Below are 55,801 nucleotides of genomic sequence, written 5' to 3'. Positions count from 1 at the left end.
GCGACATCACGCTGGAGGAGGCCGAGCAGGCCCTCCAGGACTTCCAGGGCCAGCTGGAGAAGGTCTTCACGGAGGTCCGCGAGGCCACCACCGCCCCGGCCGCCCCCGAGGTGCCGGAGCCGCAGGCCGAGTTCCCGGTCGCCGTGGACACCGCGATCTCCCAGGAGGTCGTCAAGCGGATCGCCGAGTCCCAGGTCAACATCCCCGAGCGGGTCACCGTCCACCCGCGCCTGCTGCCGCAGCTGCAGCGCCGCGCGGCCCAGGTCGAGGACGACACGATCGACTGGGGCACGGGCGAGACCCTCGCCTTCGGCTCGCTGCTGATGGAGGGCACCCCGGTCCGCCTGTCGGGCCAGGACTCCCGCCGCGGCACCTTCGGCCAGCGCCACGCGGTGCTGGTGGACCGGGAGACCGGCGAGGACTACACCCCGCTGCTCTACCTGTCCGAGGACCAGGCGCGCTTCAACGTCTACGACTCGCTGCTGAGCGAGTACGCGGCGATGGGCTTCGAGTACGGCTACTCGCTCGCCCGCCCGGAGGCGCTGGTCCTGTGGGAGGCGCAGTTCGGTGACTTCGCCAACGGCGCGCAGACCATCGTCGACGAGTTCATCTCCTCGGCGGAGCAGAAGTGGGGCCAGACCTCCGGCGTCACGCTGCTGCTGCCGCACGGCTACGAGGGCCAGGGCCCGGACCACTCCTCGGCCCGTATCGAGCGCTTCCTCCAGCTGTGCGCGCAGAACAACATGACGGTCGCCATGCCGACGCTCCCGTCGAACTACTTCCACCTGCTGCGCTGGCAGGTGCACAACCCGCACCACAAGCCGCTGGTCGTCTTCACCCCGAAGTCGATGCTGCGTCTGAAGGCGGCGTCGTCGAAGACGGCGGAGTTCACCACGGGCGGCTTCCGGCCGGTCATCGGTGACAGCGCGGCGAAGGCCGAGGACGTCACCAAGGTCATCTTCTGCTCCGGCAAGGTGTACTACGACCTGGAGGCGGAGCGGGTCAAGCGCGGCGCGTTCGACACGGCGCTGGTCCGTATCGAGCGGCTGTACCCGCTGCCCGGCAAGGAGCTCCAGGCGGAGATCGCCAAGTACCCGAACGCGGGCAAGTACCTGTGGGTGCAGGAGGAGCCGGCGAACCAGGGTGCGTGGCCGTTCCTGGGTCTGAACCTGATCGACCACCTGGACCTGTCCGTCGGTGCCGACGTGCCGCACGGCGAGCGCCTGCGCCGTATCTCGCGGCCGCACTCCTCGTCGCCGGCCGTCGGTTCGGCCAAGCGCCACCAGGCCGAGCAGGCCGCGCTGATCGCCGAGGCGTTCGACGCGTAGCACGTAGCCCGTACCGGCCCGGCTGGCCGGTACGGGCGCGGTGCTCCGAGGCCCCGCCACGAATGTCGCGACGTTCGTGGCGGGGCCTCTTGCCGCTCGGAGCCCGTGTCACACGTCGCGCGGCAGCACTTCCATCGGTACGTGGTCGGGGTGGGCCATCGACGAGGCGGACTCCCGCGGCCGCGGCGACCCGGGTACCGGGCGCAGCTTCCAGCGGGCCAGGAGGGTGGCCAGCGCGATGGTGGCCTCCGTCCAGCTGAACCCGTCGCCGATGCACCGCCGGCTGCCCGCGCCGAAGGGCACGACCGCCTTGCGTTCGAGGGCTTCCCGCCGCTCGGGCAGCCACCGGCCGGGGTCGAAGGAGTCCGGGTCGGGGTAGTGGGCCGGGTCGCGGTGCAGGGCGTAGAGGCTGAAGGCGATCTCGACGCCGGCCGGGACGCGGTAGCCGCTGAGTTCGATCGGCTCGGCGGTGCGCCGCATCAGCAGCACCACCCCGTGCAGGCGGATGACCTCGTCCAGCACCCGGCGGATGCCGGCGAGGCGGGGTACGTCCTCGAAGGTCACGGGCCGGTCGCCCACCACCTCCTTGACCTCGGCGACCAGCTGGTCCTCGACCTCGGGGTGCTCGGCGAGGTGGTGGAAGGTCCAGGCGAGGGTGGAGGCCGTGGTCTCCGTACCGGCGAACAGGATGGTGACCAGTTCGTCCCGGACCTCCTCGTCGGTCAGGCCCTCGCCGGTGTCCGCGTCGCGTGCCGCGAGCAGGACGGACAGCAGGTCGGTCGCGTCGGCCCGGCCCGAGGCGCGGGTGGTGGCGACGACCTCGTCGATGATCCGGCGCATGCTCGCCGTGGCGTCGTCGAAGCGGCGCCAGATCGGCAGTTTGTCCAGGATCTTGGGGGACGCGGCCCTGAGCAGCATGTTCTTCAGGATGACCGGCAGGTTCCGGCGCACCGCCTCCACCGCCGGCCGGCCGATGTCGGTGGAGAACAGGGTCGCCGCCAGCGTCTCGATGGCGTACTCGCCCATGACCTGTTCCACGGCGACGCGTTGGCCGGGGGTCCAGGAGTCGGCCAGCGCGCGGGCGCGGTCGCTCATCACCTCGGCGTAGCGGGCGATCTGCTTCGCGTGGAACATGGGCTGGATGAGGCGGCGGTGGCGGCGGTGGACCTCCCCGCCGGCCGTCGCGAGGCCGTTGCCGACCAGCGGCCGGACCCGGTCGAAGAGCCGGCCCTTCTCCAGCGACCGGCCGTGGGTGACCATGACGTCGTTGATCGCGGAGGCGCCGGAGGCCACGTAGATCGGCATCGTGCCGATGTCGACCCGTACGAGGTCACCCGTCTCCCGCAGCGACCGCAGGAAGTGCAGCGGGTTCCGCTGCAGTGGCAGGGCGTGTCCCAGCAGTGGTATCCCGCCAGGGGCACGGGGGACGGCCGTCAGCTCCAACACGGGGGATCCTTTCGCCGAGGCGACGTCCGCGCCGGCCCGCGTGCAGAGGCGATCCGGCGGGAGGTGGGGACGGGGCGGCCCGGCGCTGCGGCCGTGGGCTACCCGGAATGATCACGTCAGGCATCGTACCGACCGTTTACACCTGAACCAATGGGCCGTTTCCGCCCCACCCATGCCCGCCTGGCCCTTCCGCTACCGCGGTTTCCCCCGTGTTCACCGCCGCGCCGTGCCCGGCCGCCGGTCAGCCGCGGCGGAAGCGCCTTGCCCGGGGAGGAGTGGTGACGACCGGGGTGGCGATCACCGTCCGGTCCGGCTGCGGGCCCGCTGTGCCGGCTCGCGCGGTGTCGAGCTGCTGGGGCTCGAACGCCACGGGCAGGGCGGCCGGACGCTGGGTCAGCCAGGCGGCCTCGATGGACAGTTCCTCCGCCGGGACCGCGAGCCGGACGTCGGGAAGCAGGCTCAGCAGGGTGTCGATGCCGGTTTCCGCCATGGCGCGGCCGATGTCCGCTCCGGGGCACTGGTGCGGGCCGAAGCTGAAGGCGAGGTGCGAGCGGTTGCCGTGCATCGGCCCCGCCGCGGCGCGGACCTCGGGGTCCGCGTTGCCGGCTGCCGGGCAGAGCAGCAGCATGTCCCCCTCCTTGATGTGCTGTCCGCCGAGCTGGGTGTCGCCGGTGGCCCACCGGCCGGGCACCGCCGCGATGGGCGGGGTGTCCCAGAGCACCTGGTCCAGCGCGTCGGGCAGGGTCATCTGGGCGCCCGAGAGGCTGCCGCGGAAGCGGGGGTCGGTCAGCACCAGGCGCAGGGTGTGGGCGAGCAGGTTGACCGTGCCCTGGTGGGCCGCCACGAGGATGAGGCGCAGATGTTCGATGATCTCGTCGTCGGTCAGCGCCGACGGGTGGGCTATCAGCTCCGACGTCAGGTCGCGGCCCGGCCGGTTCTTCTTCGCGTCGACCAGTTCGCGCAGCGTCCGTGTCACCACCTCGTTGCTGGCGGCGGCCGTGGCGGTGCCCTTCACCAGGTCGAGGGCGGGGGCCACCAGGGCCGCGCCCGCCTCGGAGCTCAGCCCCAGGATCTGGGAGATCACCAGCATCGGCAGCGGCTCGGCGTAGTCCCGGACCAGGTCGGCTTCGCCCTTCGCGGCGAAGGCCGAGACCAGTTGCCGGGTGTACCGGGCGATGTAGCGGCGCACGCCGTGCCGGTTGAGCTGGTCGAGGCTGTCCGTGACCGCGCTGCGCAGCCGGAGCAGTTCGGCTCCGTCGGCGAACACGCACAGGGGCTGCCAGCCCACCATGGGCACCAGCGGCGAGTCGTCCGGGATGCGCCCTTCCCGCCATGCCGTCCAGCGCCGCGAGTCGCGGGAGAAGCGTGAGGGGGTGCGCATCACTTCGAGGTTTTCCTGGTAGCCGAGCACCAGCCAGGCGGGGACGTCACCGTGCAGGAGCACCGGCGCGACCGAGCCGTGTTCGCGGCGCAGTTCCTCGTACAGCTCCTGCGGGTGGGCCTCCGCGTCCGCCCCGTACAGCCGGCGTACCTCGGGACTCATGCCGTGCGCCGGGCAGCCGGGAGGCGGCACCGCTGCGGAGTGATCACGGGGGGCGTCCGGGCGGGGGGTGGTCACAGGGCCTCCGAAGCCGTTGTTCGATGGAGCAGCCACGGACGGGGGCCCGGCGGCGTGCTCACGCGTCAATATCCGGGTCGCGTGCCGCGGTGCTGCCGCGGTCCAAGATCCCGGGCCGGATGCAGCATATCCCCGGTGCCGCCCGGCCCGGGGCGGAGGCCGGGGCTCGGCGGGCATGCTAAATGGGCGCCCGGCCGACGGAGTTGACGGCCCGTCGGCCGGACGCCCCCGGGGCGGCCGGGCCGCCTCAGACCGGCTGCGGCTCGAAGTCCCAGTACGGGCGGCGCCGGCGGCGGGCGGAGAGGGTGTGCGGGTGCTCGGCGCCCAGGGTCTCGGTGAGCTGTTGTACGGCTTGCTGCTCCAGCTTGGAGGCCTCCTGGCCGCGCCGGAGGGCCCGCAGGTCGTCGGCGAGCGCCGTCTTGGCGGAGAGGGTCAGCGGGTGGGTCTCGCCCATGACCCGCTTGGCGCGCTCCAGGGTCTCCCGGCTCAGCTGTGCGGCGCTCTCCTCGTCGTCGACGCGGTTGCGGGCGCCGGCAGCGTTCAGGGCGCAGCCCAGGGTCCAGGGGTGGTCGGGGCCCACGGCCCGGGTCATGCCCCGGAGGGCCTCCTCGGCGATGGCCAGCGCGTTGTCCCGTTCGCCGAATTCCCAGCACACCAGGCCGGTGTTGCCGAGCGCGCCGACCGTGTACGGGTGGGCCTCGCCGACGAGGGTGCGGTACCGCTCGGCGGCCTCCTCGCCCAGGGCCCTGGCCTGGCCGAGGTCGCCGTGCTCACGCAGGAACGTGGCGTAGTTGGCCTGCATCATGAGCGTCTCCGGATGCCGGGGGCCGTGCACCCGGCGGGAGCGCTCCACGACGTCGCCCATCAGCGCGTCGGCCTGGGTGACGGCGCCGGAGCGGCGCAGGCACAGCGCGAGGTTGTGCTCGGCCCGCAGGGTCAGGGGCGTGTGCTTGCCCATGACCTGGTGGTAGAGCCGTACGTTCAGCTCCTGGCGGGACAGGGCGTCGGTGTAGCGGCCGAGCAGCCGCAGCATCCGGGCGTACGAATACGCCGCGCCGAGGGTGAGGTGGTGGCGGGCGCGCAGCTCGCGTTCCCAGACCAGCAGCACCTCGCCGAAGAGGTCGAGGGCTTCCTGGTAGCGGCCGAGGGCGCTGAGCGCGGAGGCGAGGTTGCTGCGCGAGGAGAGGGTGAGCGGTGCCTCGGGCCCGAGGAGTTCGGTACGGCCGCGGACGACCGACTCGAAGATCTCCAGTGCCTGGCTGTAGGAGCCCAGCGCCATCAGGGTGCCGGCGAGGCCGTCCTGCGCGCGCAGCAGCGCGCCGTCGCCCGGCTCCCGTTCGGCGGCCAGCTCCTCCACGATGGCGCTGCCGACCGCCTCGGCCTCGCGGTAGCGGCCCAGCCTGCGCAGCATGTTGGCGTGCTGGTGGGTGATCACGAGCATGGTGCGCTGGGTGGGGGCGATGCGGGTGCGCCAGCGGGAGAGGAACTGCTCGCACAGCCGCAGGCCGATGCGGTACTCACCGCGCACCCGCAGGTACTCGATGCAGTTCAGGAGCAGTTCCTGGACGGAGATCTCCGGGCTGTCCAGGACGCCGGCCGGCTCCAGGTGCGGGATGAGCGCGGCGTACTGCTCCCAGGTGCGGGTGTCGGAGGGGCTCTGCGGGTCGGCGGTGGCCAGCACCCGGCAGGCCGTGGCGGACATCGAGTCCCGCTCGTCCTCGGCCATGTCGCTGCGCAGGAACCGGTGGTAGAGCCGGTGCATCTGGGCGATCTCCACGGCGGGGTCCGTGGTGGTCTGCGCGACCTGGTAGTCCAGGCGTACGGCGGTGGACTCGGTCAGCCGGCGCAGCGCGGTGTTCCACGCGATGGGCTCGGCCGCGAGGTCGGCGAGGTACTCGGGCAGGTCGCCGCGCCGGGCGCGGGCGAGCATCGGCACGGGGATCGCGTCGGGTGCGAAGAACGCGAAGAGTTTGAGCAGTTCGACAGCGGCGGGGCTGCGCTCGCGCAGCGTGTTCAGCGTTATGGCCCAGCTGGTCTGGAAGGCCATCGGGTAGTCGGTGGAGATGCGGATGCCGACCAGGCTGGGCTCGCCGCGGCGGATCAGCTCGATGTACTCCTTGGGCGCCATCGGGTTGGCGTCCAGCCAGGCGGCGGTCTGGGCGAGCAGCAGCGGCAGGTCCTGCACGGCCTCGGCGAGCAGGTCGGCTTCCATGTTGGTCAGCCGCGGGGCGCGCCGGCGCGCGTAGGCGACGGACTCGATACGGGTGAAGGGCAGCACCTCGATCTCCTGGGCGCTGCCGGAGCCGGACCAGTCGCGGGTGAGGGTGGTGATCAGGACGTGGCCGCGGCCGTCCGGGACCAGGTCCTCGATCTGCTCCATGTCGTCGGCGCTGTCGAAGATCAGCAGCCAGCGGCGGTACGGGCGGCCGACGCGCAGCGCCTCGTGGACGGCGCGGATCCGGTCGCCCAGCTCCTGGCCGACCGGCAGGCCGAGGCGGGTGGCCAGCTCGGCGAGCTGTTCACGGGCGGCGCCGCGGTTGGTGGCGCTGATCCACCAGACGACGTCGTAGTCGTTGCCGAAGCGGTGGGCGTACTCGGCGGCGATCTGGCTCTTGCCGACGCCGGAGATGCCGTACAGGGCGATCCGGGTCTCCAGCGGCTGGCCGAGGCCGGGCACCGGGCCCGCCAGCTTGCCGTGCAGCTCCTCCAGCGCGGTGTCGCGGCCGGTGAAGCGGTTGTTGCGGCGGGGGATGTTCCAGATCTCGGGCGGGTCGTTGGGGAAGCGCGGCGCGTTGGCGGCGGGCTCGGCGGGGCGCCGGCCGGCGGCCGGGACGCCGAGGCGGTTCAGGACGCGGCGGTTGGCCTCGACGGCGTCCAGGTCGCGCAGGTCGGCGGGGCGCAGCACGGAGGCGGTGGCGGGCAGCCGCTGGGTGGCGACGCTGACGGCGGCGAACCGGTCGGCGTGGTCCGGTACGACTTCCTGGAGGGCGGTGGTCCACTCGTCGTGCGTCTTGGGGCCCAGCTTGAAGTACCAGTCGTCGAGCACCATCAGCAGGCGGCCCTCGGCGGCGAGCAGGCCGGCCAGCTCCTCGGTGAGCGGGCTGTCGGCCGGGGGATCCCAGCGCAGCATGGTGGTGCCGTGGCCGAGCTGTTCCAGCTGGTGTGAAATCCAGGCCGCCCACGGCCGGTTGAAGCCCGCATAGCTGATGGTGATGTGTTCTGCGGAGCCGGTGGTACCGGACTGATCGGCCATGCGACCGTCTCCTCGGTATGCGGTGGTTCGCGCGGGCGCGAGCTGGCTGTTCGGCACGATAGCCCAAGTATCGCCCCGGACGGCGACGCCACGTCAGGTCTTGTTGTGCGTACGCCAGTTGACGGACGCGGGTGCGGGCGCGGATCGCCCCCTGTGGTCGGCCGCGCGGACCTCGTCGGCGAGCCGGGCGGCGATGTGCCGGATCACCCGTTCCAGGTCGGCGCAGTACACGGAAGGGTTACGGAAGCCGCTGCCGCCGGCGCGGTAGCGGTGGGCGTAGTTGCCGCCACCGCAGACCGTCATCAGCGGGCAGGCGCGGCACCGGGCGCACAGGCCGTCCGCGCCGAGCCGGCGGGCGGTCATCCCGGGGTGGTCCAGCGCCTCGTCGAAGCTGTTGCGGAAGATGTCCAGGCCGGTGGCGGCGGCGCCCTCGTACGCCGATTTGAGGGAGTCGACCTGCTCGATGGCGCCGTCGGTGTCGACGACGAGCGCGACGACGGGTGACAGGCCGACGGCTTCGCTGGTGCTGGGGCGGCCCAGCAGCAGGCCGATGATCTCGGTGAAGAGGCGGACGCGGGGGGCCGGCTCCCGTTCGGCCCACCACAGGTCGAAGACGGTGCACAGCCAGTCGCCGTACGGGGTGCGGGCCGCCGGTCCGGGTGGCAGCGGCGGGCGGCTCGTCCAGTTGGCGTGCGGGAGGAGGAAGTCGAGCATCGGGGGGCCGAGGGCGCGCAGCGAGCGGTAGACCCGGGCGGGGTCGGAGGTGAGGTCGATGGTGCACAGGATCCCGGCGAAGACGTCGGGGCGGCGGGCCAGCATCCGGGCGGCGCGGGACGCCGCCGGCCAGGAGGGGCGGCCGGCGTGGTCCAGGCGGCGGCGGTTGAGGCCGGGGGTGCCGCCGTCCAGGCTGAGGCCGATACGGAAGCCGGCGCCGGCCAGCGTGTCGAGCACCGCCGGGGTGAGGAGGGTGCCGTTGGTCTGGACGCCCAGGTGCGCGCGGCAGTCCGCGGGGAGTGCGGCGCGCAGTGCGGCCGCCTGGTCGAGCAGCGGGCCGGGGCCGGTGAGCAGGGGCTCGCCGCCGTGCAGGTCGATGCGTATCTCGTCGAGGCCGTGGGCGCGTACGTGCTCGGCGATGCGCCGGGCGGTCTGGCGTACGGTGCCGGGCGGGGTGTGCAGGGGGCGGTCGCGCCAGCTGCGGTCGGGGCCCGCGTAGATGTAGCAGTAGGTGCAGGCGAGGTTGCAGCGGCTGTGGACCTTCAGGACGAACTGCCGGAAGGGGATCACGGCCCGGTCCAGGTTCTGGCACACCACGACGCCGCCCCCCTGCCCGCGTCCGACGTCCGGGCACCCCGAAGACGGCCCGCTGTCGCCATACATGGCTCGGCCATCCACCGGACATGCGCAGGACACCGGCAAGTGGCCGGATACGCTGCCCGATTGCCCAGAAATCGCCGCTGGCGGCCGGTCGGGGACCGTTGGTCAGCGTACGGTCGGCCCCGGGCCGTCGTCGTAGTAGGCCACCGCCTCAGCGGCGGGTGCCCAGTTGCGCAGCAGGAGGGCGGTCACCTCCCCCAGCACCGGGTGGCCCGTCCGTGCGGCCACCGCGGCCACATCGACACCGCCGAAGTCCGGCAGCGGCTCGGCCGACGGGCCGGACGGCTCGACCGGTGCGGCCGGGGCCGTACCGGTGACGGGGACTGTCGCCACGCTGTTCTCCTCTGGGCCGGGTGGACGGGTGTTTCCCGCGCGCCCGAGCACGGAAACCCCCGGACCGGCCGGGTCAGGCGGTCATTCGGACGGGTCCAGGGCGCGCATCCGCTCCCTCGTGTGCCGGGCCTCGGGGCCGTTCTCCTCGGCGGCGCGCTGCCACTGCTCCCAGCTCTCCCGGTAGGCCACCAGGGCCGCCTGCGGCCCCGCCGTGTCCTCCAGGACGCCGGCCCGCCGGTGGTGGGCGCGGGCCGCCAGCAGCGGGCTGGCGGCGCGCTCGGCGTCGGCCGCGGCCCGCCGGTAGCAGGCGGCGGCGCGGTCGTGCCGCTCCCGGGAGCCGAAGCGCCGGTCGAGGGCGAGCTGGACGTCGCCGACCTCCAGCCAGGCCTCGGCGCCGACGGCCGGGTCGTGCGCGCTGCGCGCGGCCAGTTCCAGCACCCAGTCGGCCTCGTGCAGGTCGGCCAGGGAGGGCCGGCGGTCGTGGCGCAGCCGCAGGGCGCGCCCGAACAGCAGGCGGTGGGCGGCCAGTTCGGGGTCGTTGGGGGCGACCCGGCCGAGCGCCTCGCGCAGGACGTGCACCGCCTCGTTCGCGAGCCGTTCGCCCTGTTCGCCGGGGGGTTCCAGCCGGGCGCGCAGCAGCAGGGCCGCGCCGCGGTCGGCGAGCAGGGTGCTGTGTTCGGGCGAGTCGGGGACGGTCAGGCGCAGGGCGGCGGCCAGTGACTCGATCGCCTTGTCCAGGGCGGCGAGGTCGCCGGTGCGGGTGTGCACGGCGCGGTGCGCGGCGGCCGTACGGCTGAGGCTGTCCGCCTCCAGGGCGGGGTCGCGCAGTTCGCGGGCGAGCGTGCGGGCGCGTTCCAGGACGGGCAGTACGACGTCCGGTCCGGAGCCGGCGCCGAGCAGCGTGCGGGCCTGGGCCAGTTCCAGGAGCGTCTCGCAGATCTTGCGGTCGGCGGAGGCGCCCCTGCGGCGCAGCAGGACCGTGGCGGTGTCCAGGTCGGCGGTGGCGCGCAGGGCGAGCGCTCCGGCGTACGTCTCGGCGCCCGTCTCCGCGCCGGCGGCGCGGCGCGCCTGGTCCAGCAGGACGCCGCCGCGCGCGGCGTAGATCTCGCCGGGGACCTGTTCGCCGCTGGGCCACTGCTCCAGGAGGGTGGTCAGGGCGTGTTCGGCCTCGTCGAGCGGGTCGCCGGGGCGGCCGGTGCCGGCCCCGGTGTCGGGGGGCAGCGCGGCCAGCCGCCGCAGCACTTCGGTACGCAGCACCATGCTCTCCAATACGCGGGGGTCCAGCAGACTCATCAGCCCGCAGGCGGTGTCCAGGTGGCGCGCGGCGTCCTCCAGCGCGCCCCGTTCACCGTCCGGGTACCCCGCGGCGCCGCGTTCCTGCGCGCCGGCGTAGCGCACCCGGGCGAGCACGATCAGGGCTCTGACGCGAGCCTCGACGTCCCCGTCCGGCGACCGCGCCGGATCCCCGCCGACGGCTTCCGCCGCCGCCCGGACCGCCCGTTCCGCCTCTTCCAGGGCGTCCGGCTGACGCCACTGTGCCCAGCCGTGCAGCAGCGCGCGGGCGAGGTCGGTGCCCGCGGCGGGGAGCTGCTGGGACGCGGCGCGCAGCAGGCGCACCGCTTCGATCAGGTCGCGTACCGCGCCGTCCTGTTCGTAGCGCTCCAGCAGGGCCGCGCCTTCGGCGGCGGGCCCGTCGGGCGCGTACGTCAGCTGGACCGGTGTCCTGAGGGCCGGTTCGAACCGGCGCAGCACCCGTTCGGAGATCCGCGCGAACGGTTCCGGGACGGCGCGCCGGCCGGTGGCCGGTTCCCGGCCGCTGCCGGAGAGCATGGCGACCGCCACGGCCGGGAAGTTGCGGGCACTGCGGCCGAACGTGCGCTCGATGTAGAGAGAACAGTGTTTGAGGACGAGGGCGGCCTCGCCGGCGCTCAGGCGGCTGAGCAGCTCGTCCCGTACGCCGGGCACGAACTCGTACCAGGGGCCGCCGGCCGCGCCCTCCTGGGCGGGCCCGCCGGTGGGGTCGGGAAGCTGCTCGACCAGGCCGCTGAGCAGCACCTCCGCCAGTTCGGCGGGGCCGGTCTGGGGCAGCATGGCGCGCTGGACGAGCTGGATGACGGGCAGCGCGAGCGGTACGGCGGACAGGTGGACGGCCAGGTGCCGGGCGTCCGGCGAGGCGGTCTGCTCGAACTCGCGCAGCAGCCGGTCCGGTCCGGGGCGCTCGGCGCGGCGCGTGAGGTCCGTACCGAGGCCGTGGTCGGCGCGTACGACGGCGGCGGCGCCGCGCAGCGAGAGGCCCGACTCGGCCGCGGCCAGCCGGGCCCAGGAGCCGAGGGCGGCGGGCGCGGCCGACAGGACCGGCACGGCGCGCTCGCGCGCCTCGCCGCGCGGACGCCCGGTCGTGGACGGCGCGCGGCGGCGGCGCCGGGCGGGCCGGAAGTCCAGGGCGCGGTACGGGCCCTGGTGCCGTACGAGCGTGCCCGCGACGGCCGGGAGCAGGGTGCGCGCCCACATCCGCTGCGGCAGCGGCTGCACCACGGCGAGCGGTGCGTCGGCCGCCCAGCGGTACAGCAGCCGCTGGATGCGCCCGTCGCGCCACAGCGGCCCGGCGCAGTCGCTGACGACGAGGGTGAGGTGGTGGCCTGTGGGGTCGTGCAGCTGGTCGGCGGGGCGCAGCGGGGCGGCCCGGTCGGGTCCTGCGGCGACGCCGACCTCGTCGCCGTGCGGGTGGAGGTAGTGCACCGTGACGTCGCGGAAGGCGCCGACCCGTTCGCAGACCTGTCGCAGGTCGTGCAGCATCTGCTCCCACACGGCCATGGAGGCGGAGCCGTCCATCAGCAGCCGCAGGCTCGCGGCGCGGCGGCGGACGCCGCGCAGCACCGGGATGATCAGTTCGGCGTGGGCGGAGAGGTCGGCGGTGGCGTCCTCGTCGAGTTCCTGGCGGGCCGGGACGACCGGCGGGTGGTAGCGCTGGACCGGCCGCAGGGCGCGTTGCAGCGGCAGCAGTCCGGGGAAGGCGGAGGCGACGGGGATGCCGACTTCGCCCAGCCGTCCCTGGCCGGGGGCGAGGGCGCGGTCGTCCTGGGCGGGCAGCAGGTCGACCTCGGGGCGGTGGGGGCGGTCGCGGGCGGCGGGCTCCGTACGCGACGGTGTGCCGCGGGCCGGTTCGCGGTCGCGGGGGTCCACGGAGAAAGTGGCCGGTTTCGGCCTGTGCCCGGCGGCCGGTGCGGTCCCGTCGGCTGCTTCCCCGGTGTCCTCGGCGGGCGCGGGGGTGATCCACCGGGACAGCCACAGCGCGTCCGCCAGGGAGCGGGCGTCGGCGGGCAGCCCGGCCGCGCGCAGCCGCGCGACGATCTCACCGAGGGGGCCGAAGCCCGGTCCGCCGGCCGGCACCGCCGGTCACCTGGTCCGATCCAGGGGCCGCAGCAGTTCGGCCGTCAGCCGCCGCCGCGTCTCCTCCTCGTCCTCGTCCGCCCAGCCGGCCTTCTGCGTCAGGTGGATGGCGTTGAGCAGCTGGTCGACGGCGCGTACGTCGCCGGGCTCACGGTCCAGGAAGCGGTCGATCAGCGGTTCGTACTCGGCGGCCGCGCCCTCGCCGAAGTGCGCGCGGACCATGTCCGCCAGCCGTTCCTTGTCCGGCGTGGGGATGTTCAGGTGGATGCAGCGGCGCAGCAGCGGGGCGGGGAAGTCCCGTTCGCCGTTGCTGGTCAGCACGATGAACGGGAAGGCGCGGCAGCGTACCCGGCCGTCGCGCACGGTGACGTGGCCGCCGTCGTCGCTGAGCACCGGCACCTCGGGGGCGGATCCGGCCAGCCGCTCCAGCTCCGGAATCCGGAACTCCCCTTCCTCCAGTACGTTGAGCAGGTCGTTCGGCAGGTCGATGTCGCTCTTGTCCAGCTCGTCGACGAGCAGGACGCGGGGCTTCGCGGCGGGCAGCAGGGCCGTGCCGAGCGGGCCGAGGCGGATGTAGCGGCCGATGCCGCCGCCGGGTTCGTCCTGCGGCAGTCCGTCCTGCTGCCGTCCCTCGGCGGGGCCGGGGCCGGGCCGCGGCCGGGCGGCGCGGGCGATCTGGAGGTCCTGGAGGCGGCCGATGGCGTCGTACTCGTACAGCCCGTCGCGCAGCGAACTGCGGCTGACGATGGACCAGTTCAGCACCCGGCCCAGGCCCAGCTCGTAGGCGACCGAATGCGCGAGGGTGGACTTGCCGCTGCCCGGCGCGCCGGTGACCAGCAGCGGGCGGCGCAGGTAGAGCGCGGCGTTGACCAGTTCGCGCTCGGTCTCGCCCGGCCGGTGGTAGCTCGCCTCGCGGCGCTGCACGCCGAGCCGGCGTTCGGAGGCGTGGTCGAGGGCGGCGGGCGGCGCGACCAGCGGGCCGCCGTCGAAATCCCGCCAGGGCGGGGGCGGTGGTAACTGCTCGATGCCGTCGTGCGGAGCCCCCGCGCCACGGTAGATGAGCCAGTCGCTCACGTCGGAACTCCTCGTCGCCGGCCGGCCGTCGGGCAGGGGCGAAGGGGCCGCGGAAGAGCACCCCCGGCAAGCGTCGGCATCCGCTCACCGCCCTCCCCGGACCCGTCCCCCTAGCAATCTCTCACGACGCTAGGACAGTAGCCAGCCGGACGGAAGGATACGGGGCGTTTTCCGGTCTCGGGGGTCGTCATGGGGGCGACAATTGCTCGCTGCTGGGGAAGAGTTGGGGGATCGGGTTGCCCGGGTCGTCGTAGAGCAGCACGAGGTCGCGCGCCCAGGCGGCGCCGCCCTCGTCCGCCTTGGCGCGCAGCTCCCGTACCAGCTCAGGGAGTTCGGCGACCGTCTTGGGCGCACCCAGGAGCTGCCGCACCTCCCGGTGGAACTCGTCGCACGCCCGGTCGCAGTCCCGCTCGTCGTGGCCGCCGGCCGGCCACAGGGCGACCGGGTGGCCGGTCTCCAGTGTCCAACTGACCGCGTCCAGGCCCGTGCCGTCCGCCACCGAGCGGCACAGCGCCGGTACGGCGCCCTCGTCCGCCTCCTCCAGCAGCCGGGGCAGGCCCGACACCGAGGCGCGCGGGCCGGCCGGCACCCGCAGCGCGGTCAGCCGTCCCGCCGCGACCAGGCCCTGCCAGCGCCGCAGCCACGCCGGGTCCACCTCCTGGCGGCGCCCCTGGTCGCGCAGTACCACCGCGCGCGCCGGGCCGAGCGGGCGCAGGCGCGCGGCCCGGCGCGTGGAGGCCGGTACGCGCCAGCGGTCCGCCGGCGTGTGCCAGCGCTCCTCCGGCACGGCGACCTCCAGGCGTACCCGGGCGCCGCCCGCCGCGTCGTCGGCGCGCAGCAGCCGCGGGCCGAGCCGGTGCAGGACCTGCTCGCAGGCCTGCTCGAAGGTCGTCCCGTCCCGTGACTCCTGCACCTCCACGCGCTGCCACTGGCCCTGCCCGTAGCCCTCGCTGACCGACCAGTTGAACAGCTGCCGTCCGCCGGTGTCGTCGTAGAACAGCGGCTCGAACTCCACGAGCAGCGAGTCGGGGCGGCGCCGCACCGGGCCGATCCGCTCGCGGTCCCGGGGCAGCAGCACGACCGCCTTCGCGGTCACGAACAGTTCCAGCCGCTCGGCCGCGACGCGCAGCGCGGCGCCCTCCTCGCCGGCGGCCTCCCGCGCCTCGTCGGCCGTGCGCTGCGCGACGATGCGCAGGTAGTGCACGAACGCGCACAGCTCCGTGTACGGGTCGCTGCCCTGGTAGAGCGCGCCGTGCCCGTCCCGCCAGGTGCGCAGCGTCCACGGCCCGGCCCGGCCGGTACGGCCCTCCGGGTCCGCGCGGCCCAGCGCCTCGGCGACCGCGGCGGCCACCACCAGCGGGTCGCGCGGCGCGGGCAGTGACGCCAGCAGGTCGAGCGCCTGCAGCCGCTCCTGCACGCCCCACAGCCGGCCGCGCCCCGACATGATCGCGTGCTGGGCGTCGAACCAGGTGGGCTCGCCCGGCCCGCCGAGGTCCTGCCCGGCCCAGTGCCAGCGGTCGTGCAGGCTCATCAGCGCGTGGTACGGGTCGTCGCCGAGCCCGGCGGCACCCGGCACGAGGTGGTGCGGCGCCAGCGTGCGCAGTTCGGTGACGGGCACCGCGAGGCCAAGGCGGTCCTCGCGGTGGCTGCCCTTGACGATGCCGACGACCTCGCCGCGGTCGCAGTCCAGCAGCGGGCCGCCGGACGCGCCCGGGGTGACCCGGACGTCGGTGCCGAACTGGAGGCCGCGGGCGTCGCGGGCGCCGAAGCGGACGGCGATGAAGGGGGGCAGCGGGGTGGCGGCGGAGGGGGCGTCGTCCGGGGTGTGCGACTGGTCGTGTCCGCGGAAGATGAACGCGTCCTCCAGGAGGGCGGCCGGCTGGTCGCTGAGCCAGGCGCAGGGGTGGGCGGTCCCGGGGTCGAGGAGGCGCAGGAGGGCCAGGTCGACGCGGGGGGCGGGCGCGGAGGCGGGGGCCGGGCGGCTCAGGTCGTACTCCAGGCGCGCGGCGGCCACCCGGCCGTCGAACGCCACGCCGATCTCGCCGTCCGGGCCGGTGGCGCGGTGCCGGCCGTCACCGCTGGTGAGCACGTGGGCGCAGGTCAGCACCCAGCCGGGCGCCACGAACACCCCGCTGCCCCACACCGGCGCCGGCCGCACACCGGGCGCCGGGCGGACGGCCACGGTGACCCGGCCGGCGTGGCCGAGCAGGTGCGCGTACTTCTCGCGGTCCGCGTGCTCGTTCCGTCCGGGGCCGTGGGCGCCTTCCGGGGGTGTCATCACGCACCCGGATCGTGCGGTCCTCGGCCGTCGGGGCGGCCGTTCTCCGGGGCGGGGGCGTTCCGCGGCGCGGGGTCGTCCGCCGGCCGCTCGCGTTTCTTCCAGGTGAGCGTCACGGAGAGGTTCGCCTTGGCCTCGCCGTCCGCGAGCAGCGCCACCGCCCGGCCGGGCTTGGCCGCCACCTCCACGCCGAAGCTCACGCTGGTCTCGTCCGGCGCCACCCGCTCCGTCGCCTCGCGCAGGCTGGCCGCGACCCCGCCGACCAGCTCCCGCAGGCCCTCGACGCGCGCCCCGAGCGCTTCCCACGCCCCGACGTCGTCGTACTCCTCTTCCTCGTCCGGCGTCCCGGCGACGTCCAGCCGGGAGACCCGGGCCCAGACCTCCGTGCCGTCGGGCAGCTCGATGAGATGTGCGCGATCGCGCATCACGGCCTCCTGCTCCCCCTGAGCGGCAGAGTCGCACTGCCCCAGGGCCGTTGACAGGTGATCAGGTTATCCCCAGGGTGCGAGTGACGCGAGGGGTCGCGGCGCCTGCCTATCCTGGCCGGGAACGTCCCGAAAACCTGGTGGAGAGCACGTGTATTTCACGGATCGCGGTATCGAGGAGCTGGAGAGCCGGCGCGGCGAGGAGGAGGTCACCCTCGGCTGGGTGGCCGATCAGCTGCGTACCTTCGTCGACCTGAACCCGGACTTCGAGGTTCCGGTCGAGCGGCTGGCCACGTGGCTGGCGCGGCTGGACGACGAGGACGAGGAGTAGGGCGCTCGCGCGCGGGCGCGCCTGACGGGGGCGCGCCCCTTCCGCCTTCGACCCGGTGACGGGCGGCCGTCCCGCCGCCGTGACGGAAAAACTTCCCTACGGGCCCGCGCCTTGGAAAAGTCGCGAGGCGCGATATATCGTGTCTACGAAGACGCGATATGTTGCGTTGCCGTCGTCCAGGGAGGCCAGGACATGTCAGACCGGACCGAGTGGTCGGTCTCCGAGCCGCGCACGCTGGAGATCGAGGGGGACGTCACCGCGCTGGAGGTGCGGGTGGTCGGCGGGGCCGTCAACGTGGTCGGCACGGCGGACCGGGGCAGGGCACGGGTGGAGATCGGCGAGGTGTCCGGGCCGCCGCTGACCGTGCGGCGGGAGGCGGGCAGGCTCGTCGTCACGTATGAGGATCTGCCGTGGAAGAACCTGCTGAAGAAGATCGGGCGCAAGGTCTGGAACCGTACCGCGGTCGTCTCGGTCGCCGTGCCGGCCGCCACCCGCGTCGAGGTCGGTACGGTCGGCGCGAGCGCGGTGATCTCGGGGATCTCCGGGCGTACGGAGCTGCGCGGGGTCACCGGTGACAGCACGCTCGTGGGGCTGACCGGGCCGGTGCGGGCCGAGACCGTGTCGGGCCGGGTGGAGGGGCAGGCCGTCACGGGGGACCTGAGCTTCAACTCCGTCTCCGGCGACCTGACGCTCGTGGAGGGCGCCGGCAGCGCCGTGCGGGCCGAGTCGGTCAGCGGCGACATGGTGCTGGACCTGGACCCGGCGGCCGAGGGCACGGACGTGCGGCTGAGCACGGTCTCCGGCGAGGTCGCGATCCGGCTGCCCGCGACGGGCGACACGACGGTCGAGGCGGACACCACCAGCAGTACGGTCACCAACGCCTTCGAGGACCTGCGCGTGGACGGCCAGTGGGGGGCCAAGCGGATCACGGGCCGGCTCGGTTCCGGCACCGGCACGCTGAAGGTCACCACGATCACCGGGGGCCTGGCCCTGCTGCGCCGCCCGCCGTCCGAAGACCGTTTCGACTCCCCCACCGACAAGAAGGTGCTCTGACAGCCATGCCCCCCGTCTTCGCTCACGGCCGCCTCCGCCTCTACCTCCTGAAGTTGCTGGACGAGGCCCCGCGGCACGGTTACGAGATCATCCGGCTCCTGGAGGAGCGCTTCCAGGGGCTGTACGCGCCGTCCGCCGGGACGGTCTACCCGCGGCTGGCCAAGCTGGCGGCCGAGGGCCTGGTCACCCACACCACCGAGGGCGGCCGCAAGGTGTACGCGATCACCGCGGCGGGCCGCGCCGAGCTGGCGGACCGGGGCGGTGAGCTGGCCGACCTGGAGATGGAGATCCGGGAGTCGGTGGCGGCGCTGGCCTCCGACATCCGGGAGGACGTGAGCGGGTCGGCGCACAACCTGCGCCGTGAGATGCGCGAGGCGGCCCAGCAGGCGCGGGCCGGCCGGGGCGGCGGCGCGGAGCACGGGTTCCCGGACCCCGGTGACGCCTTCGAGGGCCGTTTCGGCGACAAGGAGTCCTGGCGGCAGGCGAAGGAGGAGTTCCGCCGCGCCAAGGAGGAGTGGAAGGAGCAGGCCCGGCGGGCGAAGGAGGAGAGCCGGCGGGCGAAGCAGGACGCCCAGCGGGCCCGTAAGCAGGCCCGGGAGGCCCAGTCGTTCGTGCGGGACGAGTTCCAGGAGGCCATCAAGCGCGTGGCGGAGCAGGCCCAGGAGCACGTACGGACCGGGGACTGGGCGGGGGCGCTGCGCGACGCGCTGTCGGAGGTCTCGCGTGAGATGGGCCGGTTCGGCACCGGGACGGAGACCGGTGAGGACGGGGCGCGGGCCGGGGGCGGTGCGGACGAGCCGGGTCCGGGGGCACGGGGCACCTTCACCAAGGAGGAGGCCGCGGCGGAGGCCGGCGGCCCGGCAGGCGGCGCCCGGGTGGTGCCGGAGCCCGCGTGGGCGTCCGAGCCCGGTTCCGGCGACCCGGCCCGGGACTTCGACCGGCTGCTGGACCGCTTCCGGGACGAGCTGCGGGACGCCGCCCGCGATCACGGTGTCACCGAGGAGCAGGTGAACGACGTACGCCGCCGTCTGTCTTCGACTGCTGCGCACGTCGGAGCGCTGCTGCGTGACCCGGAGGCATATGCGGCCGGGCAGGAACCGCCGCACTGACCTCATCGGCGGATCGCCCGTCCGTCACGCAGAGTTGCCCGCGAGGGTCTGGATTCACCGCACGTAATCGGGGAACTCAGACCCTCGCACGGCTTTTTGCCCGACGACGGGTTCTGCCGTAAGAAATCGCAGACCTGTGGCCGTGTCCGCCTTTACAGTCAACTCTCCTTGTCTGAACGGATCTTGAAGGCCAAGAGGTAAGCGATGTCGGAATACCCTGCCGTGGCCCGCCGGATGTGGCGCCAACTGGAGCCCGTCCACGCCATTCTCTACTTCGCACCGGAGGCGTTCGAGGAGGCGGCGGCCCTCGGTTACGACACCGATTCCCGCTGGCCCAGCTACTTCGCCTGGCGTTCGGCGCCGCTCGGCGCGGCAGGGCCCGAGCTGGTGGCCGCGACGTTCTACAGCTTCAGCCCGCGGATGATCGCCCGGTACGTGCCGGCGATCTGGTCGACGGCGGCGCCCGGCAAGGTGCTGGACGCCCGGCTGCAGGCGGTGGACCGCATAATGACCGGCCTGCTGAGAGCCGGCCGGGTGTCCGCCGCCCAGCTCGCCGAGGCGGCCCAACTGGCCCGGCAGGCCGCCGAGAACGCCTCCACGGCCGCCCGCCCGCTGGCCGCCGCCAACCGTGACCTGCCCTGGCCGGACGCCCCGCACCTGACGCTCTGGCACGCCATCACGGTGCTGCGCGAGCACCGCGGCGACGGCCATCTGGCGGCGCTGCTGACCTGTGACCTGGAACCGTGCGAGGCGCTGGTGTCGTTCGCGGCGATCGGTGCCGCGCCGAAGGCCAACTTCAAGGGGCGCGGCTGGACGTCGCAGGAGTGGAGCGCCGCGCACGACCGGCTGGCCGCGCGCGGCTGGATCGACCCGGCCGGGCGGCCCACCGACCGGGCCCGTGAGGGGCGTGACGAGGTCGAGCGCATGACGGACCGGCTGGCCGCCGCCCCCTGGCGGGCGCTGGGCCGGTCCCGTGCGGAGCGGCTGGCCCAGCTGCTGAACCCGCTCCTGGGGGCGATTTCGGAGGCCGGGCTGCTGCCGCGGCACGGGACGCTGGGGATCGGGGCGGTGAAGGTCGCGTATCCGTGACCTCACCCCTGGGCCCTGGCGTCACCTTCCCGCCCGCCGCCCCCTATCCCGCCGCGGCCCGCTCCCCCAGCACCCGTACGACGTCGGCGTGCGTGACGCCGTGTTCGGCCAGCACGGACGCGGCGAGGCCGGGCTTGGCCACCAGGGCGAGGAGCAGGTGCTCGTCGCCGATGCGCTTGTCCCCGCGGCCGAGTGCGACGCGCAGCGAGCGTTCCACTACGGACTTGGCCTCCGAGGTGAACGGGCTGCGCAAGGAGCGCCCGCGCCGGGCGGGCGGTGCGGAGGCGGCGTCGAGCGCGCCGGTTCCGTGCGCCTGCTCGACCCTGGTGACGATTTCCGTCACGTCGATGCCGAGCCCGGCCAGCGCTTCCGCGTCGGCGGCCGTCAGGCCGCCCCGCCGGCGGGCCTCGTCCAGTGACCGCTCCACGGACGCCCGGCGCTCACGCACGCCGAGGGCGGCGAGCGCCTCGGCGCCCGGGGAGTCGCGGCCGTCCAGGAGGGCGAGCAGCAGTTCGCCCTCGCCGACCGTGCCGGGGCCCGGCCGTACCGCGTGGGCGGGGGCGCCGCGCACCACGTCGCGGGCGCTCGCCGTGAACCGTTCGAACATCAACGCCTCCCGTGCTTCTTGTGGACCGCCTGCCTGCTGACCCCCAGCTCGGCGGCGATCTCCTGCCATGACCAGCCCTTCACGCGGGCGCTGCGCACCTGTACGGCTTCCAGCTGTTCCAGCAGCCGGCGGAGCGCGGCGACGGCCCGCAGGCCGATCCGGGGATCCTGGTCGCCCGCCCGCTCGGCGAGCTTCGTTGCTTCGCTCATGGTGTCAATTTAGGTTGACGCACGGGGCGATGTCAATGGAGGTTGACAGGTGGAGGGAGTGGCGCGGCGCGAAGGGCAGCCCCGGCGCGGAGGGTCTCGTGGACGGATGGCGGACGCACGCCGGGAACGGGTACGCCGGTGGCGGTCCACCGCCGCACGACATGTCGACGAGTCGATTCCCGGCGTACACCAGTCGGGGCGGGCCGGCATGCGCGCTACCCGCGCTACGTATCCGAGGGGAGCTCAGGGCGGCGCGCGAGGGCAGGCCGCGACACCCGGGCCGCGTCCGCGCCGCTCAGGAGAAGAGCCGGTCGAGGTGATAGTCGATGACGCTCTGGACCTCGGCCATCGTGCGGCGGCCGTGCAGCACGTCGAGGCCCAGCCCGGAGACGCCCGAGACCAGCAGGTCCGCCTCGCGCGCGGGATCGACGCCGGGCCGCGCGCCGCCGGCCTCCCGGATCAGGGTGGCGACCAGGGTCTCCACCGCCTGCTCGCCGTGCAGGAAGACCTCGGCCATCGCCGGGTCGGTCAGGCTGCGGACGAAGTACGCGGTGAACACCCGGAGCGCCAGGGCGCGTTGTGCGTCCAGCGGCAGGAACTCGATCAGCACGGCGCGCAGTACGGCCCGCAGGTCACCGGCGTCGTACAGGTCCGCCATGCGCGCGCGGGCGCGGCGGTCGTTCTCCTCGTGCAGCATGCGCAGCGACTCGACCAGCAGCCGGTGCTTGCTGCCGAAGTAGTACTGGACCACCCGCAGCGACACCCCGGCCTCCGCCGCGACCTCCCGCATGCTCGCGGACTCCAGCCCGCGGCCGGCCGCGATGTTCCACACGGCCTCGGCGATCCGGCGCCGGCGCCGTTCCCGCGCGCTGTCGGCCGGGGGCTGGAGCGGCGGGAGCTGCCGGCCGGGGCCGTCGGCCGGGGCGCTTCCGCCGCGGTCCGCCGCAGGGGCCTTCTGCCGTCGCCGGTACGCCTTCGCCCGGCAGCTCCGCGAGCAGTACACGGGCGGCCGCCCCCGGACCGCGGCGGGCAGCCCGGCTCCGCAGACGGGGCACCCGACCTTCTTTTCGTCACGCACCACGACAGCGTATCGCGCTACGGAATGCGTGACGAATATCAGGAGTGCTGCACTTAGTCAAGGCGATTGAGAAGATTCCTTGGTACGGTTGTATCCACCGCACGAGAAAGTCCGTCACGTAACGGGGAGACGACCATGCACGAGAGCTGGTACCGGCTGCTGTCCATCCTGGTGTTCACCGCCGGCTTCTGGGAGGGCCCGGCAGCCGTCCTCCACCGGATCCTCGGTGACGACCACGGCACCGCGATGCGGCCGGTCAACTACCTCGACGCGCCCTGGAACTACGTCGTCTCGGGCGCGGTGGTCGTGGCCACCGTCGTCCTGCTCGCCGTACTGGACAAGGGGCGCGAGAAGGCGCTCGCCCGGGAGCGGAACGCCGGGGCCGCCCGCGGTCACGCGGGCTGAGCGCCCGGCGCCGGCCGGGCGTCACACCGGCTCGTAGACCTGCCCGGCCTGCCCGCCCTCGACGGACCGCACGTACGCCACGGCCACCTCCGCCAGGCCGACCGGCTGGACGCCGGGGAAGAAGGCGCCGTAGTCCGCGAGGGACTCGGTGACCACGGTCGGGCTCACGGCGTTCACCCGCTGCGGCGCGATGTCGACGGCGGCGGCCCGGACGAACGACTCCACCGCGCCGTTGGCCCTCGCCGCCGCGCTGCCGGTGGGTATCGGGTCGCGGGAGAGGACGCCGGTGATCAGGGTGGAGGAGCCGCGCGCGGCGATGCGGGCGGTGCCCTGGCGCACCAGCTCGATCTGGCTGAGCCCCTAGCCGCGGAAGCCCGCCGTGTAGTCCTCGGCGGTCATCCCGGCGACCGGCTCGAACGGGACGTCGCCGGCCGCGCTGACCGCGGCGTCCAGGGTTCCGGCCCGCTCGGCGGCCCGGTCGTACGCCTCGGTGACCTGCGCGGGGTCGGTGATGTCCAGGCGCAGGCCGCCGCCGCGACGGCCGACGGTGATGATCTCGTGGCCGCGTCCGGCCAGCGTCTTGTGCGCGGCGGCGCCCGGTTTCCCGGTCGCGCCGATCAGGAGGATCCTCATGCGGACGACGCCAGGGCGCTTCCGACGGATCTCCGCGGCATCGCGACTCCCCCAGCTGCCGCTGTGACGGCGATCGCGACCGGTGAGGCGGCCGGGGTGACGGCCGAGGCCACCGGGCACAGCCATCCGCATCCGGGCGTCCGCTACCTGCCGATCACCGACGCCGGGCCGCTCACGGTCCTGCTGGCCCGGCCCCGTACGCCCGCCCACCCCGCCACCGCCGCCTTCGCCGACCACGCGCGGCGCACCCTGCGCGGGGGCGCGGGCCACCCTCTCAGTCCGCCGCCGCCCGTACCGTCAGGGTGACCACGGCCGCGACGCCGTCCGTACACAGCGAGAGACCCGCGTCGGCGGCCAGGAGGGCCGCGTCGTGGTGCTCCAGCTCCACGGCGGGCCCGTACCCGTCCAGTGCCGTACGGCCGGACAGCGCGACGATCAGCCGGGTGCGCTCCTCGCCCGGCTCCGGCGGAGCGGCCGCCGGGCGTGGTTCGGCCACGTACCGCTCCCGCGACAGCTCGACGGTCGCCGTCGAACGGCCGCGCCGCAGCATGACGTTGAAGTTGACGACCGGGCCGTCCAGGAGGCGGCAGCCGGTGGGCGCGTCGCCGGGGAAAGCGAACGGGTGGTGGGCCGGCAGGAGGTGGCGGGTGCCGTCGACGGTCAGCTCCAGCCCGGCGCCCTCGGCGACCGTCAGGATGCGGTCCACGCCGGGCAGTACGGAGTACGGGCCGTCCCGGCCCACCTCGGCCAGGCTCACCCGCCAGTCGAAGGCGTCCCAGCCCGCGCCGGTCGGCGCCGCGGCGATCTCCCGCGTCACGCCGCCGCCGTTGCTCCAGGCCGCCGCCGTACGGCCGGCCGCGCGCAGCACCCGCACCGCGCCCCTCCCTCGTACTCCGCGCCTCAGACCGTCAGCACGACCTTGCCGAACATCTCGCCCTCGGCCAGCTTCGCGAAGCCCTCGCGCGCCCGGTCCAGCGGCAGCGTGGAGTCGATGACGGGGCGTACGCCCTTGGCCGCGCAGAAGTGCAGCAGCGAGGCCAGTTCGTCCTTGCTGCCCATGGTGGAGCCGACGACCTTCAGCTCCAGGAAGAAGATCCGGTTGAGTTCGGTGCGCTCGGGGTGGAAGCCGGAGGTGGCGCCGGAGATGACGAGCGTGCCGCCGGGCTTGAGGGACTTCACCGAGTGCGACCAGGTGGCGGCGCCGACCGTCTCGATCACGGCGTCCACCCGCTGCGGCAGCCGCTCGCCGCTGGGCAGGGCGGCCTCGGCGCCCAGTTCGACGGCGCGCTTGCGCTTGTCCTCGCTGCGGCTGGTGGCGAACACCCGCAGCCCGGCCGCCGCGCCCAGCACGATCGCCGCGGTGGCCACACCGCCGCCCGCGCCCTGGACGAGCACGCTGTCGCCGGGCCGCACCCCGGCGTTGGTGAACAGCATCCGGTAGGCGGTCAGCCAGGCCGTCGGCAGGCACGCGGCCTCGGCGAAGGACAGCTCCTTCGGCTTGGGCAGCACGTTCCAGGCGGGGACGGTGACCTGTTCGGCGAAGGTGCCCTGGTAGCGCTCGGTGAGGATGGAGCGCGGCTCGTCGGGGCCGACGCCGTGGCCGCTCTGGCCGATGACCGAGTGCAGGACGACCTCGTTGCCGTCCTGGTCGGTACCGGCCGCGTCACAGCCGAGGATCATGGGCAGCGCCTCCTCCCCGAGCCCCACGCCGCGCAGCGACCACAGGTCGTGGTGGTTGAGCGAGGCGGCCTTGACGTTGACGGTCGTCCAGCCGGGGCGCGCCTCGGGGGCCGGGCGCTCCCCCAGTTCGAGGCCGTTCAGCGGCTGGTCGCGGTCGATGCGGGCGGCGTAGGCAGCAAACATGATCTCAACGTAGGGCGTGCGGGGGCCCGGCGGTACCGGGCCGCGGTGTGACACGCGCCGCGCCGGCCGCGGGCGCGCAGCGAAAAGGCCCCGCCCGCGAACGGGCAGGGCCTTGTCCGGTACGCCGGGTCAGCGGCGCGCGACGCCCTCCGCGCGGGCGGCGGCCGCGACGGCCGAGGTCACCGCCGGGGCGACCCGCTCGTCGAACGGCGAGGGGATGACGCGGTCGGCGCTGAGGTCGTCGGCGACCACCGAGGCCAGCGCCTCGGCGGCGGCCAGCTTCATGCCCTCGGTGATGCGGCTCGCGCGCACCTGGAGCGCGCCGGCGAAGATGCCGGGGAACGCCAGCACGTTGTTGATCTGGTTCGGGTAGTCGCTGCGGCCGGTGGCGACCACCGCCGCGTACTTGTGCGCGACGTCCGGGTGGATCTCCGGGTTCGGGTTGGCCATGGCGAAGATCAGCGCGTCCTTCGCCATCTTGGAGACCGCTTCCTCCGGCACCGTGCCGCCGGAGACGCCGATGAAGACGTCCGCGCCGTCCAGCGCGGTCTCCAGCGAGCCGGTCAGCCCGGCCTTGTTGGTGAAGGAGGCCAGCTCGCGCTTGACGTCGGTCAGGTGCTCGTCGCGGTCGGCGGTGACGATGCCCTTGCGGTCGCAGACCGCGACGTCACCGATGCCGGCCTCGACGAGGATCTTGGCGATGGCGACGCCGGCCGCGCCGGCGCCGGAGATGACGGCCCGCAGCTGGCCGAGGGAACGGCCGGTCAGCTTCGCGGCGTTGCGCAGCGCGGCCAGCGTGACCACGGCGGTGCCGTGCTGGTCGTCGTGGAAGACCGGGATGTCCAGCCGCTCCTGGAGCTTGCGCTCGATCTCGAAGCAGCGGGGCGCGGAGATGTCCTCCAGGTTGACGCCGCCGAAGGACGGCGCCATCCGCACGACGGTCTCGACGATCTCGTCGGCGTCGGTCGTCGCGAGCGCGATCGGCACCGCGTCCACGCCGCCGAACTGCTTGAAGAGGATGGCCTTGCCCTCCATCACGGGCAGGGACGCCTCGGCGCCGATGTCACCGAGGCCCAGCACCGCGGTGCCGTCCGTGACGACGGCCACGACCTGGGACTTCCAGGTGTAGTCGTGCACCAGCTCGGGTTCTTCGGCGATGGCGCTGCACACCTTGGCGACGCCGGGCGTGTACGCGAGGGAGAGGTCCTCGCGGTCCCGGACCGGGACGGTCGCCTGGATCGCCATCTTGCCGCCGCGGTGCAGGAGGAAGGCGGGGTCCTGGCACTGCTGTTCCCCGCCGCCGGATGTGGAGCCGGGCGCGCCCTTGGCGTCCGTTTCCGCTCCCGCGGGCGTGTGGGTGTTACCGCCGTCATGGGCCTGGGCGGTGTTGGCTGTCACTGGTTCAACCCCTTAGTTCGTCAATCAGTTGAGGGTGTCCACTCCCTGGTCAAGGGGTGGGCGGGCACCGCGTCCGCGCCCTGCGCGACGGATGGCCGTCCCGCGGGGGGAGGTACGGACGCCGGGCGCACCGCACGCGCGCCCTGAGCCCCGGATGAGGGGTGTAACGAACCTTTCTACCGGACGGGCGTGGGCCCCGACGAGTCGGATTCGTTACCCCCGGGTTCACAACCGCGGCGTTAGGGGCGAACGCCGCGAAAGGGCGGAAGTGCCTCGCCAGGTGTCCGTCATGCGAGACGCGGGCCCGTCCGGCCCACCCCTCCGCCCGCCGTACGGCTCGCGTCCCCCAAGGGACACCTGGCATGCACGGTTCCGCTGTCGTCCGTTATCCGATTTTGACCTGTACGACAGTCCGGATACCGGTGTCCGGATGGCAAGATTCCGTCACCGAACGAGGTCGCGACGCCCGAAGGTGTGTGCCCGGCCCTGTCAGTCGGCATCTCCCTCATCCGCAGGAGGATCAGCATGACCGCACGCCCCACCCGTCGCCCGGCCCCCGGCAGGTCTCGTTCAGCCGTGGCCGCCGCGACCGCGGTCGCGGCCGCGCTGCTGCTGAGCGCCTGCGGCGACCAGACCGACGCGGCGATCGCCAAGCGCGAGGCGGCCAAGAACCGCAACCCCGACGCCCCGCTGTTCAAGCTGCTGCCCCAGGACATCCAGGACAAGGCGATGATCCAGGTCGGCTCGGACATCACCTACAAGCCGGTGGAGTTCCGCACCAACGGCAAGGTCACCGGCATCGATCCGGACCTGGCGGAGGCCATGGGCAAGGAGCTGGGCGTCAAACTCAACTTCAACAACGCCACCTTCGACACCCTCATGGGCGGCATGAAGTCCAAGCGGTACGACATCGCCATGTCGGCGATGACCGACACCAAGGACCGCCAGGAGGGCGTGGACAGCACCACCGGCAAGAAGGTCAGCGACGGCGTCGACTTCATCGACTACCTCGACGTCGGCGTCTCGATCTACACGCAGAAGGGCAAGACCCAGGGCATCGACGGCTGGGAAGCGCTCTGCGGCAAGAAGATCGCGGTGCAGCGCGGCACCGTCTCGCACGACCTGGCCAAGGACCAGTCCAAGAAGTGCGAGGAGTCCGGTACGGACGCCATCTCCATCGAGGCGTTCGACAACGACACCGAGGCCCAGACCCGGCTGCGTACCGGGGGTGTGGACGCGGTCTCCAGCGACTATCCGGTCGCGGCGTACGCGGTCAAGACCTCCGGCGGCGGCAACGACTTCCAGCTGGTCGGCGGCGCGCCGGTCAAGGCCGCTCCGTACGGCATCGCGGTGCCCAAGGACCGGACGAAGCTGCGCGACGCCCTGAAGGCGGCCATGGAGGCCATCGTCAAGAAGGGCAGCTACGCCCAGGTGCTCAAGAAGTGGAACGTCACGGACGCCGCGGTCAAGGAAGTCAAGCTCAACGGCGGCAGCTGAGCGCCTGCCCGAGCCCCGCCCGCCGCGTGCCCGCACGGCCCGCGCACGGCCCGTCCCTCCCGCCGAACGCTGAAAGGCAACACCCGTGTCAGTTGACGTCGACAAGCCGGCCCAGCCGCCGGCGGACGCCCCGCCGCCCGCTCCCGAGCCGATCAAGGCCATCCCCGTCCGGCACTACGGGCGCTGGGTCGCGGCGCTGGTCGTCCTCGCGCTGCTCGCCCTGCTCGTCCGGGCCTTCGCCGCCGGCAAGGTCAACTGGGGCGCGATACCCGAGTACATGTTCAACGCGGACATCCTGCGAGGTCTGCGCAACACCCTGATCATCACGGTGCTGTCGATGGTCATCGGCATCGTGCTGGGTGTGGTCCTGGCCGTGATGCGGCAGTCGAAGAACCCGGTGACCTCGACGGTCGCGTGGTTCTACGTCTGGTTCTTCCGCGGTACGCCGGTCTACGTCCAGCTGTTCCTCTGGTTCAACCTGGGCCTGGTCTTCCAGTACATCGACATCATGCCGATCTACAAGGACGAGTGGTCGGACTTCATGACCCCGTTCCTGTGCGCGCTGCTGGGCCTCGGCCTGAACGAGGCCGCGTACATGGCGGAGATCTGCCGCGGCGGCCTGCTCGCCGTGGACGAGGGCCAGACCGAGGCGGCGCACGCGCTGGGCATGAGCCACGGCAAGACGCTGCGCCGGATCATCGTGCCGCAGGCGATGCGGGTGATCGTGCCGCCCACCGGCAACGAGGTCATCAACATGCTCAAGACCTCCTCGCTGGTCATCGCCGTGCAGTACTACGACCTGCTGCAGTCGGCGCAGAACGTGGGGCGCGACGCCGGTCCCGTCGTGGAGATGCTCATCCTCGCCGCCGTCTGGTACCTGATCGCCACCTCGGTGCTCAGCGTCGGCCAGTACTACCTTGAGCGCTACTACGCCCGCGGCGCCAGCCGCCAGCTGCCCCCCACGCCGGTCCAGCGGCTGCGGGCCCGGCTGTCCGGCGGCGCCAACCGTTCGTCGGCCGGAGGTGCCGCATGACCAGCAAGTCCACCCCCATGGTCAAGGCCGAGGGCGTCCACAAGTCCTTCGGCGCGGCCCACATCCTCAAGGGCATCGACCTGGAGGTCGCGCCCCGTGAGGTGTTCTGCCTGATCGGCCCGTCCGGCTCCGGCAAGTCGACGTTCCTGCGCTGCATCAACCACCTGGAGAAGATCAACGCCGGCCGGCTGTCGGTCGACGGCGAGCTGGTCGGCTACCGGGAGGCCAACGGCAAGCTGTACGAACTGCGCGACCGCGAGGTGGCCGCGCGCCGCCGCGACATCGGCATGGTCTTCCAGCGCTTCAACCTCTTCCCTCACATGACGGCGCTGGAGAACATCATGGAGGCGCCCGTCCAGGTCAAGGGCGAGTCCAAAGCGACCGCCCGGGAGCGCGCGGGCAAGCTGCTGGACCGGGTCGGCCTGGCCGACAAGGCGGGCAACTACCCCTCGCAGCTCTCCGGCGGCCAGCAGCAGCGCGTGGCGATCGCCCGCGCGCTGGCCATGGAGCCGAAGCTGATGCTCTTCGACGAGCCGACCTCGGCGCTCGACCCGGAGCTGGTCGGTGATGTGCTGGACGTGATAAAGGACCTGGCCGCGGACGGCATGACGATGATCGTCGTCACCCACGAGATGGGCTTCGCGCGCGAGGTCGGGGATTCGCTGGTCTTCATGGACGACGGCGTGGTCGTCGAATCCGGCCACCCGCGCGACGTGCTGGGCACGCCGCAGCACGAGCGCACCAAGTCGTTCCTGTCCAAGGTGCTCTGACCCGGCGGGGAGGACTGCGGGAGACGTGCGAGGGCGGTACGTACGGACGCGGCAGGCGCCTCCGTACGTACCGCCCGGCTGCCGGACGCGCCGTACGCGGGCTACTTCAGCGCGAGGACCAGCGCGTCCGTGGGTGAACGCCACACCGCGCGGGCCTCGCCGAAGCCGGACTCCCGCAGCACCTCGCAGTGCCAGGTGACCGAGGGGGTGTCGCCGTCGGCGTGCTCACCGTAGATCTCGAAGCGCTCGGCGGTCGGGCCGGCCAGCACCGGGTCGGCGGCGGCCCGCTCCCACCAGGCAGCCCAGTCCAGCGCGCCGGCCTCCTTGGCCTCGTCCTGCCGCGCGTGCCGGAAGGCGCGCTCGGCCGCGTCGATGCGCGGGGTGTCCCCGCCGGGCATGTGGTCGGCGTTCATGAACACGCCGCCCTCCCGGACCAGCCCGCCGATCTGTCCGTAGAGCCCGCGCAGCGGTCCGGTGTGCATCCAGTGCAGGGCGGTGGCGGTGAGCACGGCGTCGTACGCGTCGTGCGGCAGCGCCTCGGTCCAGCGGGGGTCCTTGAGGTCGGCGCGGACGAACGTGATCCGGTCGTCGCCCGCGAAGTAGCCCTGGGCGATGGCGAGCAGCGCGGGGTCGAGGTCCACGCCCACGCTGACGGCCTTGGGGAAACGCTTGAGCAGCCGGTCGGAGATACTGCCCGTACCGCACGCGAGGTCCAGCACCCTGGGCTCGGTGCCGACCAGCGCCTCGACCATGTCCAGCATCACGCGGAACCGCTCCTCGCGGTCCGGCATGTACCACTCCTGCTGGCGGTCCCAACTGTCCTGCCACCCCTGCCAGTCAGCACCGACGACGGTCTCGGTCATACCGTTACCTCCAGGCCGTAATACCCTCGTAGCAACAACACCTATTACGAACCCTAGACCGCCGCCCGTAAGGACTACAAGTGGAACTGGCCTATTACTCGGACTACGCCGTTCGCCTGGTCAACACCGAGCAGCCCGAGCGCGGCGGCGACACCCTCACCTCGGTCGAGGCCGTGCGCGAGCTGTTCGGGCCGGCCCAGCAGATGGCCCGCCGGGCCACCGAGAGCGATGTGACGCGCCTGCGCGGCGTACGGGCCCGGCTGCGCGCCGTCTTCGAGGCGGCGGCCGAGGGCGACGAGGTACGGGCCGTCGACCTGCTCAACGCGCTGATGATGGAGTTCCCGGTCAGCCCGCAGGTCTCCGGGCACGAGTTCCGCGACGAGGACGGCCGCCCCAAGTGGCACCTGCACATCGCCGACCACGCGGCCAACGCCACCGCCGGCTACACCGCCACCGCCTCCATGGGCCTGGCCTTCCAGCTCACCGAGCTGGGCGTGGACCGGCTCGGCATCTGCCAGGCACGCCCGTGCCGCAACGCCTACCTCGACACCTCGACCAACCGCTCCCGGCGCTACTGCTCGGACCGCTGCGCCACCCGCGCCAACGTCGCCGCCTACCGGGCCCGCAAGCGCCTGGACAGCGAGCGGTCGGCCCGCAGCGGACGCACCGCCGAGACCGCCCAGGACAGCGCGCCCGACAGCGAGCGCTGAACACCGCGCGGCGGCCGCACCCGCATCCGGGCCCGCGCAACCACCAGCTCGTCGGGCACCACCCCGAACTCACGGCTGTCGTTCTCCACGAACGGATTGTCCCCCCGCACCCACCAGCCGCCGTCACGCCGCTCCACGGCCCGCTTGACGATCAGCAGGTCCTGCCGGAACGGGTGCCGCAGCACGACCACGTCGCCCGGCCGCACCACCGCTCCGTACTGCACCACCAGCTGGTCGCCGGGCCGCAGCGTCGGCACCATCGACGGGTTGTAGACCTCGGCGAGGCCGAAGGCCCGCAGCAGTCCCCTGCGCTCCCGCCCGTGCTCCTCACCCTGCTCCGGCCCGCGTTCTTCCACCCGCTCCGGCATCCCCGTCACACCTCCCGGTCCCGGTCCGGTGACCGCCACGGCCCGGTCGCCCGTCACCGTTCCCATCCTCCATCAGTCCCGGCCCGGAACCGGCCTTTTGCCCTAAGACCCCGAGCCACCCGAGAAAAGCCTTCCCGCGGCGAGTAATCTCGCACCTGAGAAGACGATCACGAGGAAGGACTGAACATGCTTTCCCGCCTGTTCGCCCCCAAGGTGAAGGTCAGCGCCCACTGCGACCTGCCGTGCGGCGTGTACGACCCGGCCCAGGCCCGTATCGAGGCCGAGTCGGTCAAGGCCGTCCAGGAGAAGTACCAGGCCAACGAGGACGCGGACTACCGTACCCGGGCGATCCTGATCAAGGAGCAGCGCGCGGAGCTGGCCAAGCACCACGTCTCGGTGCTGTGGAGCGACTACTTCAAGCCCCCGCACTTCGAGAAGTACCCGGAGCTGCACCAGCTGGTCAACGACACCCTCAAGGCGCTGAGCGCCGCGAAGGCGTCCAACGACCCGGCGACCGGTCAGAAGGCCCTGGACTACATCGCCCAGATCGACAAGATCTTCTGGGAGACCAAGCAGGGCTGACCCGCCCGGCACCGGTCCGGCCGCGTGTCCCCACCGGGTCACGCGGCCGTCCCGGCCCCGCTTCGCCGCCGCACCCGGCCCGCGGGGCGCCGTCCGCCGGCGTCCGCGTGGGCCGGGTGCGGCTGTTTCCGCAGTTGGCCCCCTTCGCGTACCCGCCACCCGGCCCGGCTTTCGATAGGCTCGGAACGTGACGGCAGACCGCAGCGCAGCGGACCACTTCGAGGTCGTGGCCCTCGCCTCGTCCGCGGGCGGCATCAGAGCCCTGACCTCGGTCCTCGGCGCCCTCGGTCCTGACCTGCCGGTTCCGGTCCTGGTGGTCCAGCATCTCGACCCACGGCACCGCACCGTCATCGCCGAGCTGCTCGACCGGCGCACCGCGCTGCGGGTCGAGCTGGCCGTCGACGACGAGCGGGCCCGGCCCGGCCGGGTCTACATCGCACCCCCCGACCGGCACCTCCTGGTAGGCCCCGGGGGTACGCTGACGCTCTCCGGGAGCGAACTGGTCCACTTCCTGCGTCCCTCCGCCGATCTGCTCTTCGAGTCGGTCGCCGGGGCCTACGGGGCGCAGGCGATCGGCTGTGTGCTGACCGGGACCGGCAGCGACGGCGCCATGGGTGTGGACGCCATCAAGTCACGCGGCGGCACGGTGATCTCCGAGGATCCCCGTACGGCCGAGTTCAAGGGAATGCCAGAGGCAGCGGTGGGTACGGGATCGGTGGACTTCGTGCTGCCCCTGGAAGAGATCGCCGCGGTGATCCGCGGTCTTGTCGAGACCAAGAGGCAGTAATGGGGCAAGCTCGGGATGTCGAGGCGGACGAGGAACTGGAGCAGCTGCTCGGCTTCCTGCGGGATGCCCGCGGATTCGACTTCACCGGTTACAAGCGCTCGTCGCTGGGCCGGCGCATCCGCAAGCGGATGGCGGATGTCGACACCGAGACCTACGCGGACTACCGCGACCGGCTGGAGACCAACGCCGACGAGTTCAACGCGCTCTTCAACACGATCCTGATCAATGTGACGTCCTTCTTCCGTGACCCGGACGCCTGGACGTTCCTCCAGCGCGAGGTGGTGCCCGAGCTGCTCGCGGACGCCGGTACCGACGAGGAGATCCGGGTGTGGAGCGCGGGCTGCTCCAGCGGCGAGGAGGCGTACTCGCTCGCCATCATGTTCGCCGAGGCGATGGGCGTCGAGGAGGCCCTGAGCCGGGTCAAGATCTACGCCACCGACGTGGACGAGGAGGCCCTGCGCGACGCCCGCTCCGGCCTGTACACGGCCAAGGCGCTGGAGCCGCTCTCCCCGGAGCTGCGCGACACCTACTTCGAGCAGAACGGCACCCGTTTCAACTTCCGCACCGACCTGCGGCGCCGGGTCATCTTCGGGCGGCACGACATCACCCGCGACGCCCCGATCTCCCGGCTGGACCTGCTGGTCTGCCGCAACGCGCTGATGTACTTCAACGTCGAGGCGCAGCGGCAGATCATCGACCGGTTCCACTTCGCCCTGCGCGAGCGCGGCTTCCTCGTCCTCGGCAAGGCGGAGATGCTGCTCAACGACGCCGAGCGGTTCGAGGTGCTCAGCATGCGCCAGCGGGCCTTCCGGCGGCGTCCCGGTGAGGCCGGTCCGCCGTACCACTCGTCGCCGACGAAGCTCCGGGTGGGGGTGAGCACCGAGAAGCTGACCACCGCCGCCCGCAGCCGGCAGCTGCGCGATCTGATCCTGGACGCCAACCCCGCCCCGGCCATCGCGGTCGACGGCGAGGGCACCGCCGTACTGATCAACAGCCAGGCACGGACCCAGTTCGGTCTGACCTCCAACGACATCGGCCGGCCCTTCCAGGACCTGGAGATCTCCTACCGTCCCGTCGAGCTGCGCTCGCTGATCGAGCAGGCCACCCACGAGCGCCGCACCCTGCGGGTCAACGGCGCCGAGCGGCGGGTCGGTGACGAGACCCAGTACTTCGACATCCTCATCCAGCCGCTGATGGGCTCCAACGGACTGCTGGCCGCCACCAACATCACCTTCACCGACGTCACCGTCGCCACCCAGCTGAAGTCCGAGAACAAGCGGGTGCGCGAGGACCTGGAGACGGCGTACGAGGAGCTCCAGTCGACCAACGAGGAGCTGGAGACCACCAACGAGGAACTCCAGTCGAGCATCGAGGAGCTGGAGACGACCAACGAGGAACTCCAGTCCACCAACGAGGAGCTGGAGACCACCAACGAAGAGCTCCAGTCGGGCAACGAGGAACTGGAGACGATGAATGAGGAGATGCGCACCCGCACCGAGGAGCTGGACGAGGCCCGTGCCTTCCTCGAAGGGGTCGTCACCTCCATCGCCGCGGGCGTGGTCGTCCTCGACAAGGAGCTGAAGGTCAAGAGCTGGAACCGCGGCGCGGTGGACATGTGGGGCCTGCGCCCGGACGAGGTGATAGACGAGCCGTTCTTCACGCTGGACTTCGGGCTGCCCACCGAGATGCTGCGCCCGGCCGTGGAGAAGTGCCTGGAGTCGGGCAAGCGCACGGCGCCCTCGCGGATCTCGGCCGTCAACCGGATCGGGCGGACCATCACCTGCAACGTGCTCTGCTCACCGTTCGACCGGCACAACGGCGGAGTCGTCCTGTTGTTGGAGGCCGACCGCGGCGATAACGGCGACTGAGTGCCACCTCGGGCGTACGCTGGGACCATGGTGTGGGGCTCACCCAGAGACGTCCAGGCACAGCTGGCGCGTCGCCGTGCGGCCAGGGCCCGGCAGCGTGCCGAGCACGCCGCGGCCTGCGCCGAACAGCAGGAGATCCTGGCGGCCTCGGCCGGCGGGGATCTGCATCTGCATCTGGCGGACGCCTACCGGCGGTCGGCGGAGTGCCATCTGTCCTCGGCGCGCCTCCAGGAGGCGTACGCCGAACGGATGTCCGCCTGGGGCGGGGAGGAGACCAGCCGACCGCGCTTCATGACCGGCGTCGCGGAGGCCTGCGGCACGTCCAGCGCGGCCCTGACTCTGATGGGCGCCGACCACGGCCAGCTCTCCGTCGCCTCCTCCGACGCGGCCTCCCGGGCCGCGCAGGACCTGGAGTTCATGCTCGGCGAGGGGCCGGCGTACGACGCGTCGGTCAGCGGCCGCCCGGTCGCGGTGGCCGGGCGGGCCATCGAGAGCCGCTGGCCCGCCTACGGGCCCGCGCTGACCTCCCTGGGCATCCACAAGGTGCTCACCGCCCCGCTGCGGACCGAGGGCAGCTGCATCGGCGCGCTCGCGGTCTTCGACCCGGGCGACAACGTGACCGCCGCCGGCACGCTCACGGTGATCGCCGACGCGCTGACCCGTACGGTGCTCCTGGGCCCCGACGCCGATCCCGAACTGTACGACGACGCCGACCACCGGGACTGCGTCCAGCAGGCCGCCGGAATACTTTCCGTACAGGCGGGCTGCCCGGTGCAGGACGCGCTCGCCATGATCAAGGCACGCGCGTTCGCCGACGGGCAGCCACCGGACGCCGTCGCCGCGCAGATCGTACGCGGCACGCTGAAACTCGCCCAGGGCAGCTGAACCCACGGAGGGAATCTCCACCCATGACCACCGCTCCGCATCATCTCGCGTCCGTCTTCGTGGAGCTGGCGGGCGGCGGAGGGCAGGGCCCGCCCGGCGTTCCCGCGCTGCTGCACCGCCTCGCCGAACGCAGCAGGGAACTGCTCGCGGTCCGGGCGACCGCGGTCGTCTTCTCCCCCAGGTCCCGCGACGCCCCGCAGATGGCGGCCTCCGACACCGCCGCGCACCGCCTCGAAGCGGACGCGGTCGCCTGGAACGAGGGCCCGGGGCCCGCCTGCCGCCGTACCGGCACGGCGCTCGGCGGCACGGCCCTGACCGGCGCCGTGGCCCGGCAGCGCTGGCCGCGTTACGCGCCCCGCGCGCTCACGCTGGGCTGCACCCACGCCGCCGCCCTGCCGATAAAGGGACACAGCGGACCGGTCGGCGCCCTGGTCCTGCTCGCCGACCGGCAGACGCCGCTGACCGCCGACCTGCTGGCGCTGGGCCAGTCGCTGGCGGACTTCGCCGCCGTGACGCTGCTGCGGGAACACGAGGTCGAGGCGGGCCGGGTGCTCGCCGCCCAGCTGGAGCACGCCCTGACCACCCGGGTCGTCATCGAGCAGGCCAAGGGGGCGCTCACCGTACGGCACGACCTGACCCCCGAAGCCGCCTTCACCGTGCTGCGCGGCTACGCCCGCTCGCACCGGCGGCTGCTGACCGACGTGGCGCGCGAGGTGGTCGAGGGCCGGCTCGACCCGAAGCAGCCGGACGCGTGAGGCCGGGCGGCGCCGCGGTGCGCGGCGCCGCCTGACCGGTCCGGCGCACCCCGTACGGCATGACGGCGGCCGGTGGCTGACGGCCCGCCACTCCGGGCGGGCGCCGGCGACCGTGCGCACCCACGCGTACGGCAGGGGGCTGCCGGTCCTGCCGCCGCGCCTCACGTCACGATCGGCAGCGGCCCGTCGTGCCGCACCAGCCACTCCCGGTACGCCGTGCTCTCCCAGGCCACTTCCATGTACGAGGCGGTCAGGTCTGCGAAGAGGGCGTCGGCGGGGGCCGCCGGGGCGGCGCCGGGGCGGTGGGCCATGAAGAGGCGCACGGCCAGCGGGTCGCCGCGCAGCGGGCGGATGGCCATGCCGTGCCGGGGCCGGGAGGTCGGCTGGCAGGGGGTGACCACCTCGCCCGCCGCAACCAGGTCGGCCGCCGTGAGGTAGTCCCCGTGCACCACCCGGGGGTCCAGGCCCGCCGCCGCGAAGACCCGGCGCAGGCCGGTCCACTCACCGTCCACCGACGGGTCGACCATCCACTGGTCACCGGCCAGGTCGGCGAGTTCGACCACCGGGCGGCGGGCCGCCGGGTGGTCGGCCGGCAGCGCGACGAACTGCGGCTCCCGGGCGATCAGTTCCCGCTCGACGAGCCCGTCGGGCCGGCGCAGCGGCGCCCCCTCGACCTCGTGCACGAAGGCGACGTCGAGCTGGCCCATCGCCACCATCTGCAGCAGCGCGTTGGCGGACACGTCGATACGGATGGCGGTGTCCGTGTCGGGCAGCCTGGCCCGCAGCCGCCGCAGCCAGCCCGCCACCGCCCGGCTGCTGGTGCTGCCGATGCGCAGCCGCGCGACGCCGGACCGCAGCGAGGCGGAGGCGATCTCGTCGACCAGCGCCCGCATGTCGGCCACTATCGGCCGGGCCCGGCTCAGCACCGAGTGCCCCAGCGGCGTCGGCCTGCTGCCGGTCCGCTCGCGGAAGAACAACTGGCCGCCCAGGGCGTTCTCGATGCGGCGGAGCTGGGTCGTCAGGGATGGCTGGGTCATGCCCAGCTGCCGGGCCGCCTTGCGTACGCTGCCGGCGTCGGCGATCGCGCACAGCGCGCGAAGATGCCTCACTTCGAGCTCCACGACCGGAGCATAACGACGTTTGCGCACGTCACACCAGACTCTTCGGGCACGCTCGGGTCTTTTGCCGCCGGGGGTATCACCTGGGGCTATCGCCACCTGGCATCTCCGCGCCCCGGATCTTCTCGAACAGACTCACCGGCACCAAGAGTTCCTCCGCAGGGCCCCGGCCGCCGCCCCACACGGCGGCCGTACGGCCCCACGGGCGATAAGGAGTCCCCCCACCATGAGATCTTCCAAGACCGCACTGTCGGCAGCGCTGGGCCTGGGCCTCGCCGCCACGCTGGCCGCCGCGGCCCCCGCGACGGCGACCTCCGTCTCCGCCGCCCCCCAGAGCCACCGGGTCACCGCCGCCGCGTACGCCGGGTCGGCCGCCGAGAAGGCCGACACCAAGGCGTTCTTCGAGGCCGTCATGAAGTCGGTCAAGGCCAAGCAGGCGGCCCACCCGAACCTGAAGGTCGTCACCGTCACCTACGACGCGAGCGCGGCGCCGACGTTCAAGAGCCAGATAGCGAAGAGCGCGCAGATCTGGAACGGCGCGGTGCAGAACGTCAAGCTGCAGGAAGGCAGCGGCGGCGACTTCCAGTACCGCGAGGGCGACGACGCGCGCGGTTCCTACGCCAGCACCGACGGCCACGGCAAGGGCTACGTCTTCCTGGACTACCAGCAGAACCAGGAGTACGACTCGACCCGGGTGACCACGCACGAGACCGGCCACGTGCTGGGGCTGCCGGACCACTACGAGGGTCCGTGCAGCGAGCTGATGTCCGGCGGCGGCCCCGGCCCGTCCTGCACGAACGCCCAGCCGGACCAGAACGAGCGGGCCCAGGTGGACCAGCTCTGGGCCAACGGTCTGAAGGGCGTACGCCTCTGACGGGCCCCTCCCCCGGCAGGTCCGGCACGGCGTGACGACGCCACGGACCCGGGAAACTACGGCGCGCGAGCGCCGCGGTCCGACAACGTCTACGCGCGCGGCGGGCTCCCCGGAGCCCTGCCGCGCGCGTACGCGTTCCGCGCCCGCGCGCCCGGTCCGTTCGTACCGATGCGCCGTGCGTCAGTGCGCCAGCGCCCTGCTCCACGCCTCCAGTTCCGGCTCCCCGTCGTCGGACCGGCGCAGCCGGCCGGTGGGCTGCCACCCCCAGGACCGCACCGCCGAGCGCGCCGCCCCGTTCGCCGTCTCGACGAGGGTGACCACCGCGGTGGCGTTGCTGCGGAGCAGCAGGGTCTCCTGGAGCCGGGTGGCGACATGGCCGCGGCGGTGCGCGGGCAGCACCATCAGCTCGGCGACGACGAAGACCCGGCCGGAGGCGGTCAGTTCCTCCAGCTCACGGGGCACCTGGCCGTTGAAGCCCTGCCACCACCGGCCGTCGCGCTCGGCCGGGAAGCCGTAGGCGCAGCCGACCAGCGCCGGGTCGCTGGCGATCACCATCTCGAAGCCGGGGCGTTGGATGTGCTCGGCGAACCGCTGCAGAAAGGCCCCCCGTCCGCGGAACTCCTCGCCCGAGGGGCCGCGGTACGCCTCGACGTACAGGTCGGCGACGGCCTCGCGTTGTGCCTCGGCCTGCCACCTGCTCAGGCGCCGCAAGAAGACTTCTGCCATCCGGTCCTCCACAGGATCCAGGAAATCACCTTCGGTTGAGGAAGTACTCCATGACGAGGCCGCTGTCGAGCGTGCCGTCGACGGCCTCGCGGGCCAGGTCGGGCAGCCGCCGGCGGTGGGCGCGCGCGTAGGCCCGGAAGACCGTGAACGCCTCGTCCACGCTCGTCCCCCAGCGCTCGGCGAGCATCCCCTTGGCCTGTTCGATGACGACGCGGGAGCTGAGCGCGTGCTGCAGCTGGGCCCGCTCGGCCTGGCTGCGCTCCAGGCTCTTGAGCTGTACGGCCGTGACGGCCAGCAGGTCGGTCAGCGACCGGGCGAAAGCGGCACCCCGCTCGCCGAGCGGTACGGCGGCCTTGGAGAAGAGAGCCAGCACGCCGACGGTCCGGGAGCGCAGGCACATCGGCAGCGCGTGCGCCGTCGCGTGGCCCCGTTCCCGCGCGAGGGCGGTGAACCGCGGCCACCGTGCGGCGGTGCGCGGGTCGGTCAGGGCGATGTCCGTCTCGGCCGTGCCGCTGCGGTAACAGTCGGCGTACGGGTCGCAGGCGTCCTCGGGCCCGTCCGGGCCCAGCAGGCGGGCGGTGTCGCCGGACTCGGCGACCACCCGCAGCCGGTGGTGCGCGTCGGCGAGGAGCACGGCGGCCGCGTCGGCGCCGGTCAGGTCGGCGCAGTGCGCGGACAGGCGGTTCAGCAGCCGCGCGCAGTCGCCTTCGTCGATGAGCTCCTCGGGTAAGTCCGCCCACACCTGCGTCAGGGGTTCTTCACGGGCCATGGAAACCATCCCTTTCCGCCTTCGACCGGTCGTGGCCCGTGTCCATCGTCTCTCGGATCGAAGCCGCACGGCTACTATGCCTCCGGCAAGCCTCCGAGGGGAGACCGCCGACGCCGTGCGGTCCGGAGCCGGTGCCCGACGCCCGGCCGCCGGGCCGGGAGTCCGGCGGAGGGTTCCGCCCGCGGGGTCAGCCGCCGGCGCTCACGGCGAGCAGTTCGCCAGCTGGTCGCAGCGGGCGTCGCGCACGCTGGCGTAGCGCGGGAAGCGGTCGTTCAGCCGGGTCGCCCTGAGCAGGATGGCGATGCCGCGGTGGGCGTGCACGACGCGCAGCCAACCGCCCTGCTCGACGGCCCAGTTCTGGGCCGCGCACAGCTCCCGCAGGGCGGAGCAGTCCATGAAGGTCACCGCGCCGAGGTCGACGATCACCCGGGGAGGACCGGCGGCCCGGCTGTGGCCGCGCCGCAGCAGGCTGCGCAGGCGTGGCGCGGTCATCAGGTCCAACTCCCCTTCCGGGCGCACGACGTTGATCTTGCTGATACCGATCCGGTGGTGGAGGTCCATAGCGATCCCGCCCCTGAAATCAAACATGCCGCACTGACTTGTTCTTCGTGCGAACCGGGGTCCGGGGCACCGCGCCATCAGCGTATTCCGGTGGAGCGTCGGGCGGCGGTGAAGAAAGGTTCCGTTCGAAAGTCGACCGCAATCGTTCACTCGTACGGGGGACCGGTCGTACGGGCGAGCCCACCCGGCCGCCCCGGTCCCTCCCGTACCGCTCAGGACCACATCGCGCGGGCCAGTGCCACACCGGCGAACACCGCGCCGAGGCCCGCGGCCACACTCACCGCCACATTCGCGGCGGCGTGCCACCGCGCCCCGCCGGAGGCCAGCCGGAGCGTCTCGTACGAGAAGGTCGAGTACGTCGTCAGCGCCCCGCACAGGCCCGTACCGAGCAGCAGGTACAGGTCCGGGGAGGCGGCGCCCGCCGCGACCGCGCCGGTGAGCAGGCCCAGCGCCAGCGAGCCCGCGACGTTGACCGTGAACGTGCCCCAGGGGAAGCCGCCGTCGTGCCGGGCCTGCACGAAACGGTCCGTCAGGAAGCGCAGCGGCGCGCCCACCATCGCGCCGGCGATCACGAGCAGCCAGTTCACCGGGCGCTCCCCCGCAGCGCGTACCGGGTGCCCGCGTACCCGGCCCACACCGCCGCCAGCGCGGCGAGCACGGTGGCCGCCAGGTAGGCCACGCCGAGGGCGAGCCGCCCGGTGTCCGTCAGGTGCTGGATGTCCGCCGCGTACGTGGAGAAGGTGGTGAACCCGCCGAGGACGCCGGTGCCGAGGAACGGGCGCAGCAGCGGGTGGGGTGAGCCGCGCTCGGCGATCAGGGCCATCAGGACGCCCATCAGCGCGCAGCCGGCCACGTTGACCAGGAAGACGGTCACCGGGAAGGTCCCGGGGGCCGCGGGCCACAGCAGGGTGGCCCCGTAGCGGGCGGCCGCGCCGGCGCCGCCGCCGAGCGCCACCGCTCCGACGGCCGGCCACTGGCCCTGCCAGGGCCGCCGGGGGGTTCCGGTGTCCATGTCCACGTCTCCTACTCGCGCGGTGCGTGCGCGTGCCGCGTCCGCTGTGCAAGCAGGGACCGTTGGCGGCCTGTGACGGCCGCGGTTCGGGTCCGGCGGGCCCCACCGCCGTGCCGTGATCACGTGATCACCGGTGCTCCCAGGCTAACGCCGACTGTTTGACAGCACCAAACATGGGATGTTCCCATCACCGGTGGAATCGAGAGGGAGGACGGCGTCCATGCCGCTGCGCAGCACCGCCCGCACCAGCCTGGTGGACCTGGTCATCGAGCAGATGGAACGGCTCATCACCGACGGCGAGTGGGAGGTCGGCGGGAAGATCCCGGCCGAGCCCGTGCTCGTCGAGACGCTCGACGTGGGCCGCAACACCGTCCGTGAAGCGGTCCGCGCCCTGGTGCACACCGGGATGCTGGAGCCGCGGCAGGGCGACGGGACGTACGTACGGGCCAGCAGCGACTTCGGCGCGGCGGTGCAGCGCAGGCTGCGCAGGGCCGCCGCCCTGGAGGCGTACGAGGTCCGGGCCTCGCTGGAGCGCGACGCGGCCCGCTACGCGGCGCTGCGCCGCACCGACGACGACCTGGCGGCGCTGCGGGCCGCCCTCGCCGAGCGCGACCGCGCCTGGGGCAACAGTGACGTCACCGCGTTCATCGACGCGGACGTGCGCTTCCACCGGACGGTCGCCGCCGCGGCGCACAACAGCGTCCTGGCGGAGCTGTACGAGCACCTCAGTGACGCCCTGCGCGGCACCCTCCAGGCCGTCGTCCGGCGGCCGCTGCCCGATTCCGTACGCCACCAGTTCGACGCGCACACCGCCATCGTCGACGCCATCGAGGCCCGGGATCCGGACGCCGCCGAGCAGGCCGCGCTGGCCCACCTGACCGAGGCCATGGACGCGTTGCGCGCGGCGCGGCCGGAGGACGACGTCCCGGAGGCGGACGCCCGAACCCGCGCAGCGAGCCCAGGAGAAGAAGACCATGCATGACGACGGACCGGCCGCCACCCTGAGCGCCTCCGGCGGCGGCGCGCGGCCGGACGTGCCCGCGGACGACGCCGGGAGCACGGAAGCCGCCGGAAGCACGGGAAACATGGGAAACACAGAGATCATGGGCGACACAGGCCCTACGGAGAACGTCGCCCCGCCCGCCCCGGCACCGGGCGCCACCGGACGCCGCGCCCTCTACCTGGGCGCCGGCGTCATCCTCCTCGCCCTCAACCTGCGCCCCGCACTGGTCGCGGTGTCCCCGCTGGCCAACACCATCCGCGACGAGAGCGGCATGTCGGCCGCGGCCACCAGCCTGCTGACCGCGCTGCCGCTGCTCTGCTTCGGCCTGCTCGCGCCGGTCGCGCCGCGGCTCGGCCGCCGCTTCGGCATGGAGCGCTCCCTGCTCGGCACCATGGTGCTGATCTGCGCGGGCACGGCGCTGCGGCTGCTGGACTCGGTGGTCGCGCTGTTCGCCGGGACGGTCGCCATCGGCGCGGGCATCGCCGCCGCCAACGTGCTGCTGCCCGGCCTGATCAAGCGCGACTTCGCCGCCCGGTCCGGGCTGATGACCGGCCTGTACTCGATGTCACTGTTCGGCGGGGCGGCCCTTGCGGCCGGGGTCACCGTGCCGGTGCAGCGCGCGGCCGGGCTGAGCTGGCAGGCCACACTGGCGTGCTGGGGCTCGCTGGCCGTCGTCGCGCTGGTGGTGTGGCTGCCGCAGACCCGCAGCCGTACACGGACCGCCGCCGCCACCGCCCGTGAGGCGGCCCACCCCGTACGCGGCCTGTGGCGCTCCCCGCTGGCCTGGCAGGTCACCGCGTACATGGGCCTGCAGTCACTCAGCTACTACGCGGCGGCCGCCTGGCTGCCGACCATGCTCACCGACGCCGGGCTGAGCGCGGGCGACGCGGGCTGGATGCTGTCCTTCTCCTCACTGCTGGGCATCCTGGGCTCCTTCCTGGCCCCGGTGATCGTCGGGCGGCGGCTTCCTGCGGGCGCGCTGGCCACACTCGGCGCGGTGCTCTGCGCGGCCGGGTTCGCCGGGATGCTGGCCGCCCCGGCCGGCGGCGCGTACGTGTGGATGACACTGCTGGGCCTGGGCCAGGGCGCGGCCATCAGCCTGGCCCTGCTGTTCATCGTCCAGCGCGCCCCGGACATCCGGCACACCGCGCAGCTGTCCAGCATGGCCCAGTGCTTCGGCTACATCCTGGCCGCGACCGGGCCCGCGGTGCTGGGCGCGGTGCACGACGCCTCGGGCGGCTGGACGGTGCCGGTGGCCGTCCTGCTGGTCCTGCTCGTCCCGCAGGTGGTGATGGGACTGGGCGCGGCCCGGCCGCGGCACGTCGCGGGGCGCTGAGGCCGGTCCGTACGGGCCGGAGCCGGCCGGTCCGTACGGGCGGGGGGTGTGCCGAGCCGCCGCGACGCCTCCCGCCCTGCCGCACGGCCGGGCCATACTGGAGCCGTGTCGGTGATCAGCAACCTCCGTAAAGCGGTCCGTCTGCCGCAGCAGCGGCGCCGTGGTGTCGACCTCAGCCACCCGGCGCGGTCGCCCCTGGGCACCGCCGTGGTCAATTGCGCCGTCTACGAGAACGGTGTCCGCCAGCCCGGCGACCACCCGGCCGAGGACGCCGTCCGCCGGGTCCGCGCGTCGGGCGACGGCTTCGTGTGGATCGGCCTGCACGAGCCTTCCGAGCAGGAGTTCGCCGGCATCGCCGAGCTGTTCGGGCTGCACCCGCTCGCCGTCGAGGACGCGGTGCACGCGCACCAGCGGCCCAAGCTGGAGCGCTACGACAGTTCGCTGTTCACGGTGTTCAAGACGGTCTGCTACGTGGAGCACGACCGGCTCACCGACACCAGCGAGGTGGTCGACACCGGCGAGATCATGGTCTTCACCGGCGCCGACTTCGTCATCACGGTCCGGCACGGCGGCCACGGCTCGCTCGGCCCGCTGCGCGAACAGCTGGAGGCGGACCCGGAGCAGCTGGCCGTCGGCCCGTCGGCGGTGCTGCACGCCATCGCCGACCTGGTCGTGGACGATTACCTGGACGTCGCCGCCGCCGTGCAGGACGACATCGACGACGTCGAGACCGAGGTCTTCGCCGCGAGCACGCGCCGCCCCCGGAGCGCGGAGCGGCGCGACGACGCCAAGGGCTCCGGGCCCGGCGGCGCGGGCCGGATCTACCAGCTCAAGCGGGAACTGCTGGAGCTGAAGCGGGCGGTGGCACCGCTGGCCCGCCCCCTGCAGGCACTGGCCGGCGAGCCGATGGCGCTGGTGGACCCGCACCTGACCACGTACTTCCGCGACGTCTCGGACCACCTGGAGCGGGTGACCGAGCAGATCAACGCCTTCGACGAACTGCTCAACTCCATACTCCAGGCACACCTCGCCCAGGTCACCGTGGCCCAGAACGAGGACATGCGGCGGATCAGCGCCTGGGTCGCGATCCTCGCCGTACCGACGATGGTGTGCGGCATCTACGGCATGAACTTCGACCACATGCCGGAGAAGCACTGGGCCTTCGGCTACCCGCTGGTCATGGCCGTCACCCTCACCCTCTGCTTCCTCATCCACCGCGGGTTCAAGCGGAACGGGTGGCTGTAGAACGGGTGTCTGTGGAGGCGCGTCAGGGGGCGCTCCGCTCCGGGACACGATCACGGTAGGCGCGCCAGGCGGCGAAGGCGGACCGGCCGCCGGCCGGTGCGGTCAGGCCAGGTAGCCGTCCGGGCGGATCAGGAAGGTGTCGCCCGGTGCGGCCGCGTAGCCGGTGAACGCGTGGCCCTCGGCGTCGACGACATACCGTCCGCCGGCCGGTCCGCCGGCAGGCTCCTGGCCGGGGCGGAGTACGGCGTAGGTGTGCTCCTCGGCCGGGGCGGGCGCGCCGAAGACCAGCCGGGTGAAGTGCGGGCCGCGGAAGAGGTCGAAGAGGCGGACGTGTTTGCCGTCCGCGTCGAGCAGCGGGGCGTCCGGGGCGCGGTCGCCGGTGACGAGGGGGCCGGTGGCGTCCGGGGCCCGGTAGGTGATGTCGAGGCCGAAGCCCTCCTCGCCGCGCTTGTGGGCGTCGGCGCTGCCCTCGACGTACTTGTCCAGCAGGCCGGTGCTGACGCCGAGGACCCGGACCGCGACCGCCCGCCGCTCCGTCTCGTAACTGTCCAGCGCGGTCTCCGCGGCCAGCTTCCAGCCCAGGTTGTACGCGTCCTGCACGCCCGTGTTCAGGCCCTGGCCGCCGGTCGGCGGGTGGACGTGCGCGGCGTCACCGGCCAGGAAGACGCGCCCCACCCGGTAGCGCTCGGCCAGCCGTACGTTCGGCCGCCACACCGTCGCCCACCCGTGCCCGGTCAGGCGTACACCGGCCGAGAACCGGTCGAGGGCGGCCTGCATCGACGCCAGGGAGGCGTCGTCGCCCTCCCCCAGGGGCGGCGAGATGAACTGGAACCGCCCGGTGCCGGGCAGCGGGGTGAGCGCGGCGCCGAACACCGGGTTGTCCGGCCCGGCGAACCAGTGGCCGACCGCCGGGTCGAGGCCGGGTGCGGACACGTCGCCGACCAGCACCCGGAAGGTCTCGTCGGTGGTGCCGGGGAAGGCCACACCGATCACCTTGCGGACGAAGCTGGCGCCGCCGTCGGCGCCGACGAGGTAGTCGAACCGGGCCTCCTCGCCGGTGCCGAACCGCGCGGTCACGCCGTCCGCGTCCTGCTCCAGGCCGACCAGCGCGGTGCCCAGTTCGACGCGTACGCCGAACTCCAGCAGCCGGGCCCGCAGGATCTCCTCGGTCTGCGACTGCCCCAGCACCCACCCGTTGGGATACGGCACCCCGGGCTGCGGCTCGCGCAGTTCGGCCATCCAGTGCTCGCCCACGTACCGGCCGTCGACGTGCACGCGGAGCGGCCCGGGCGGGGCCCCGGCGGCCCGTACGGCGTCCAGCACGCCGAGGTCGTCGAAGACCTCCAGCGTGCGCGGCTGGAGGCCGTCGCCGCGGGAGCCGTCGAAGTACGCGGTCGCCTTGTCCACGACCCGGACGGCCACGCCGCGCCGGGCCAGTTCGATCCCCAGGGTCAGTCCGGTGGGACCGCCGCCCACCACGAGTACGCGCATGATGAATCTCCATTCACTGAATCTCGATTCATCGTGCGGCCTGCTAGCGTGCGCTGTCAAGGGAGCTGGAGGAGACGTGAAGCGCGCGGAGCAGGCGGTCGAGACGAGGGCGGCACTGATCGAGGCGGCCAAGCGCCTGTTCGCCGACCGCGGTTACCTGAACGTCAAGATCACCGACATCACGGCGGCGGCCGGCCGGGCCGCGGGCTCCTTCTACCGCCACTTCACCGGCAAGGAAGACCTGCTCAAGGCGCTCCTGGACGAGCTGACCGCGGCGAGCGACGTCTACGCCGGCGCCGCGGAACACCGGTCGGACTTCACCGACCCGGAGGCGATCCGCTACCACGTGACCGCCTACTGGCGCGTCTACCAGGAACACACGGCGACGATGGTCGCGCTGCGCCAGGCGGCGCTGGTCAGCGAGGACTTCGCCCGCACCCTCGAACAGTGGCGCCGCGCCCAGCTCGACGACCTGGCCGACCACGTGCAGTACGTACGCAACCCGCCGGCCTCCCCCGAGGCCACGCTGACACTGCTGAGCGCGGTGATGGACGCCGCCGTGCAGGTGTGGACCGAGGCGCCCGACGACAAGGCCGTCGAGGGGCTGACCCGGTTCCTGTTCCGCGCGCTGAACGGGACGGACTACGCACCGCAGGCGTAGGCCGCGCCTTTCGGATCACCCGGGCCCGCCGCGGCAGGCCCGGTCACCGCGTCAGTGCACCATGACCCGGTCCGCGTCCGGAGCCTCGTGCTCCCCCTCGGCGACGGCGGGCCGGTCCGCCTCTCCGGCCGTACGGGCCGTACGCGCCGTGCCCGGCAGCAGGAACAGCAGCAGGAAGATGACCACCAGTCCGGCCGCCACCCACCACAGCGAGGTGACCGTCGCCTCGACGACCGCGGCCCGCGGATCACGGCCCGCCGCTCCGTCGAGGACCCCGAAGAACGCCACCGACGACAGGCCGAGACCGAACGCCATGCCCAGCTGGCTGGTGGTGTTGAAGACGCCGGACGCCGACCCGGAGTGCTCGGCCGGCACCTCGGACAGGACCGCGTCGGTGATCGGCGCGACGATCAGCCCCATGCCGCCGCCCATCAGCAGCAGCGCGGGGGCCAGCTGCCAGGACGTCAGCTCCGTGCCGTACCGGCCGGCCGCCACGATGTAGAGCAGCACGCCGGACAGCATGATCAGCGCACCGGCCTGCATCACCTTGCGCCCGAACCGCGGCACCAGCTGCTGCACGGAGATGCCGGCCGCCGCCGAGCAGGCCAGCGAGAACGGCACGCCGGTCAGCCCGGCGCGCAGCGGGCTCCAGCCCAGGCCGAGCTGCATGCACAGGGTCCAGACCAGGAAGAACAGCCCGGAGAGCGCCCCGAAGGTGAGCTGGACACCGGCGCCCGCGACGAACGTCCGGAGCCTGAAGAGGGAGAGTTCGACGAGCGGCGAGCCGTCCCTGCGGGCCTTGGCGCGCTCGTACCGTACGAAGACGGCGAAGACCAGCGGGCTCGCGGCCATCGACACGAACCCCCAGACCGGCCAGCCCATTTCGCGGCCCTGGGTGAGCGGGTAGAGCACCATCAGCAGGGCGAGCGCCACCAGGACCGTGCCGCCGAGATCCAGCCGCAGCGCCTTCGGGGCGCGGGACTCGGTGATGAAGCGGCGCCCGAGGACGATGCCGGCGATACCGACCGGCAGGTTGATCAGGAAGATCGGCCGCCACTGGAGACCGAGGATGTCCCACTGCGTCAGCAGCGCGCCGATCAGCGGGCCGCAGACCGCGCCCAGGCCGATGACGGCACCGAACATGCCGAAGACCTTGCCGCGTTCGTGCGCGGGGAAGGTGACATGGATGATCGCCAGCACCTGCGGCACCATCAGCGCGGCCATCGCGCCCTGGAGGACGCGGGCGGCGATCAGCATCCCCGGGTCCGCCGCGACGCCGCACAGCGCGGAGGCGACGGTGAAGCCGCCCATGCCGAGCAGGAAGAGCCGGCGGCGGCCGTGGATGTCGCCGAGCCGGCCACCGGTGATCAGGCCGACGGCGAAGGCCAGCGCATAGCCGGCGGTGATCCACTGGATGGCGCCGAACGAGGCGCCGGTGTCCCGCTGGATGCTGGGCACGGCGATGTTGACGATGGTCGCGTCCACCAGGTCCATGAAGGCGGCGGTCAGCACGACGGCGAGCGCGATCCAGCGCCTGCGGTCGGCGGCGGGCGGGGGTGGGGTGGGCATGGTGGGGTCTCCTGGTGGGTGTTCCGGGGATGCGGGGTTTGCGGGGCTCCGGGTGGTTGGTGCCCGGTGTTCCGGTTGCGTGGAGTGTCCGCCCCGGGACGGGAGCTCTCTCCACCGGCGGTTCGAAGCTAAGGCCCGTATAGGACAGATCCCGTCCTACTGCACCCGGCATCATCGACGGCATGAGCGAGACCTCGGCACGCCTGCTGAATCTGCTGTCCCTCCTCCAGACGCCCCGCGAGTGGCCCGGCAGTGAACTGGCCGGCCGCCTGCGGGTCACCACCCGTACCATCCGCCGCGACATCGAGCGGCTGCGCGACCTCGGCTATCCGGTGCACGCCACGATGGGCGCGGAAGGCGGCTACCGGCTGGCGGCGGGCACCGCGATGCCGCCACTGCTGCTGGACGACGAGGAGGCGGTGGCCATCGCCGTCGGACTGCGTTCGGCGGCCGGGCACACCGTCGACGGCATCGAGGAGGCGTCCGTGCGCGCCCTGGCCAAGCTGGAACAGGTGCTGCCGTCCCGGCTGCGGCGGCGGGTCGGCACGCTGGGCACCGCCACCGTACCGATGCCCGCCGGGGACGGCCCGACCGTCGACCCCGCGCACCTGACCGCGCTGGCCGCGGCCGTCACCAACCGGGAGCGGGTGCGCTTCACCTACCGGGCGGCCGGCGGTGTCCGCTCCAAGCGGCTGGTGGAGCCGTACCGGCTGGTCGCGGCGGGCCGCCGCTGGTACCTGGTGGCGTACGACAACGAGCGCGACGACTGGCGGATCTTCCGTGTGGACCGGCTGAGCGAGCCGTACCCCACGGGGGTACGGACGCCGCCGCGCGAGCTGCCCGCCGACGACGCCGCCACGTTCGTCACGGAGCGGATGCAGGGCATGGGGCCCGGGTGCCACGCGGAGGTCACGGTGCACGCGCCGGCCGCCGAGGTGTGCGACCGGCTGGGGCGCGCGGTGGCGTCGGTGGAGCCGCTCGGCGAGGGGGCGTGCCGGGTGCGTACCCGGCCGGACTCCCTGGAGTGGACGGCGTTCCGGCTGGCGATGCTCGACGCCGAGTTCACGGTGCACGAACCCGCGGAGCTGGCGGAGTATCTGCGACGGCTGGGCGGCCGGGTACTGCGGGCGGCCGGTGACGGGGAAGACGGGACACCGTCGGTGAATACCCGGGAGGGGTAGCACACATACCCCCTAGGGGTATACAGTTCCCGGCAGAGGACGACACCGGAACCCCGCCGCCGCCCCGTCTTTCCGAAGGAGCAGCCCATGACCACCACCGTCGACGAGCACCGCATCGAGCTGGAGATCGGCGGCATGACCTGCGCCTCCTGCGCCGCACGCGTCGAGAAGAAGCTCAACCGGATGGAGGGCGTCAGCGCCACCGTCAACTACGCCACGGAGCGGGCGAAGGTCACGTACGAGGACGGCGCCGGCATCGGCGTCGCCGATCTGATCGCCACCGTCGAGAAGACCGGCTACACCGCCGCCGTCCCGGAACCCCCGGCCCCCGCCCCGCCGCCACCGGACGCCGGCCCGGACCGGACCGCGACCCCGGAGCCGGGCGCCGACCCGCTCGCCCCGCTGCGGCAGCGGCTGACCGTCTCGGTGCTCCTGGCCGTACCGGTGGTCCTGATGGCGATGGTCCCGGCCCTCCAGTTCACCAACTGGCAGTGGCTGTCGCTGACCCTGGCCGCGCCGGTCGTCGCGTACGGCGCCTGGCCGTTCCACAAGGCCGCCTGGACCAACCTGCGGCACGGTACGGCCACCATGGACACCCTGGTCTCCATGGGCACGCTGGCCGCGCTCGGCTGGTCGCTGTGGGCCCTGTTCTTCGGCCACGCCGGAATGCCCGGCATGACCCACCCGTTCGAGCTGACCATCGAGCGCGGAAACGGCGGCGACAACATCTACCTGGAGGCCGCGGCCGGGGTCACCGCCTTCATTCTGGCCGGGCGCTACTTCGAGGCCCGCTCCAAGCGGCGGGCCGGTGCCGCGCTGAAGGCGCTGCTGGAGCTGGGCGCCAAGGACGTGGCGGTGCTGCGGGACGGGCGCGAGGTCCGGGTGCCGGTCGGTGAGCTGGCGGTCGGCGACCGGTTCGTGGTCCGTCCCGGCGAGAAGATCGCCACCGACGGTACGGTCGTGGACGGCTCCTCCGCCGTGGACGCCTCGATGCTCACCGGCGAGTCCGTGCCCGTCGAGGTCGCCCCCGGCGACCAGGTCACCGGCGCCACCGTCAACGCGGGCGGCCGGATCGTCGTCGAGGCCACCCGGATCGGCGCGGACACCCAGCTGGCCCGCATGGCGCGGCTGGTGGAGGACGCGCAGAACGGCAAGGCCGCGGCCCAGCGCCTGGCCGACCGGATCTCCGCCGTCTTCGTCCCGGTCGTCATCGCGCTGGCCCTGGGCACCCTCGGCTTCTGGCTCGCCACGGGCGCGGGCGCGGTCGCCGCGTTCACCGCCGCGGTCGCCGTACTGATCATCGCCTGCCCGTGCGCCCTGGGCCTGGCCACCCCGACCGCGCTCATGGTCGGCACCGGCCGCGGCGCCCAGCTCGGCATCCTGATCAAGGGGCCCGAGGTCCTGGAGACCACCCGCCGCGTCGACACCGTCGTCCTGGACAAGACCGGCACCGTCACCACCGGCGCGATGGCCCTCACCGGCGTCCACCTGGCCGAAGGGGTGGCCGAGACCGAGGCACTGCGCCTGGCCGGCGCCCTGGAGCACTCGTCCGAGCACCCCATCGCGCGTGCCGTCGCCGCGGCGGCGGCCGAGCGTACGGGGGAGCTGCCCGCCCCGGAGGACTTCGCGAACGTACCCGGGCGGGGTGTCCAGGGCGTCGTCGAGGGCCACGCCGTCCTCGTAGGCCGTACGTCGCTCCTCGCCGAGTGGGCCATCGAGCTGCCCGCCGCGCTGGCGGACGCCAAGGCCGCCGCCGAGGAGGCCGGGCACACCGCGGTCGCCGTCGCGTGGGACGGCGCGGCGCGCGCCGTGCTCGTCGTCGCCGACGCCGTGAAGCCCACCAGCGCGGAGGCGGTCCGGCGGCTGCGGGCCCTCGGCCTCACCCCGGTCCTGCTGACCGGCGACAACGCGGCCGTCGCCCGCTCGGTCGCCGCCGAGGTCGGCATCGACGCGGAGCACGTGATCGCCGACGTACTGCCCGAGGACAAGGTCGCGGTCGTGCGGCGCCTCCAGGCGGAGGGCAGGTCGGTGGCCATGGTCGGCGACGGTGTCAACGACGCGGCCGCCCTCGCCCAGGCCGACCTGGGCCTGGCGATGGGCACCGGCACGGACGCCGCCATCGAGGCCGGCGACCTGACGCTGGTACGGGGCGACCTGCGCGCCGCGGCGGACGCCATCCGCCTCGCCCGCCGCACCCTCGGCACCATCAAGGCGAACCTCTTCTGGGCCTTCGGCTACAACGTCGCCGCGCTGCCGCTGGCCGCCGCCGGACTGCTCAACCCGATGATCGCGGGAGCCGCGATGGCCTTCTCCTCGGTCTTCGTGGTGGCCAACAGCCTCCGGCTGCGCCGCTTCAAGGCGGCCGTCTGAGAGGTGGGGGCCGGCCGTCGGCCCGGCTCCGGCAGCGGTGTGCTGCCGGGGCCGGGCCGGTGGCGTGTGAACGGCCCGGCTGCGGGGGCCGGGCCGGTGGCGTGCGCGCGGGTCCGGTGGCGTGCGCGGGATCACGCGCCGGGGTGAGGAGACGCGGAAGCGCCTGTTCCGCGTCTTCCGTGGCTTCCCTCCAGATCTCGCCGCCGAAGATTGGCGGTTCACGCAACGTCCCCAGGAGACACACCCCCAACACTGGACAGACACCGTCCGCATCTGCTCAGGGGTATCCATGACGGGCTCACGCGTCCTGTCTCTCGGCCACTACCAGCCCTCCGAGGTGCTCACCAACGACGACCTCGCGAAGATCGTCGACACCGACGACGCCTGGATCAGCAGCCGCGTCGGCATCCGCACCCGGCACGTCGCGGCCCCTGACGAGAGCGTGGACGCGATGGCCGCCGCCGCTGCGGCCAAGGCGCTCGCCGCGAGCGGCCTGACCGCCCAGGACATCGACCTCATACTGGTGGCCACCTGTACGGCCGTCGACCGCAGCCCCAACACCGCGGCGCGGGTCGCCGCCCGGCTGGGCCTGCCGGCCCCCGCCGCCATGGACATCAACGTCGTCTGCGCGGGCTTCACCCACGCCCTGGCCACCGCCGACCACGCCATCCGGGCCGGGTCGGCCGTCAACGCGCTGGTCGTCGGCGCCGAGAAGTTCACCGACGTGGTGGACTGGACGGACCGCTCGACCTGCGTACTCGTCGGCGACGGCGCGGGCGCCGCGGTCGTCACGGCGGCGCCGGAGCCGGAGATCGGCCCGGTACTGTGGGGCTCGGTCCCGGAGATGGGCGGTGCCGTCCGCATCGAGGGCAGCCCGGCCCGCTTCTCCCAGGAGGGCCAGGCCGTCTACCGCTGGGCGACCACCCGGCTCCCGGCCATCGCCCGCCAGGTGTGCGAGCGCTCCGGCATCGAGCCCGCGGACCTGGCCGGGGTCGTGCTCCACCAGGCCAACCTGCGGCTGATCGAACCGCTCGCGGAGCGCATCGGCGCGGTCAACGCCGTGATCGCCCGCGATGTCGTCGAGTCCGGCAACACCTCGGCCGCCTCCGTGCCGCTGGCCCTGTCCAAGCTGGTGGAGCGGCGCGAGATCCCGTCCGGCGCGCCGGTGCTGCTCTTCGGTTTCGGCGGCAACCTGTCGTACGCGGGGCAGGTCATCCGCTGTCCGTGAGGGCCGCCTCTTCCGGCAGCCCGATGTCCGAATTCTTCAAGACGACGCCTCCCGCGCTTCCTACGCTCCCCCGTATGAGCAACGAAACGCACTCCCTCCCCGGAACCACGGCGCCCCGCCTGGCGGCGATCGGCATCGTCGTCGCCGACATGGCGGCCTCCCTCGCCTTCTACCGACGCCTGGGTCTGGCGGTCCCGGCGGAGGCCGACACCGCCCCGCACGCCGAGGCGACGCTGCCCGGCGGTCTGCGGCTGATGTGGGACACCCACGACGTCGCGCGCTCCATCGACCCCGGGTGGACGCCGCCGAGCGGCGGCACCCCGACGGGGCTGGCCTTCGAGTGCGCCGGACCGGAGGGGGTCGACAAGGTCTACGCCGAGCTGACCGCCGCCGGGTACGCCGGTGACAAGGCGCCGTGGGACGCGCCCTGGGGGCAGCGGTACGCGGTGGTCCTGGATCCGGACGGGCACGGGGTCGACCTGTTCGCGGCCCTCAGGTAGGCGTACGGGCGCGCCGGGCCCCGGCCCCGCCGCTACGCCACTTCCCGCAGGTACAGCGCACCGCAGGAGTGGCAGAAAGGTTCGGCCGCGGCCGTGCCCCAGGCGTCCGCGGGCTGCACCGCCGCCTCCGGTTGCAGTTCGCGGCCGCACATCGCCTGGGTACCGTCCAGCCGCACCATGTGCCACAGCTTCACCGGGGCGTCCTTCGGGGGCGAGTCGGCCTCCGCGTACTCGGCGCGCATCTCGTGCTCCATGGCGACGCACCTCCTCCTGGCCCCACGATGCGCCGGGAGGAGGGCCGCCCGCCACCCGGCAAGCCGTCCGGGGCCCCCGAAGGCGGTCAGGGCGCCCGCCCTCAGAACACCGACCAGCCGGTCAGCGACGTGAAGTGGTCCAGCGCCGCCGCGCCCGCGACCGAGTTGCCGCGGCTGTCCAGGCCCGGGCTCCACACGCACAGCGTGCAGCGCCCCGGCACGACCGCGACGATCCCGCCGCCGACCCCGCTCTTGGCGGGCAGCCCCACCCGGTACGCGAACTCCCCGGCCGCGTCGTACGTGCCGCAGGTCAGCATCACCGCGTTGATCCGCTTGGCCTCGCGCGCCTCCAGCAGGCGGCTGCCGTCCGCGCGCAGCCCGTGCCGGGCCAGGAAGCCGCCGGCCGCCGCCAGGTCGCGGCAGCTCATCTCGATCGAGCACTGCCAGAAGTAGTGCTCGATGACGCTGGGGACGGGGTTCTCCAGGTTGCCGAAGCTGGCCATGAAGTGGGCGAGCGCGGCGTTGCGGTCGCCGTGCTCGGCCTCGGAGTCGGCCACGTCCTGGTCGAAGGCGAGGTCCGGGTTGCCGCTCTCCGCGCGCAGGAAGTGCAGCATCGTGGTGCTGGCGTCGCCGGTCAGCGTCTGGAGGCGGTCGGTGACGACGAGCGCGCCCGCGTTGATGAAGGGGTTGCGCGGTACGCCGTTCTCCCACTCCAGTTGCACGAGCGAATTGAACGGGGTGCCCGAGGGCTCGCGGCCGACCCGCTTCCAGATGTCCTCGTTGTCGTTGGCCATGACCAGCGCCAGCGAGAAGGCCTTCGATATGGACTGGACGGAGAACGGGACCTCCCAGTCCCCCACCCCGTACACCTCGCCGTTGATGTCGGCCACCGCCATGCCGAAGCGGTCCATCGGCACCTTCTCCAGCGCCGGTATGTAATCGGCAACCTGCCCATGTCCGACATACGGCCTCGCAAAGGCCGCTACCTCCTCAAGAACGGCCTGGTAGTCCATGACGGACAAGCTACCCCGGGGCCGCGATCACCCCCAGCGGGGCCCCCGCCAGCGCCTTCACCTCGCGCGCCAGGTGCGCCTGGTCCGCGTACCCGGCGCGGGCCGCCACGTCCGCGTACGGCATCCCGCCGCGGGCCAGTTCCAGCGCGCGGACCAGGCGCAGCACCCTGGCCAGCATCTTGGGACCGTAGCCGAACGCCTCCAGGCACCGGCGGTGCAGCTGCCGCTCGCCGACGCCCACGGTCCCGGCGACCTCCGCCACGGACCGGCCGCGGCCGAGCGCCGCGGCGATCACGCCGCGCGCCGGGTCGGACGGGCCGGCCGCCTCCCGCAGACGCCGTAGGGCGATCTCCTCCAGCACCCTTCCGGGTGAACCGGTCCCGGCCACCGTCCCGGTCAGCCGCTCCACCAGGTCCCGGGGCCACAGTTCCGTCAGCGGCACCCGCCGGTCGCGCAGCACGTGCGCCGGCACGCCGAC

At 73.3% G+C, this 55,801-nt stretch carries 54 protein-coding genes and 1 pseudogene (2 of these 55 running past the window's edge); 25 read left to right on the top strand and 30 right to left on the bottom strand.

Translation table 11 applies throughout. The features are described from left to right. Positions 1-1,328 carry the 3' end of a multifunctional oxoglutarate decarboxylase/oxoglutarate dehydrogenase thiamine pyrophosphate-binding subunit/dihydrolipoyllysine-residue succinyltransferase subunit gene (locus tag AB0L45_RS05040; protein ID WP_365836199.1) on the top strand. The gene continues 2,482 nt to the left of window position 1, outside the view, so 1,328 of the gene's 3,810 nt are visible here — the last part of the coding sequence; the start codon falls outside the window, past its left edge; the stop codon is at positions 1,326-1,328. Between the two features lie 108 nt (positions 1,329-1,436). Here the strand turns inward: AB0L45_RS05040 and AB0L45_RS05035 are convergent, their stop codons facing one another. From AB0L45_RS05035 to AB0L45_RS04995, 9 genes are all read right to left on the bottom strand, one after another. Beyond that, complete coding sequence (locus tag AB0L45_RS05035) at positions 1,437-2,774, bottom strand: cytochrome P450 (RefSeq protein WP_365836197.1); 1,338 nt, start codon at positions 2,772-2,774, stop codon at positions 1,437-1,439. Between the two features lie 241 nt (positions 2,775-3,015). Then, the gene (locus tag AB0L45_RS05030; protein ID WP_365836195.1) at positions 3,016-4,392 is read right to left on the bottom strand and encodes a cytochrome P450; all 1,377 of its coding nucleotides are present in this window, start codon (positions 4,390-4,392) and stop codon (positions 3,016-3,018) included. A gap of 247 nt (positions 4,393-4,639) precedes the next feature. Then, the gene (gene fxsT, locus AB0L45_RS05025) at positions 4,640-7,645 is read right to left on the bottom strand and encodes an FxSxx-COOH system tetratricopeptide repeat protein (protein ID WP_365836193.1); all 3,006 of its coding nucleotides are present in this window, start codon (positions 7,643-7,645) and stop codon (positions 4,640-4,642) included. A gap of 93 nt (positions 7,646-7,738) precedes the next feature. Beyond that, a complete protein-coding gene (locus AB0L45_RS05020) occupies positions 7,739-8,956 on the bottom strand; it encodes an FxsB family cyclophane-forming radical SAM/SPASM peptide maturase (protein ID WP_365836191.1) in 1,218 nt (405 codons plus the stop codon). 168 nt (positions 8,957-9,124) lie between these two features. After that, positions 9,125-9,352: a YxD-tail cyclophane-containing RiPP peptide gene (locus AB0L45_RS05015; protein WP_365836189.1), complete on the bottom strand. Its 228-nt coding sequence runs from the start codon at positions 9,350-9,352 to the stop codon at positions 9,125-9,127. A gap of 81 nt (positions 9,353-9,433) precedes the next feature. Continuing rightward, positions 9,434-12,742 (bottom strand): SAV_2336 N-terminal domain-related protein, encoded by a 3,309-nt coding sequence (locus AB0L45_RS05010; protein WP_365836187.1) that lies wholly within the window; start codon positions 12,740-12,742, stop codon positions 9,434-9,436. 6 nt (positions 12,743-12,748) lie between these two features. After that, positions 12,749-13,816 (bottom strand): MoxR family ATPase, encoded by a 1,068-nt coding sequence (locus tag AB0L45_RS05005; RefSeq protein ID WP_365836185.1) that lies wholly within the window; start codon positions 13,814-13,816, stop codon positions 12,749-12,751. 187 nt (positions 13,817-14,003) lie between these two features. After that, the gene (locus AB0L45_RS05000) at positions 14,004-16,094 is read right to left on the bottom strand and encodes a trypsin-like peptidase domain-containing protein (RefSeq protein WP_365836375.1); all 2,091 of its coding nucleotides are present in this window, start codon (positions 16,092-16,094) and stop codon (positions 14,004-14,006) included. Next, positions 16,094-16,519 carry a CU044_2847 family protein gene (locus tag AB0L45_RS04995; protein WP_365836183.1) on the bottom strand — a complete coding sequence of 142 codons (426 nt, stop codon included), beginning with the start codon at positions 16,517-16,519 and terminating at the stop codon, positions 16,094-16,096. Before AB0L45_RS04995 ends, AB0L45_RS05000 begins: the two co-directional genes overlap by 1 nt. A 151-nt stretch (positions 16,520-16,670) precedes the next feature. On the opposite strand from AB0L45_RS04995, the gene AB0L45_RS04990 reads away from it, so the two are divergent. The 4 genes from AB0L45_RS04990 to AB0L45_RS04975 all read left to right on the top strand — a co-directional run bounded on the left by AB0L45_RS04990 (position 16,671) and on the right by AB0L45_RS04975 (position 20,101). Next, on the top strand, positions 16,671-16,850 hold the full coding sequence (locus AB0L45_RS04990) for a DUF6104 family protein (protein WP_365836181.1): 180 nt from the start codon (positions 16,671-16,673) through the stop codon (positions 16,848-16,850). Positions 16,851-17,042: 192 nt separating this feature from the next. Next, positions 17,043-17,903: a DUF4097 family beta strand repeat-containing protein gene (locus AB0L45_RS04985; RefSeq protein ID WP_365836179.1), complete on the top strand. Its 861-nt coding sequence runs from the start codon at positions 17,043-17,045 to the stop codon at positions 17,901-17,903. Between the two features lie 5 nt (positions 17,904-17,908). After that, a complete protein-coding gene (locus tag AB0L45_RS04980) occupies positions 17,909-19,012 on the top strand; it encodes a helix-turn-helix transcriptional regulator (RefSeq protein ID WP_365836177.1) in 1,104 nt (367 codons plus the stop codon). 204 nt (positions 19,013-19,216) lie between these two features. Next, positions 19,217-20,101: a hypothetical protein gene (locus AB0L45_RS04975; RefSeq protein ID WP_365836175.1), complete on the top strand. Its 885-nt coding sequence runs from the start codon at positions 19,217-19,219 to the stop codon at positions 20,099-20,101. Between the two features lie 43 nt (positions 20,102-20,144). Here AB0L45_RS04975 and AB0L45_RS04970 read toward each other — a convergent pair whose 3' ends face one another. The 3 genes from AB0L45_RS04970 to AB0L45_RS04960 all read right to left on the bottom strand — a co-directional run bounded on the left by AB0L45_RS04970 (position 20,145) and on the right by AB0L45_RS04960 (position 21,995). Further along, entirely contained in the window at positions 20,145-20,708 is a 564-nt protein-coding gene (locus AB0L45_RS04970; RefSeq protein WP_365836173.1) for a Clp protease N-terminal domain-containing protein, read from the bottom strand. After that, complete coding sequence (locus tag AB0L45_RS04965) at positions 20,708-20,917, bottom strand: helix-turn-helix domain-containing protein (protein WP_030017209.1); 210 nt, start codon at positions 20,915-20,917, stop codon at positions 20,708-20,710. Before AB0L45_RS04965 ends, AB0L45_RS04970 begins: the two co-directional genes overlap by 1 nt. 295 nt (positions 20,918-21,212) lie before the next feature. Continuing rightward, complete coding sequence (locus tag AB0L45_RS04960) at positions 21,213-21,995, bottom strand: TetR/AcrR family transcriptional regulator (protein WP_365836171.1); 783 nt, start codon at positions 21,993-21,995, stop codon at positions 21,213-21,215. Between the two features lie 135 nt (positions 21,996-22,130). Here AB0L45_RS04960 and AB0L45_RS04955 point away from each other — a divergent pair, with 135 nt between their 5' ends. Then, entirely contained in the window at positions 22,131-22,400 is a 270-nt protein-coding gene (locus AB0L45_RS04955) for a hypothetical protein (protein ID WP_365836169.1), read from the top strand. Positions 22,401-22,421: 21 nt separating this feature from the next. Here AB0L45_RS04955 and AB0L45_RS04950 read toward each other — a convergent pair whose 3' ends face one another. Both AB0L45_RS04950 and AB0L45_RS04945 read right to left on the bottom strand, forming a co-directional pair. Beyond that, a complete protein-coding gene (locus AB0L45_RS04950; RefSeq protein ID WP_365836167.1) occupies positions 22,422-22,739 on the bottom strand; it encodes an SDR family oxidoreductase in 318 nt (105 codons plus the stop codon). A 21-nt stretch (positions 22,740-22,760) separates the two neighbouring features. Further along, complete coding sequence (locus AB0L45_RS04945; RefSeq protein WP_365836165.1) at positions 22,761-23,033, bottom strand: hypothetical protein; 273 nt, start codon at positions 23,031-23,033, stop codon at positions 22,761-22,763. A gap of 63 nt (positions 23,034-23,096) precedes the next feature. On the opposite strand from AB0L45_RS04945, the gene AB0L45_RS04940 reads away from it, so the two are divergent. Next, entirely contained in the window at positions 23,097-23,339 is a 243-nt protein-coding gene (locus AB0L45_RS04940) for a hypothetical protein (protein ID WP_365836163.1), read from the top strand. Here the strand turns inward: AB0L45_RS04940 and AB0L45_RS04935 are convergent. The 3 genes and pseudogenes from AB0L45_RS04935 to AB0L45_RS04925 form a co-directional block, all read right to left on the bottom strand. Then, positions 23,308-23,907, bottom strand: coding sequence for a HutD family protein (locus AB0L45_RS04935; RefSeq protein WP_365836161.1), 600 nt, complete (start codon positions 23,905-23,907; stop codon positions 23,308-23,310). The genes AB0L45_RS04940 and AB0L45_RS04935 overlap by 32 nt on opposite strands. A gap of 26 nt (positions 23,908-23,933) precedes the next feature. Then, positions 23,934-24,896: a zinc-binding dehydrogenase gene (locus AB0L45_RS04930; RefSeq protein WP_365836159.1), complete on the bottom strand. Its 963-nt coding sequence runs from the start codon at positions 24,894-24,896 to the stop codon at positions 23,934-23,936. Between the two features lie 129 nt (positions 24,897-25,025). Further along, positions 25,026-26,174, bottom strand: a pseudogene (locus AB0L45_RS04925) (NADP-dependent malic enzyme); the annotation flags it as partial. A 645-nt stretch (positions 26,175-26,819) separates the two neighbouring features. On the opposite strand from AB0L45_RS04925, the gene AB0L45_RS04920 reads away from it, so the two are divergent. The 3 genes from AB0L45_RS04920 (at position 26,820) to AB0L45_RS04910 (ending at position 29,594) form a co-directional block, all read left to right on the top strand. Continuing rightward, complete coding sequence (locus AB0L45_RS04920; RefSeq protein ID WP_365836157.1) at positions 26,820-27,791, top strand: ABC transporter substrate-binding protein; 972 nt, start codon at positions 26,820-26,822, stop codon at positions 27,789-27,791. An 85-nt stretch (positions 27,792-27,876) separates the two neighbouring features. Further along, positions 27,877-28,824, top strand: a complete 948-nt coding sequence (locus AB0L45_RS04915) for an amino acid ABC transporter permease (RefSeq protein WP_365836155.1) — start codon at positions 27,877-27,879, stop codon at positions 28,822-28,824. Then, positions 28,821-29,594, top strand: coding sequence for an amino acid ABC transporter ATP-binding protein (locus AB0L45_RS04910; protein WP_365836153.1), 774 nt, complete (start codon positions 28,821-28,823; stop codon positions 29,592-29,594). The genes AB0L45_RS04915 and AB0L45_RS04910 overlap by 4 nt, the downstream gene beginning before the upstream one ends. Positions 29,595-29,695: 101 nt before the next feature. Here the strand turns inward: AB0L45_RS04910 and AB0L45_RS04905 are convergent, their stop codons facing one another. Continuing rightward, on the bottom strand, positions 29,696-30,457 hold the full coding sequence (locus AB0L45_RS04905) for a class I SAM-dependent methyltransferase (protein WP_365836151.1): 762 nt from the start codon (positions 30,455-30,457) through the stop codon (positions 29,696-29,698). 80 nt (positions 30,458-30,537) lie between these two features. Between AB0L45_RS04905 and AB0L45_RS04900 the strand changes: the two genes are divergently transcribed. Beyond that, on the top strand, positions 30,538-31,167 hold the full coding sequence (locus tag AB0L45_RS04900; RefSeq protein ID WP_365836149.1) for a CGNR zinc finger domain-containing protein: 630 nt from the start codon (positions 30,538-30,540) through the stop codon (positions 31,165-31,167). On the opposite strand, the gene sodX is transcribed toward AB0L45_RS04900, so the two are convergent. Beyond that, entirely contained in the window at positions 31,071-31,535 is a 465-nt protein-coding gene (sodX, locus tag AB0L45_RS04895; RefSeq protein ID WP_365836147.1) for a nickel-type superoxide dismutase maturation protease, read from the bottom strand. The genes AB0L45_RS04900 and sodX overlap by 97 nt on opposite strands. Positions 31,536-31,721: 186 nt before the next feature. Between sodX and sodN the strand changes: the two genes are divergently transcribed. The 5 genes from sodN to AB0L45_RS04870 all read left to right on the top strand — a co-directional run bounded on the left by sodN (position 31,722) and on the right by AB0L45_RS04870 (position 36,412). Continuing rightward, positions 31,722-32,117 carry a superoxide dismutase, Ni gene (gene sodN / locus AB0L45_RS04890; RefSeq protein ID WP_365836145.1) on the top strand — a complete coding sequence of 132 codons (396 nt, stop codon included), beginning with the start codon at positions 31,722-31,724 and terminating at the stop codon, positions 32,115-32,117. 187 nt (positions 32,118-32,304) lie between these two features. Further along, positions 32,305-32,904 carry a chemotaxis protein CheB gene (locus AB0L45_RS04885; protein WP_365836143.1) on the top strand — a complete coding sequence of 200 codons (600 nt, stop codon included), beginning with the start codon at positions 32,305-32,307 and terminating at the stop codon, positions 32,902-32,904. After that, positions 32,904-34,772: a CheR family methyltransferase gene (locus AB0L45_RS04880; RefSeq protein WP_365836141.1), complete on the top strand. Its 1,869-nt coding sequence runs from the start codon at positions 32,904-32,906 to the stop codon at positions 34,770-34,772. The genes AB0L45_RS04885 and AB0L45_RS04880 overlap by 1 nt, the downstream gene beginning before the upstream one ends. 27 nt (positions 34,773-34,799) lie before the next feature. After that, complete coding sequence (locus tag AB0L45_RS04875) at positions 34,800-35,657, top strand: GAF and ANTAR domain-containing protein (protein ID WP_365836138.1); 858 nt, start codon at positions 34,800-34,802, stop codon at positions 35,655-35,657. Between the two features lie 23 nt (positions 35,658-35,680). Beyond that, entirely contained in the window at positions 35,681-36,412 is a 732-nt protein-coding gene (locus AB0L45_RS04870) for an ANTAR domain-containing protein (protein WP_365836136.1), read from the top strand. 161 nt (positions 36,413-36,573) lie between these two features. Here the strand turns inward: AB0L45_RS04870 and AB0L45_RS04865 are convergent, their stop codons facing one another. Further along, positions 36,574-37,533, bottom strand: a complete 960-nt coding sequence (locus AB0L45_RS04865; protein ID WP_365836134.1) for a LysR family transcriptional regulator — start codon at positions 37,531-37,533, stop codon at positions 36,574-36,576. Positions 37,534-37,756: 223 nt separating this feature from the next. Between AB0L45_RS04865 and snpA the strand changes: the two genes are divergently transcribed. Next, a complete protein-coding gene (snpA, locus tag AB0L45_RS04860; protein ID WP_365836132.1) occupies positions 37,757-38,404 on the top strand; it encodes a snapalysin in 648 nt (215 codons plus the stop codon). A gap of 180 nt (positions 38,405-38,584) precedes the next feature. On the opposite strand, the gene AB0L45_RS04855 is transcribed toward snpA, so the two are convergent. The 5 genes from AB0L45_RS04855 to crcB (AB0L45_RS04835) all read right to left on the bottom strand — a co-directional run bounded on the left by AB0L45_RS04855 (position 38,585) and on the right by crcB (AB0L45_RS04835) (position 41,472). Continuing rightward, entirely contained in the window at positions 38,585-39,130 is a 546-nt protein-coding gene (locus AB0L45_RS04855) for a hypothetical protein (protein WP_365836130.1), read from the bottom strand. 25 nt (positions 39,131-39,155) lie between these two features. After that, positions 39,156-39,899: an ANTAR domain-containing protein gene (locus AB0L45_RS04850; RefSeq protein ID WP_365836128.1), complete on the bottom strand. Its 744-nt coding sequence runs from the start codon at positions 39,897-39,899 to the stop codon at positions 39,156-39,158. A 201-nt stretch (positions 39,900-40,100) separates the two neighbouring features. Further along, positions 40,101-40,460, bottom strand: a complete 360-nt coding sequence (locus AB0L45_RS04845; protein ID WP_365836126.1) for an STAS domain-containing protein — start codon at positions 40,458-40,460, stop codon at positions 40,101-40,103. A 212-nt stretch (positions 40,461-40,672) separates the two neighbouring features. After that, positions 40,673-41,047 (bottom strand): fluoride efflux transporter CrcB, encoded by a 375-nt coding sequence (crcB, locus tag AB0L45_RS04840; RefSeq protein ID WP_365836124.1) that lies wholly within the window; start codon positions 41,045-41,047, stop codon positions 40,673-40,675. Next, entirely contained in the window at positions 41,044-41,472 is a 429-nt protein-coding gene (gene crcB / locus AB0L45_RS04835; RefSeq protein ID WP_365836122.1) for a fluoride efflux transporter CrcB, read from the bottom strand. The genes crcB (AB0L45_RS04840) and crcB (AB0L45_RS04835) overlap by 4 nt, the downstream gene beginning before the upstream one ends. 220 nt (positions 41,473-41,692) lie before the next feature. On the opposite strand from crcB (AB0L45_RS04835), the gene AB0L45_RS04830 reads away from it, so the two are divergent. The 3 genes from AB0L45_RS04830 to AB0L45_RS04820 all read left to right on the top strand — a co-directional run bounded on the left by AB0L45_RS04830 (position 41,693) and on the right by AB0L45_RS04820 (position 45,056). Beyond that, positions 41,693-42,454 carry a FadR/GntR family transcriptional regulator gene (locus tag AB0L45_RS04830; protein ID WP_365836120.1) on the top strand — a complete coding sequence of 254 codons (762 nt, stop codon included), beginning with the start codon at positions 41,693-41,695 and terminating at the stop codon, positions 42,452-42,454. A gap of 121 nt (positions 42,455-42,575) precedes the next feature. Further along, positions 42,576-43,811, top strand: coding sequence for an MFS transporter (locus AB0L45_RS04825; RefSeq protein ID WP_365836373.1), 1,236 nt, complete (start codon positions 42,576-42,578; stop codon positions 43,809-43,811). Positions 43,812-43,922: 111 nt separating this feature from the next. Next, complete coding sequence (locus AB0L45_RS04820) at positions 43,923-45,056, top strand: magnesium and cobalt transport protein CorA (protein WP_365836371.1); 1,134 nt, start codon at positions 43,923-43,925, stop codon at positions 45,054-45,056. 102 nt (positions 45,057-45,158) lie between these two features. Here AB0L45_RS04820 and AB0L45_RS04815 read toward each other — a convergent pair whose 3' ends face one another. Continuing rightward, positions 45,159-46,547, bottom strand: coding sequence for an FAD-dependent monooxygenase (locus tag AB0L45_RS04815; RefSeq protein ID WP_365836118.1), 1,389 nt, complete (start codon positions 46,545-46,547; stop codon positions 45,159-45,161). Positions 46,548-46,623: 76 nt separating this feature from the next. Here AB0L45_RS04815 and AB0L45_RS04810 point away from each other — a divergent pair, with 76 nt between their 5' ends. Next, complete coding sequence (locus AB0L45_RS04810; protein ID WP_365836116.1) at positions 46,624-47,208, top strand: TetR/AcrR family transcriptional regulator; 585 nt, start codon at positions 46,624-46,626, stop codon at positions 47,206-47,208. A gap of 51 nt (positions 47,209-47,259) precedes the next feature. On the opposite strand, the gene AB0L45_RS04805 is transcribed toward AB0L45_RS04810, so the two are convergent. Continuing rightward, positions 47,260-48,777, bottom strand: a complete 1,518-nt coding sequence (locus AB0L45_RS04805; RefSeq protein WP_365836114.1) for an MFS transporter — start codon at positions 48,775-48,777, stop codon at positions 47,260-47,262. A gap of 182 nt (positions 48,778-48,959) precedes the next feature. Here AB0L45_RS04805 and AB0L45_RS04800 point away from each other — a divergent pair, with 182 nt between their 5' ends. From AB0L45_RS04800 to AB0L45_RS04785, 4 genes are all read left to right on the top strand, one after another. After that, a complete protein-coding gene (locus AB0L45_RS04800) occupies positions 48,960-49,958 on the top strand; it encodes a YafY family protein (protein ID WP_365836112.1) in 999 nt (332 codons plus the stop codon). An 87-nt stretch (positions 49,959-50,045) separates the two neighbouring features. Beyond that, positions 50,046-52,328 (top strand): heavy metal translocating P-type ATPase, encoded by a 2,283-nt coding sequence (locus tag AB0L45_RS04795; protein WP_365836110.1) that lies wholly within the window; start codon positions 50,046-50,048, stop codon positions 52,326-52,328. Positions 52,329-52,617: 289 nt separating this feature from the next. Then, a complete protein-coding gene (locus AB0L45_RS04790) occupies positions 52,618-53,556 on the top strand; it encodes a beta-ketoacyl-ACP synthase III (RefSeq protein ID WP_365836108.1) in 939 nt (312 codons plus the stop codon). Positions 53,557-53,630: 74 nt separating this feature from the next. Then, entirely contained in the window at positions 53,631-54,056 is a 426-nt protein-coding gene (locus AB0L45_RS04785) for a VOC family protein (RefSeq protein WP_365836106.1), read from the top strand. A 32-nt stretch (positions 54,057-54,088) separates the two neighbouring features. On the opposite strand, the gene AB0L45_RS04780 is transcribed toward AB0L45_RS04785, so the two are convergent. The 3 genes from AB0L45_RS04780 to AB0L45_RS04770 form a co-directional block, all read right to left on the bottom strand. After that, positions 54,089-54,310: a hypothetical protein gene (locus AB0L45_RS04780; RefSeq protein WP_365836104.1), complete on the bottom strand. Its 222-nt coding sequence runs from the start codon at positions 54,308-54,310 to the stop codon at positions 54,089-54,091. Between the two features lie 101 nt (positions 54,311-54,411). Beyond that, positions 54,412-55,323 (bottom strand): glutaminase, encoded by a 912-nt coding sequence (locus AB0L45_RS04775; protein ID WP_365836102.1) that lies wholly within the window; start codon positions 55,321-55,323, stop codon positions 54,412-54,414. Between the two features lie 10 nt (positions 55,324-55,333). Further along, positions 55,334-55,801, bottom strand: partial view of a helix-turn-helix transcriptional regulator gene (locus AB0L45_RS04770; RefSeq protein ID WP_365836100.1) — the 3' portion only. Its footprint extends 288 nt past the window's final position; 468 of the gene's 756 nt are visible here — the last part of the coding sequence; its start codon lies beyond the right edge, outside the window; the stop codon is at positions 55,334-55,336.

The organism is Streptomyces sp. NPDC052496 (assembly GCF_040679095.1).
Classification (GTDB): domain Bacteria; phylum Actinomycetota; class Actinomycetes; order Streptomycetales; family Streptomycetaceae; genus Streptomyces.
Note: the sequence above shows the minus strand (reverse complement) of the source record. Positions and strands in the feature narration are given on the sequence as shown.

Excerpts from the sequence above, each read along its gene's own strand:
- fxsT (WP_365836193.1), bottom strand. The coding sequence starts at position 7,645 with ATGGCCGATCAGTCCGGTACCACCGGCTCCGCAGAACACATCACCATC.
- AB0L45_RS05000 (WP_365836375.1), bottom strand. The coding sequence starts at position 16,094 with ATGACACCCCCGGAAGGCGCCCACGGCCCCGGACGGAACGAGCACGCG.
- AB0L45_RS04995 (WP_365836183.1), bottom strand. The coding sequence starts at position 16,519 with ATGCGCGATCGCGCACATCTCATCGAGCTGCCCGACGGCACGGAGGTC.
- AB0L45_RS04985 (WP_365836179.1), top strand. The coding sequence starts at position 17,043 with ATGTCAGACCGGACCGAGTGGTCGGTCTCCGAGCCGCGCACGCTGGAG.
- AB0L45_RS04980 (WP_365836177.1), top strand. The coding sequence starts at position 17,909 with ATGCCCCCCGTCTTCGCTCACGGCCGCCTCCGCCTCTACCTCCTGAAG.
- AB0L45_RS04975 (WP_365836175.1), top strand. The coding sequence starts at position 19,217 with ATGTCGGAATACCCTGCCGTGGCCCGCCGGATGTGGCGCCAACTGGAG.
- AB0L45_RS04970 (WP_365836173.1), bottom strand. The coding sequence starts at position 20,708 with ATGTTCGAACGGTTCACGGCGAGCGCCCGCGACGTGGTGCGCGGCGCC.
- AB0L45_RS04965 (WP_030017209.1), bottom strand. The coding sequence starts at position 20,917 with ATGAGCGAAGCAACGAAGCTCGCCGAGCGGGCGGGCGACCAGGATCCC.
- AB0L45_RS04955 (WP_365836169.1), top strand. The coding sequence starts at position 22,131 with ATGCACGAGAGCTGGTACCGGCTGCTGTCCATCCTGGTGTTCACCGCC.
- AB0L45_RS04945 (WP_365836165.1), bottom strand. The coding sequence starts at position 23,033 with ATGAGGATCCTCCTGATCGGCGCGACCGGGAAACCGGGCGCCGCCGCG.
- AB0L45_RS04930 (WP_365836159.1), bottom strand. The coding sequence starts at position 24,896 with ATGTTTGCTGCCTACGCCGCCCGCATCGACCGCGACCAGCCGCTGAAC.
- AB0L45_RS04920 (WP_365836157.1), top strand. The coding sequence starts at position 26,820 with ATGACCGCACGCCCCACCCGTCGCCCGGCCCCCGGCAGGTCTCGTTCA.
- AB0L45_RS04910 (WP_365836153.1), top strand. The coding sequence starts at position 28,821 with ATGACCAGCAAGTCCACCCCCATGGTCAAGGCCGAGGGCGTCCACAAG.
- AB0L45_RS04905 (WP_365836151.1), bottom strand. The coding sequence starts at position 30,457 with ATGACCGAGACCGTCGTCGGTGCTGACTGGCAGGGGTGGCAGGACAGT.
- sodX (WP_365836147.1), bottom strand. The coding sequence starts at position 31,535 with ATGCCGGAGCGGGTGGAAGAACGCGGGCCGGAGCAGGGTGAGGAGCAC.
- sodN (WP_365836145.1), top strand. The coding sequence starts at position 31,722 with ATGCTTTCCCGCCTGTTCGCCCCCAAGGTGAAGGTCAGCGCCCACTGC.
- AB0L45_RS04880 (WP_365836141.1), top strand. The coding sequence starts at position 32,904 with ATGGGGCAAGCTCGGGATGTCGAGGCGGACGAGGAACTGGAGCAGCTG.
- AB0L45_RS04875 (WP_365836138.1), top strand. The coding sequence starts at position 34,800 with ATGGTGTGGGGCTCACCCAGAGACGTCCAGGCACAGCTGGCGCGTCGC.
- AB0L45_RS04870 (WP_365836136.1), top strand. The coding sequence starts at position 35,681 with ATGACCACCGCTCCGCATCATCTCGCGTCCGTCTTCGTGGAGCTGGCG.
- snpA (WP_365836132.1), top strand. The coding sequence starts at position 37,757 with ATGAGATCTTCCAAGACCGCACTGTCGGCAGCGCTGGGCCTGGGCCTC.
- AB0L45_RS04855 (WP_365836130.1), bottom strand. The coding sequence starts at position 39,130 with ATGGCAGAAGTCTTCTTGCGGCGCCTGAGCAGGTGGCAGGCCGAGGCA.
- AB0L45_RS04850 (WP_365836128.1), bottom strand. The coding sequence starts at position 39,899 with ATGGCCCGTGAAGAACCCCTGACGCAGGTGTGGGCGGACTTACCCGAG.
- AB0L45_RS04845 (WP_365836126.1), bottom strand. The coding sequence starts at position 40,460 with ATGGACCTCCACCACCGGATCGGTATCAGCAAGATCAACGTCGTGCGC.
- crcB (WP_365836122.1), bottom strand. The coding sequence starts at position 41,472 with ATGGACACCGGAACCCCCCGGCGGCCCTGGCAGGGCCAGTGGCCGGCC.
- AB0L45_RS04830 (WP_365836120.1), top strand. The coding sequence starts at position 41,693 with ATGCCGCTGCGCAGCACCGCCCGCACCAGCCTGGTGGACCTGGTCATC.
- AB0L45_RS04825 (WP_365836373.1), top strand. The coding sequence starts at position 42,576 with ATGGGCGACACAGGCCCTACGGAGAACGTCGCCCCGCCCGCCCCGGCA.
- AB0L45_RS04815 (WP_365836118.1), bottom strand. The coding sequence starts at position 46,547 with ATGCGCGTACTCGTGGTGGGCGGCGGTCCCACCGGACTGACCCTGGGG.
- AB0L45_RS04805 (WP_365836114.1), bottom strand. The coding sequence starts at position 48,777 with ATGCCCACCCCACCCCCGCCCGCCGCCGACCGCAGGCGCTGGATCGCG.
- AB0L45_RS04800 (WP_365836112.1), top strand. The coding sequence starts at position 48,960 with ATGAGCGAGACCTCGGCACGCCTGCTGAATCTGCTGTCCCTCCTCCAG.
- AB0L45_RS04795 (WP_365836110.1), top strand. The coding sequence starts at position 50,046 with ATGACCACCACCGTCGACGAGCACCGCATCGAGCTGGAGATCGGCGGC.
- AB0L45_RS04790 (WP_365836108.1), top strand. The coding sequence starts at position 52,618 with ATGACGGGCTCACGCGTCCTGTCTCTCGGCCACTACCAGCCCTCCGAG.
- AB0L45_RS04785 (WP_365836106.1), top strand. The coding sequence starts at position 53,631 with ATGAGCAACGAAACGCACTCCCTCCCCGGAACCACGGCGCCCCGCCTG.
- AB0L45_RS04780 (WP_365836104.1), bottom strand. The coding sequence starts at position 54,310 with ATGGAGCACGAGATGCGCGCCGAGTACGCGGAGGCCGACTCGCCCCCG.
- AB0L45_RS04775 (WP_365836102.1), bottom strand. The coding sequence starts at position 55,323 with ATGGACTACCAGGCCGTTCTTGAGGAGGTAGCGGCCTTTGCGAGGCCG.